This window comes from Ruegeria sp. AU67 (assembly GCF_900312795.1).
Classification (GTDB): domain Bacteria; phylum Pseudomonadota; class Alphaproteobacteria; order Rhodobacterales; family Rhodobacteraceae; genus Ruegeria; species Ruegeria atlantica.
Window position 1 is genome coordinate 287,895 of sequence record NZ_OMPH01000011.1, and the last position, 57,671, is coordinate 345,565.

44 protein-coding genes, 1 tRNA gene and 1 pseudogene (2 of these 46 cut by a window edge) are annotated in these 57,671 nt (G+C 56.1%); 26 read left to right on the forward strand and 20 right to left on the reverse strand.

The window, feature by feature from the left end; genetic code table 11:
• The 3 genes in view from DK510_RS04380 to DK510_RS04390 are tightly spaced (at most 55 nt apart) and all read right to left on the reverse strand, a layout consistent with a single transcriptional unit that may run on beyond the window.
• Positions 1-1,053: the 5' portion of an acetyl-CoA carboxylase biotin carboxylase subunit gene (locus tag DK510_RS04380; protein WP_109311060.1), read on the reverse strand. Its footprint begins 921 nt before the window's first position; 1,053 of the gene's 1,974 nt are visible here — the first part of the coding sequence; its start codon is at positions 1,051-1,053; the stop codon falls past the left edge of the window.
• A gap of 55 nt (positions 1,054-1,108) precedes the next feature.
• Positions 1,109-2,728, reverse strand: coding sequence for an acyl-CoA carboxylase subunit beta (locus tag DK510_RS04385; protein WP_109311061.1), 1,620 nt, complete (start codon positions 2,726-2,728; stop codon positions 1,109-1,111).
• A complete protein-coding gene (locus DK510_RS04390; RefSeq protein WP_109311062.1) occupies positions 2,728-4,512 on the reverse strand; it encodes an acyclic terpene utilization AtuA family protein in 1,785 nt (594 codons plus the stop codon). The genes DK510_RS04385 and DK510_RS04390 overlap by 1 nt, the downstream gene beginning before the upstream one ends.
• Positions 4,513-4,637: 125 nt before the next feature.
• Here DK510_RS04390 and DK510_RS04395 point away from each other — a divergent pair, with 125 nt between their 5' ends.
• Positions 4,638-5,261, forward strand: a complete 624-nt coding sequence (locus DK510_RS04395; RefSeq protein ID WP_160116442.1) for a TetR/AcrR family transcriptional regulator — start codon at positions 4,638-4,640, stop codon at positions 5,259-5,261.
• Entirely contained in the window at positions 5,258-6,415 is a 1,158-nt protein-coding gene (locus DK510_RS04400) for an acyl-CoA dehydrogenase family protein (RefSeq protein WP_200833204.1), read from the forward strand. The genes DK510_RS04395 and DK510_RS04400 overlap by 4 nt, the downstream gene beginning before the upstream one ends.
• A 578-nt stretch (positions 6,416-6,993) precedes the next feature.
• On the opposite strand, the gene DK510_RS04405 is transcribed toward DK510_RS04400, so the two are convergent.
• A tRNA-Leu gene (locus DK510_RS04405) sits at positions 6,994-7,078 on the reverse strand.
• A gap of 784 nt (positions 7,079-7,862) precedes the next feature.
• On the opposite strand from DK510_RS04405, the gene DK510_RS04410 reads away from it, so the two are divergent.
• The 12 genes from DK510_RS04410 (at position 7,863) to DK510_RS04465 (ending at position 23,624) form a co-directional block, all read left to right on the forward strand.
• Positions 7,863-8,258, forward strand: coding sequence for a hypothetical protein (locus tag DK510_RS04410; RefSeq protein ID WP_174822482.1), 396 nt, complete (start codon positions 7,863-7,865; stop codon positions 8,256-8,258).
• Positions 8,259-8,260: 2 nt separating this feature from the next.
• A complete protein-coding gene (locus tag DK510_RS04415) occupies positions 8,261-10,273 on the forward strand; it encodes a dynamin family protein (protein ID WP_109311064.1) in 2,013 nt (670 codons plus the stop codon).
• Between the two features lie 8 nt (positions 10,274-10,281).
• Positions 10,282-11,991, forward strand: coding sequence for a dynamin family protein (locus tag DK510_RS04420; protein WP_109311065.1), 1,710 nt, complete (start codon positions 10,282-10,284; stop codon positions 11,989-11,991).
• 32 nt (positions 11,992-12,023) lie between these two features.
• Positions 12,024-12,425 carry a hypothetical protein gene (locus tag DK510_RS04425; protein ID WP_109311066.1) on the forward strand — a complete coding sequence of 134 codons (402 nt, stop codon included), beginning with the start codon at positions 12,024-12,026 and terminating at the stop codon, positions 12,423-12,425.
• 23 nt (positions 12,426-12,448) lie between these two features.
• Positions 12,449-13,309: a hypothetical protein gene (locus DK510_RS04430; protein ID WP_109311067.1), complete on the forward strand. Its 861-nt coding sequence runs from the start codon at positions 12,449-12,451 to the stop codon at positions 13,307-13,309.
• Between the two features lie 66 nt (positions 13,310-13,375).
• Positions 13,376-15,418 carry a dynamin family protein gene (locus DK510_RS04435; RefSeq protein ID WP_109311068.1) on the forward strand — a complete coding sequence of 681 codons (2,043 nt, stop codon included), beginning with the start codon at positions 13,376-13,378 and terminating at the stop codon, positions 15,416-15,418.
• Positions 15,415-16,701, forward strand: coding sequence for a dynamin family protein (locus tag DK510_RS04440; RefSeq protein ID WP_108859664.1), 1,287 nt, complete (start codon positions 15,415-15,417; stop codon positions 16,699-16,701). The genes DK510_RS04435 and DK510_RS04440 overlap by 4 nt, the downstream gene beginning before the upstream one ends.
• 338 nt (positions 16,702-17,039) lie before the next feature.
• The gene (locus DK510_RS04445) at positions 17,040-19,202 is read left to right on the forward strand and encodes a serine/threonine-protein kinase (protein ID WP_109311069.1); all 2,163 of its coding nucleotides are present in this window, start codon (positions 17,040-17,042) and stop codon (positions 19,200-19,202) included.
• A 206-nt stretch (positions 19,203-19,408) separates the two neighbouring features.
• On the forward strand, positions 19,409-20,398 hold the full coding sequence (locus DK510_RS04450) for an FHA domain-containing protein (protein WP_109311070.1): 990 nt from the start codon (positions 19,409-19,411) through the stop codon (positions 20,396-20,398).
• A 3-nt stretch (positions 20,399-20,401) separates the two neighbouring features.
• Positions 20,402-21,187, forward strand: a complete 786-nt coding sequence (locus DK510_RS04455; RefSeq protein WP_109311071.1) for a PP2C family serine/threonine-protein phosphatase — start codon at positions 20,402-20,404, stop codon at positions 21,185-21,187.
• Between the two features lie 22 nt (positions 21,188-21,209).
• Positions 21,210-22,472, forward strand: coding sequence for an ABC transporter substrate-binding protein (locus DK510_RS04460; protein WP_109311072.1), 1,263 nt, complete (start codon positions 21,210-21,212; stop codon positions 22,470-22,472).
• Between the two features lie 45 nt (positions 22,473-22,517).
• Positions 22,518-23,624 carry a transporter substrate-binding domain-containing protein gene (locus DK510_RS04465; protein WP_109311073.1) on the forward strand — a complete coding sequence of 369 codons (1,107 nt, stop codon included), beginning with the start codon at positions 22,518-22,520 and terminating at the stop codon, positions 23,622-23,624.
• Between the two features lie 277 nt (positions 23,625-23,901).
• Here DK510_RS04465 and DK510_RS04470 read toward each other — a convergent pair whose 3' ends face one another.
• The 7 genes from DK510_RS04470 to DK510_RS04500 form a co-directional block, all read right to left on the reverse strand.
• Positions 23,902-26,115, reverse strand: coding sequence for an NADP-dependent isocitrate dehydrogenase (locus DK510_RS04470; protein ID WP_109311074.1), 2,214 nt, complete (start codon positions 26,113-26,115; stop codon positions 23,902-23,904).
• Positions 26,116-26,334: 219 nt separating this feature from the next.
• Positions 26,335-27,360 carry a proline racemase family protein gene (locus tag DK510_RS04475; RefSeq protein WP_109311075.1) on the reverse strand — a complete coding sequence of 342 codons (1,026 nt, stop codon included), beginning with the start codon at positions 27,358-27,360 and terminating at the stop codon, positions 26,335-26,337.
• Positions 27,361-27,369: 9 nt separating this feature from the next.
• Complete coding sequence (locus tag DK510_RS04480; RefSeq protein WP_109311076.1) at positions 27,370-28,608, reverse strand: FAD-binding oxidoreductase; 1,239 nt, start codon at positions 28,606-28,608, stop codon at positions 27,370-27,372.
• Positions 28,605-29,537 (reverse strand): proline racemase family protein, encoded by a 933-nt coding sequence (locus DK510_RS04485; protein ID WP_109311077.1) that lies wholly within the window; start codon positions 29,535-29,537, stop codon positions 28,605-28,607. The genes DK510_RS04480 and DK510_RS04485 overlap by 4 nt, the downstream gene beginning before the upstream one ends.
• A complete protein-coding gene (locus DK510_RS04490) occupies positions 29,528-30,487 on the reverse strand; it encodes a dihydrodipicolinate synthase family protein (RefSeq protein ID WP_109311078.1) in 960 nt (319 codons plus the stop codon). Before DK510_RS04490 ends, DK510_RS04485 begins: the two co-directional genes overlap by 10 nt.
• Before the next feature lie 135 nt (positions 30,488-30,622).
• Positions 30,623-31,681 (reverse strand): ABC transporter ATP-binding protein, encoded by a 1,059-nt coding sequence (locus DK510_RS04495; RefSeq protein WP_109311079.1) that lies wholly within the window; start codon positions 31,679-31,681, stop codon positions 30,623-30,625.
• A complete protein-coding gene (locus DK510_RS04500; RefSeq protein WP_109311080.1) occupies positions 31,678-32,484 on the reverse strand; it encodes an IclR family transcriptional regulator in 807 nt (268 codons plus the stop codon). The genes DK510_RS04495 and DK510_RS04500 overlap by 4 nt, the downstream gene beginning before the upstream one ends.
• 150 nt (positions 32,485-32,634) lie before the next feature.
• Between DK510_RS04500 and DK510_RS04505 the strand changes: the two genes are divergently transcribed.
• The 10 genes from DK510_RS04505 (at position 32,635) to DK510_RS04550 (ending at position 43,900) form a co-directional block, all read left to right on the forward strand.
• Positions 32,635-33,894 (forward strand): ABC transporter substrate-binding protein, encoded by a 1,260-nt coding sequence (locus tag DK510_RS04505; protein ID WP_109311081.1) that lies wholly within the window; start codon positions 32,635-32,637, stop codon positions 33,892-33,894.
• Between the two features lie 96 nt (positions 33,895-33,990).
• Positions 33,991-34,914 carry a carbohydrate ABC transporter permease gene (locus DK510_RS04510; RefSeq protein WP_109311082.1) on the forward strand — a complete coding sequence of 308 codons (924 nt, stop codon included), beginning with the start codon at positions 33,991-33,993 and terminating at the stop codon, positions 34,912-34,914.
• A 1-nt stretch (position 34,915) separates the two neighbouring features.
• Positions 34,916-35,764, forward strand: a complete 849-nt coding sequence (locus DK510_RS04515) for a carbohydrate ABC transporter permease (RefSeq protein WP_058271994.1) — start codon at positions 34,916-34,918, stop codon at positions 35,762-35,764.
• A 22-nt stretch (positions 35,765-35,786) separates the two neighbouring features.
• On the forward strand, positions 35,787-37,127 hold the full coding sequence (locus DK510_RS04520; RefSeq protein ID WP_109311083.1) for an alpha-glucosidase/alpha-galactosidase: 1,341 nt from the start codon (positions 35,787-35,789) through the stop codon (positions 37,125-37,127).
• 26 nt (positions 37,128-37,153) lie between these two features.
• Positions 37,154-38,863 carry an IlvD/Edd family dehydratase gene (locus DK510_RS04525; RefSeq protein WP_109311084.1) on the forward strand — a complete coding sequence of 570 codons (1,710 nt, stop codon included), beginning with the start codon at positions 37,154-37,156 and terminating at the stop codon, positions 38,861-38,863.
• Entirely contained in the window at positions 38,863-39,630 is a 768-nt protein-coding gene (locus DK510_RS04530; protein WP_109311085.1) for an SDR family NAD(P)-dependent oxidoreductase, read from the forward strand. The genes DK510_RS04525 and DK510_RS04530 overlap by 1 nt, the downstream gene beginning before the upstream one ends.
• A 4-nt stretch (positions 39,631-39,634) precedes the next feature.
• Positions 39,635-40,528 (forward strand): 2-dehydro-3-deoxygalactonokinase, encoded by an 894-nt coding sequence (locus tag DK510_RS04535; RefSeq protein WP_109311086.1) that lies wholly within the window; start codon positions 39,635-39,637, stop codon positions 40,526-40,528.
• Positions 40,525-41,130: a 2-dehydro-3-deoxy-6-phosphogalactonate aldolase gene (locus tag DK510_RS04540; protein ID WP_109311087.1), complete on the forward strand. Its 606-nt coding sequence runs from the start codon at positions 40,525-40,527 to the stop codon at positions 41,128-41,130. Before DK510_RS04535 ends, DK510_RS04540 begins: the two co-directional genes overlap by 4 nt.
• On the forward strand, positions 41,127-41,987 hold the full coding sequence (locus DK510_RS04545) for an SMP-30/gluconolactonase/LRE family protein (protein WP_109311088.1): 861 nt from the start codon (positions 41,127-41,129) through the stop codon (positions 41,985-41,987). The genes DK510_RS04540 and DK510_RS04545 overlap by 4 nt, the downstream gene beginning before the upstream one ends.
• The gene (locus DK510_RS04550) at positions 41,984-43,900 is read left to right on the forward strand and encodes a beta-galactosidase (protein ID WP_109311089.1); all 1,917 of its coding nucleotides are present in this window, start codon (positions 41,984-41,986) and stop codon (positions 43,898-43,900) included. Before DK510_RS04545 ends, DK510_RS04550 begins: the two co-directional genes overlap by 4 nt.
• Before the next feature lie 37 nt (positions 43,901-43,937).
• On the opposite strand, the gene DK510_RS04555 is transcribed toward DK510_RS04550, so the two are convergent.
• The 9 genes from DK510_RS04555 to DK510_RS04595 all read right to left on the reverse strand — a co-directional run bounded on the left by DK510_RS04555 (position 43,938) and on the right by DK510_RS04595 (position 55,192).
• Positions 43,938-45,203 (reverse strand): ABC transporter permease, encoded by a 1,266-nt coding sequence (locus tag DK510_RS04555; RefSeq protein WP_109311090.1) that lies wholly within the window; start codon positions 45,201-45,203, stop codon positions 43,938-43,940.
• Complete coding sequence (locus tag DK510_RS04560) at positions 45,200-46,120, reverse strand: ABC transporter permease (protein ID WP_109311091.1); 921 nt, start codon at positions 46,118-46,120, stop codon at positions 45,200-45,202. The genes DK510_RS04555 and DK510_RS04560 overlap by 4 nt, the downstream gene beginning before the upstream one ends.
• Positions 46,121-46,131: 11 nt before the next feature.
• On the reverse strand, positions 46,132-47,244 hold the full coding sequence (locus tag DK510_RS04565) for an ABC transporter ATP-binding protein (RefSeq protein ID WP_058272004.1): 1,113 nt from the start codon (positions 47,242-47,244) through the stop codon (positions 46,132-46,134).
• A gap of 118 nt (positions 47,245-47,362) precedes the next feature.
• A complete protein-coding gene (locus tag DK510_RS04570; RefSeq protein WP_109311092.1) occupies positions 47,363-48,487 on the reverse strand; it encodes an extracellular solute-binding protein in 1,125 nt (374 codons plus the stop codon).
• A gap of 458 nt (positions 48,488-48,945) precedes the next feature.
• Positions 48,946-50,028 (reverse strand): ABC transporter ATP-binding protein, encoded by a 1,083-nt coding sequence (locus tag DK510_RS04575; protein WP_109311093.1) that lies wholly within the window; start codon positions 50,026-50,028, stop codon positions 48,946-48,948.
• Positions 50,029-50,031: 3 nt separating this feature from the next.
• Positions 50,032-51,687, reverse strand: coding sequence for an alpha-glucosidase (locus DK510_RS04580; RefSeq protein WP_109311094.1), 1,656 nt, complete (start codon positions 51,685-51,687; stop codon positions 50,032-50,034).
• 9 nt (positions 51,688-51,696) lie between these two features.
• Positions 51,697-52,845 (reverse strand): carbohydrate ABC transporter permease, encoded by a 1,149-nt coding sequence (locus tag DK510_RS04585; protein ID WP_109311095.1) that lies wholly within the window; start codon positions 52,843-52,845, stop codon positions 51,697-51,699.
• A 4-nt stretch (positions 52,846-52,849) separates the two neighbouring features.
• Positions 52,850-53,857, reverse strand: coding sequence for a carbohydrate ABC transporter permease (locus DK510_RS04590; protein ID WP_109311096.1), 1,008 nt, complete (start codon positions 53,855-53,857; stop codon positions 52,850-52,852).
• A 66-nt stretch (positions 53,858-53,923) separates the two neighbouring features.
• Positions 53,924-55,192 (reverse strand): ABC transporter substrate-binding protein, encoded by a 1,269-nt coding sequence (locus tag DK510_RS04595; protein WP_109311097.1) that lies wholly within the window; start codon positions 55,190-55,192, stop codon positions 53,924-53,926.
• Between the two features lie 216 nt (positions 55,193-55,408).
• Between DK510_RS04595 and DK510_RS04600 the strand changes: the two genes are divergently transcribed.
• Both DK510_RS04600 and DK510_RS23195 read left to right on the forward strand, forming a co-directional pair.
• Positions 55,409-56,440 (forward strand): LacI family DNA-binding transcriptional regulator, encoded by a 1,032-nt coding sequence (locus tag DK510_RS04600; RefSeq protein ID WP_109311098.1) that lies wholly within the window; start codon positions 55,409-55,411, stop codon positions 56,438-56,440.
• Between the two features lie 3 nt (positions 56,441-56,443).
• Positions 56,444-57,671: pseudogene (locus tag DK510_RS23195) on the forward strand (GH1 family beta-glucosidase); its annotated part runs 74 nt beyond the window's last position; the annotation flags it as partial.

The following is a 57,671-nucleotide window of genomic DNA, read 5'->3' on the forward strand; positions in this document are numbered from 1 at the left end:
CGGCAGGTATCCATTAGCAGGGTCTTCGGCGTAAAGCCGCGCCTCGATGGCATGGCCGTTCATGGTGACGTCTTCCTGAGAGATTGGAAGGGCATCACCCTGCGCGACAGCGATCTGTAGCGCCACTAGGTCGAGGCCAGTGACCATCTCGGTCACAGGATGCTCAACCTGCAGTCGGGTGTTCATTTCAAGGAAATAGAACACGCCGGACGGATCCAAAAGAAACTCCACGGTTCCGGCGCCGCGATAGCTCACCGCACGGGCCGCCTCAATCGCCACAGCCCCCATTTTTGCGCGCAACTCTGTCGTCATGACCGGGCTTGGGGCTTCTTCGATGACTTTTTGGTGGCGACGCTGAATCGAGCATTCCCTTTCACCCAGATGAATTACGTTCCCGTACCCATCGGCAAAAATCTGAAATTCGATATGGCGCGCATCACCGATCGCTTTCTCAAGGATCAGTTCGCCGGATCCAAAAGCGTTCTCGGCCTCGGATCTGGCAAGCGCGATCGCCTCAGAAAGAGTGTCTGCGGATTGGACCACGCGCATTCCGCGTCCACCGCCACCAGCTGCTGCTTTGACCATGATGGGAAAACCGATTTTGCTCGCTTCAGCGACCAGTACGGAACCCGATTGATCATCGCCTTCATACCCTGGAACGCAGGGAACGCCCGCGCCAATCATAAGGCGTTTGGCGACGGCCTTGTCGCCCATCAGCCGGATCGCTTCGGGATCGGGTCCGATAAAAGTCAAACCCGCGGCCTCGACTGCCTCTGCAAAACCCGCATTTTCGGACAAAAACCCATAGCCCGGGTGGATCGCCCCTGCCCCAGTTTCCTGAGCCGCAGCAATGATTTTTTCTACGTTCAGATAGCTGGCACCAATCGGCCTTTCACCGATCCAAACTGCCTCATCAGCAAGTTCGACATGGGGTGCCCGAGCGTCAGCGCTTGTATAAACGGCCACTGTGCGCAGGCCAAGCGACCGGGCGGTTCGCATGATACGCGCGGCAATTTCCCCACGATTGGCAACGAGAAGCGTGTCGAATGTCATGCCTCAGCCTCTGCTATCTATCTTGGATGTGGATTTGGTGAGTAATGCAGCATGGTCAGAACCTGTGCACCCCGTACGAACTGGGTTTGACCGTTCGCGCGCGACCCTCAAGGCAGGTTTCAAGGCAAAAACCCAGCACACGCCGCGTGTCGCGGGGGTCGATGACGCCATGATCGATACACCGGCCCGAGGTGTAAAATGCATTCTCCTGTCGTGTGAAATGTGCTGTGATCGCTGCCTTTTGCGCAGTCAGTTTGGCTTCGTCGGGGTCGATCCCTTTGCGTTTGAGCCCTGCGCGCGCAACCAGTTCCATCGTCCCGGCGGCTTGCTCACCTCCCATTACGCCCGTTGCCGCATTGGGCCAGGCGAACAGGAAGTCCGGGTCATAGGCGTAGCCGCACATCCCGTAATTGCCGGCCCCGAAACTTGCCCCGACATAGAGCGTGATCTTGGGCACATCGACCGACGTAACGGCCTGGATCATCTTGGCCCCATGCTTGATCATGCCGCTTTGTTCATATTGGGTGCCGACCATGAACCCTGTGATATTATTTAGAAAAATAAGGGGAATATCGGCCTGACCACATAACTGGATAAACTGTGCGGCTTTGTTCGCGCCTGCAGGGTCCAGTGGCCCGTTGTTTCCAAGAATACCCACAGCGATACCATTGATTGCGGCCTGCAAACAGACAGTCGCCGAGCCATAGTCGGGCTTGAAATCCTCAAAATCCGAGCCGTCTACTATGCGGGCCGCAACCTCGCGGACGTCATAGGGAACGCGATAATCGGTTGGAACAATGCCTGCGATCTCATCCGCATCATATTTCGGTGGCTGCACTTCTTTGCTGCGACGCACAGGCAAGGATTTGTTCCAATCCAGCCGGGCCATCACGTTCCGCGCCATTTCGATACCGTGCGCATCATCCTCGGCCAGATAGTCGACCAGCCCGGATGTGGTGGCATGCATCTCGGACCCGCCCAGATCACGGTCATTGGCCTTTTCGCCCGTCGCCGCGTGAACCAAGGCGGCACCGGCCAAGGCGGCCATGCCGTTGTTCTTCACGCCAACGACATAGTCTGCAAGGCCGGGCATATAGGCCCCGCCGGCGGTTGACGGGCCGTGCAGCACTGCAATGTTGGGCAGTCCTGCGGCCGAATGGCGGGCCAGATTGCGGAACAGTTTGCCGCCATTGGCCCAGAATTCGACCTTGTATTCCATCAGGTTTGCACCGGCGCTTTCGACAAGATGCACAAAAGGCAGGTTCTGTTTCAATGCCATGTCTTGCGCGCTCAGGAAGGCCGCAGCTGACATCTCGACCATCGCGCCGGCCTTGATCCCTGAATCGTCGACGATGATCATGCAACGCACGCCCGAGATGAAGCCGATGCCGATGACCAATGACGCGCCCGGAACCGATTGCTCAGGATCGCATGTATCGACGCAGTAGCCCGCCAACCCGTGCAGTTGCAAAAAAGGCATGCCAGGATCCAACAGTTGGGCCAAACGGTCACGGGGTGTGATCTGCCCCCGGGCTTCCATCCGTTCGCGCCGTTTCTCTGACAGGGCGACAGGACGCGCTTCAAGCGCGCGCATCTCGTCGACAAGAGCCAGCATATCGGCTCGGTTCTTGGCAAAGCTGTCAGAATCGCGGACGACTTTACTGACAAAACCCATCAGCTTTCTCCTCGCTCAGGATATGAGAATAACTCTGCAGGAATCCTGATCGGTGTGGCCAGCAATATCTGGGCATAACTCTTGCCTTGCGCGTCGTTGCGCAACGAGGCGACGCCACCGCCACCCAGCGCATTGTGCAGCAGAATGTTCATGGAATGCGTTCCTGGAAGATAGAACCGTTCGACCCTGCCAGATAGGTGGTTAGAAAAAACGTCTGCCAGCGTCGCTTCGGTCAGCGCGGCCCAAATGTAGGGTAAAAAGGTAGCATGACGTACAATGACCCCAATGTTTGCGGCGTCGCCTTTGTCTCCAGATCTAGCCCAGGCCAAATCTTCCAAGGGGCATGTGATCCACTTGGTCACCTTTTCATCGGCTATTTCCGGGGCTTTTGCCGGGACAGGTTCCGGGTCTTGTGGGGACGTTTTCGGCGGATTGTATGCGATATCGTCCCCATCCATCGTTACGCAATAGGTCAGCGTGTTGTTTGGCACCAAGAAGGAAAACAGGGCAACGACTGGCGAGGGCTTTGGACGCCCTCCTCCGGTAAAGATGTGCAACCCCGGCGGTGCGGCCAGTGCGCACCCGGTCATTTCACGCAGGAATACGCCAACCGCGCGAGGGTCATCGTGTTTCACGGCTACCTTGAACGAGATCTCTTCGTAATCACCGTCGCCAGGCCGACCTCCGAAGGTTTCAAACGACACCTCGCGATAGTCGGGGGTGCCCATCCGTTGCAGGACAGCGCGCGCGCGATCCAACCCCGCTTGGGCAAAAGTCTTCGCCTTTTGTCGTGCCTCACGCCCGTTGATCAGAATCGTCATGCCCGCGCGATAGCCATCCGCCCAGGTGGCGGACACTTTGAGTTGCCCGGTCGGCGCGCGGCCTTTTGCACCCGAAACGGTTACATGGTCTGGCTCGGATTGCTCAATCCTGACATTGGAAAAGTCGCAAATCACGTCAGGCAGAATATAGGACTGCGGGTCGCCGATCTCATACAGCATCTGCTCGCAGGCCGAAGCTGGGGCCACACATCCCGTCGTGCCCTTCGGCTTGGTCAAGACCAACCCGCCATCTGCGCTTACCTCGACAATCGGATAGCCAATTTGGGCGATATCCCCCGCCATTTCCCAATCCGTGAAATTCCCGCCAGTGGCTTGGGGTCCACATTCCAGCAGATGCCCCGCAAGCGACCCGGCAGCCAGTAAGTTGTGGTCCTCGTGCCGCCATCCAAAATGATACATGCACGCGGCCAACGTAAGTGCGCTGTCGACGCAGCGGCCTGTGATGACGATGTCAGCCCCGGCGTGCAGCGCCGCCAATATCGGCCCTGCCCCAACATAAGCATTCACCGAGGCGATCTTTTCGGTCGGTGGCATCGGCGCACCGGAAAACATCTCAGTCCGATCGACAAACTCAGCAACACGTGGCAGCAGGTCGTCGCCTTCGACCACTGCGACTTTCACGTTCAATCCCAATTCAGCAGATTTGCGACGCAAAGCAACAGCACAGGCCACTGGGTTGACCCCACCCGCATTTGACAACACCTTGACGCCCTGCTCGGCGATCTGGGTTAAATTGTTGGCTATAACGTCAGAGACGAAATCCACCGCATATCCCTTTTGGGGGTCTTTAAGGCGGGCGCGGGCCATGATCGACATGGTGATTTCGGCCAGGTAGTCGTAGACCAGAAAGTCAATCTTTGGGGCACGCAGCAATTGCTGTGTCGCATGAGGGGCATCCCCCCAAAAACCACTTGCTCCTCCGATCCGCAGAGAATGTGTCACGCCACGTCTCTCCCACTTGGGTACGATCTGCAGTTTACAGACCAACTGTTCTGTTTTTATGATCCACTGACTGCCTTGGTCAACGAAGATTTACCACTGCGACGCGACGGAAGATGATAGATAAGATGCCAAAGAAATCCTCGGTCCAGGATCAAAGGTCCCGGGATATGCAGGTCAAAATCTGCAATGCGACGGTCACCTGTCTGGATCAGCTCGGGTATGCCGAGACTACTTTTGCCAAGGTGCAGGCCAAGGCGGGCATCTCACGCGGGGCAATTACGCATCACTTCCCCACGAAACAGGCCCTGGTCGCAGCAACCGCGATGCGACTGCTGGGCAATGCGCAAAACCCGCTATGGCCACATGATCGCGCCCCTCAGCCCGTCTATGATCTGATTATGTCCGCCTGGGCCAATATCGTAAATTCCGCAGGCGGACGTGCCATAGTCGAGATTCTGGTTGCTTGCCGAACCGACCCGGCACTGTTCGGAATGCTGGAAAAAAGCCTGAGAGACTGGGACAAATCGAACCTCAGCCTGATCTCCGCCCGATATGTCAGCGCAACGGGTGACCGTAACGACACTGAATTGTTGTGGAGCATCGCTCGGAATTTCCTGCGTGGTTTGTTGTTGCATGAGAAATTCGTCTCGTCGCCAGAATACCTTACGCAGATGATGGATCGCTTTGCCCGCATGATGGAAAGCCAGCTTCAAGTATTGCCCGAACATGACGTCGAGGAGGTCGAATGACCCTGCCATCCCCTTTCATGACCCCGGAACGCGAAGCTTTCCGCGGGAATTTCCAGCGATTTGTCGATGCCGAAATCAAACCACATATTGAGCAATGGGAGGCGGATCGCAGCGTCCCATGGGAACTGCATGCAGCGATCGCTGAGTTTGGAGTATTTGGCTTTGGGATCGATGAGGAATACGGCGGTCTGGGTTTCGACAATGCATTTATGCGCCATGATTATAGCGAAATCCTGTTTGGCTGTGGGGCATCCGGTATCGGAGCCGCCGTGGGGGGGCGCACGATTTCAATCAGCCCAATTGCGAAATTCGCTTCCGAGGAGTTCAAACAAAAAGTGCTGCCCGAGATCATCTCGGGGCGCATGATGTCGGCCCTTGGGATCACCGAACCGGGCGCAGGGTCGGACGTTGCCAATATTCAAACAAGGGCCGAGTGCAAAGGCGGCAAATGGATTCTGAACGGGGAAAAGACCTATATCACCGGGGGGATGGATGCCGAATGGTTTGTGGTTGGTGCCCGTACCGGTGACCCAGGATTGACCGGCATTTCGTTGTTTTTAGTCCCTCATGACGCGACCGGGTTCAGCCGCACACCGTTGGGCGGCAAGATGGGCTGGCACAGTTCACAGCAAGCGACGCTGCATTTCGATGATTGCGAGCTGGATTCTACTGCTCTGTTGGGGCCTAAGAACAGGGGCTTCATCGCAATCATGAACAATTTCAACTTTGAACGGCTCGGCCTGACATCCGCTTCACTGGGAATGATGAAACTATGCTACGACAGTGCGCTGGATTGGGCACGTGAACGCGAGACATTCGGCAAGCGACTGGTCGAACATCAGGTCATTGGCCACAAATTTGCAGAAATGTCCGCCCGGATTGATATGAATGAGGCATATATCGAGCGGATCTGCTGGGCGATCGAGCTGGGCCTGATGCCTGTCGCCGAAATTGCCAAGGCCAAAGTTCAGGCCACGACGTCGCTGCAATTTGTTGCTTCCGAGGCGATGCAGATCTTTGGCGGTGCCGCGTACATGCTGGGTAACCCTGTCGAGCGTGCCTGGCGCGAAATCAAAATAATGGCAATTGGCGGCGGATCCGAAGAGATCATGCGCGATCTGGCCGTGCGCCAGATGGGATTGGTAGGGCAATAGCGGCGACGTTGTGGGTCCGCATGCGCGTGCTATGAAAGTGAAGTGATCGCCGACAGACCAGCCTTAGACAAACCCTTTTCCTGGCAATTGTCCGTAAATGATCAATACACAATTGCGCAATCATTTATGACAACCTAAGTTGCGCCAAAATCATCACGCGAGGGAATTATGGATATTTGGTTCTATGTAGGGCTTGGCTTGTTGATATGGGCTATCAGAGACTTGGCATTTGGTTCGACCTACTTGTGGGAACGGGTAACCCGTGCCGAAAATCCGGGAACCTACTGGGTTTGTGTCTTGGTTTGGCTAGTCGCTGCGTTGGCTATTTTGGCCACTTCCCCAACGACCTACTACCTGTTCTCCTGACAACACGTTCCAAAAAGAAGGCCATGCAACCCGCCGTTCCAAGACATGGAGACCGGTGTATTCACTATAGATGCAGTCACCTAATCGTTCGCTTCGCGAACGCACCCGACTGTTCAGGTGTCAAAATCCAGTCGGCTGTCCAATATAGAACTTTATCGATTGCCTGAAAGCCTGCAAAGGCGATCCGGAATAGAAAATTCTCTGAAACGATATGGTGCGGGTGGAGGGACTTGAACCCCCACGCCTTGCGGCGCCAGAACCTAAATCTGGTGCGTCTACCAATTTCGCCACACCCGCAACCCAAGCACTCAGTGCCAGAATGTCGGCGTGAATAGCAAAGCTTGCTGCGGAGTGCGAGAGGTAAAATTGAGTTGTGCACAAGATAATTGATGACATCGGAAGAATATGCTTCTGAACTGACCGCCGTGTAAATATGATGTCTACTGGACGCCGCTGCCAAGCGGGATGCGGGTTTTTCTCATATGTTGCTGTTCGCGACCGGAAAGCAGTCTGATTTTTGGCGTTTTCCGAACAGTTTAAAGAGATTCCCAGGTCAAATTTTTCAATTTCATTGTTTTGTATTTAGCAACATTCAGGTCCTTTTGGTGATAGTTTGAAAACTATCTAACGTTGAGTAAAGTGCCTCTCATTTAAGATCCTGCAATGGTGAGAATCCAAAGACGATTACAACAAACACAAATTTTACAGACGCCTCTGCGTAAATAATGTTGGGCTGACTTCAAAAGAGATGGAAAATTTTCGTTTATTAACAATATACTAAATTCGCCCTCAAAAGTACCACACATTTGCGCCGTTGCAAGTTTTGTCCTCTTGAATGCTGCAAACGGTAAATGGCGCTGTCTACATCGATGCCGAAAATACGCCCGTAAGTTGTGGTTGAAGAATACCACCGACCACAATTGCGACACAATTCAAACGCCAAAAAATCTTATTCGCGTCAAAATAAGACCGCCTTGAAAGCCGCTTATAGGCACAAGGAGTTAATGAGTCTTTTTTGCCTTCGGGCGCTGTACGAGTTTTTTCGCTCAACTCCAGTACAAGGGTCTGAAACGTGACCAATATGATGAACTCCGCTGCTGCCGAGCAAGAAGCCGTTGGTCTTGCGCGCGAAAGTTTTCTTGGCGAACTCAAATCCCTGAACCGCGACCATCCAAACACCGGGTTTGGCGTTTCATTGCGCACGCGCTCGGGGCGGCGATACTTGCTAGCCAACTCGCGTATGCCGCTGCCCGAAACCAAATCCGAGGGCTTTCCGACCGGGCGTCGTCTTGCCCGCCTTGAAAACAGCGAGCGATTTAGCTCAATCGAAGTTCTGGCGGATTGCCACACCTTCGAATCGATTTCGCCGGGGGCCGAAGCTGCGATCCTGGGCAATGCGCTGAATCTGATCGCCCGAATCGACACCATGACCAGCACGCCAACTGACACGTTGGCCGCGACAGGAACCGGAGGCTGAACATGGCGCGCAACGACCATCTTTTGTCAGTTGGCAATGAGGCACTGACGCCTATGACGTCAGCGATGAACTCGCTGACCGCACAGATTGATCAATTGACAGAGGTGGCGGATGCACGTTCGTCCGCCCGTCTTGCCACGCTCAAGACCCGGATGGAGAATTTCTCGGCCAGCGTTACGATGGTCGGGCAAGTCAAGGCCGGCAAGTCTTCGATCGTGAACATCCTGGCCGGGCGCCCTGCCCTGCTGCCATCGGATGTAAACCCGTGGACGTCGGTGGTGACTACACTGAACATCAACACCCGAACCGAAGGCGACAAACGCGCCAAATTTACCTTCTTTGAACAAGAAGAATGGGACAACCTGATGGTCGGCGGCGGCCGTCTGGGTGAACTGGCAAACCGCGCCGGTGCCGATTACGAGATGGATGACATTCGCCGCCAGATCGGCGAGATGAAGGCTAAATCCGAATCCAGATTGGGCCAGCATTTCGATCTGATTCTGGGGCAGAGCCATCAATATGATTACTTCGACGAAGAGCTGATCCAGCGCTATGTCTGCCTGGGTGACGAAGATGACCCGGACATCAACCCCAAGACCGGGCGGTTCGCCGATGTGACGAAGTCGGCAGAATTGTATATGGACATCCCGCAATACCCGATTGCGCTCAAACTGTGCGACACGCCGGGTGTCAACGATACCTTTATGGTCCGCGAACAGATCACCCTGCGCAGCTTGCGTGGATCTGAAGTCTGCGTTGTTGTTCTTGCCGCCAGCCAGGCGCTTACAACCATGGACATGGCGCTGATGCGGATCATCGCCCAGTTTGAGAACCGGCAGATCATCCTGTTTGTGAACCGAATTGACGAATTGGCGGATCCGGTCAATCAGGTCCCGGAAATCCGTGACCGTATCCAGGACACGCTCAAGCAGAACAATATCGATGCCAGTACCAGCGTTGTCTTTGGCAGCGCATTGTGGGCCGAAGCCGCGTTGACCGGCAACCCCGAGATTCTGTCCGATGAATCGCGCGAGGCGTTAAACACGTTCTATCTGGCTGCCGGTTTTGGCGATCAGGCACCCTCGCTCGACAAGATCTGGGCACTGTCCGGCTTGCCCGATTTGTTGTTGGCCATGAACGAGCGCATCGCAGAAGGCGCAGGCACCCGTCTGCTGGATCGCGTCCGCCACCGCGCCCGCAACATCGCCAGCCAAATCCGCGCCACGGCCGTTGCCAAGACCCTTTCGGGCGGCGAAGGTCTTGTGCGTGATCTTGATGGTGTATCGCCAGAAGAAGCGATTGCCACACTCTCGGATCAATACGAAAAGAAAGTAGCTGAACTGACGGCATCCTTGCGTGCGAAGGTGTTGGAGAGACTGAATTCAGCGGAAACCAACTTTGTCAAACGTGCAACGGATTCGCTGATTGCCCACCTTGAGCGGAACGGCGAACAAGGCACGTGGCAGTATGACCCGGCGGGTCTGCGGACCTTGCAAAAGGCCGCGTATTTCAGCTTTGCGCGGTCGATGCGCAAAGAAGCTGGTGCGCTGTACAATACGGCGGCCGCAGATATTGAGACGCTTTATCAGAAGATACTGGGCAACCACCTGGGAGAGTTCAGTATCGAAGCACCCATTGTTCCGCGTGTACCACCCCCACTCGGAATTGGACGAACAATCGCATTGGACTTGCAAAGCACCTGGTGGCGTCGCTGGTGGCAGCGCCGCAAAGGGTTCGAAGCCTATGCAGCCGACTATACGCGCCTGATCGCGTCCGAGGCGAATTCGATCACCAAGGACATCGAGGAAAATCAGGTTGCAGCCGTGTTGGAAAACGTTCGCGCGATCCTGTCGGATTTCATGCGCGAGCAGAAAGAGACGTTGCTTAGCATTTCGGCTTCGGCCGAGAGTGACCCGAGCCGCAACGCAGCTCTGATGGCAGGACTGACACCACAGAAATCGCGTGACGATATTCTGGGCGACATCCTGAAAGATCTTAGTAACGAGGCAGCATAAGTAGCGATATGGCAAAAGACTCACAAACCCGTTTCGTCTCGCCCAAGGCATGGGAACGCATTGAGCAGTGGTCCCGCCGCAAGCCTATCTTTGCGCTTATGGGTGAATTCAGCGCCGGCAAATCGACGCTAATGAACTTTCTGCTTCGGTCGCACACGCTGCCGACTCAGGTGACGGCCACACAATTGCCTCCCGTCTGGTTCAGTTGGGGCAAGCAATCTGCCTATGTGCAGCGCCATGACGGCACACGCGAAAACATCGAGTTGGAAGCATTGGAGTCAGTCGGTGTAAACGACGCCCAATTCGTTCGTATTTTTCTTGAATCCGACATTCTCGAAGCGGTTGATCTGATCGACACGCCAGGTATCTCGGACCCCAAGATTTCAACCGATGTTTGGCGTCGCGCCGTAGGTCAGGCCAATGGCGTGCTGTGGTGCACACATGCAACCCAAGCCTGGCGCGAGACCGAACGGGCGACATGGGTCGCCCTGCCGGAACGGTTGCAACACAACTCGCTGTTGTTGGTCACCCGCGCGGATACACTGGGCACGAAGGACCGTCAGAAGGTGTTGCGCCGTGTAAACCGCGAGGCCGGGCATCTGTTCAATCGATCAATTCTGTTCTCGGCCCGCGATGCTATTACCGCGCGCGACAAGAGTGGCGACGCCGAAATGTGGGGACGCAGTGGCGGCGGCAAGATGGTGGACAGCTTTCTTGAGATCACCGAACAGATCATGGACAGCCGGGCAGACATGCTGGCGCGTTACCAGATCGACAACAGTCTTGCCCATATGCCCAGTGTGCAACCTGTCCGTCCGCGCAAACCCGCCGAGAGCGCAGAGCAGCCTGCCCCGCTAAAGCTGGTCGATCCCGTTCAGGACGAAAATCTGCAGGACGAAGTTGTAACGAGCTTTCCGGTCCGTCCTGCCCGGGTCGAGGCACGCTCAGGCGACACTGAACGCGCACCTCGCATTGACGCGGATGAGGCCGAACGGTTGCGGGCTGAAATGACCGCGATCTCGGAAGAGACCACGCCTGAGACCGATCAGGACGAATTGCGCTCTTTTTTCCGGGAAACGCCCAGTCAGCCTCTGAATTTGGCCGATGTTGCCGAGATCCCTTCGGAAGAAAACGCGTTTCTTGACCTGGATGACGAGGATTTCGACGAAGAAGAGACCTTGGAACTGGAAGCCGAGGGTGAAGGCGAGGCAAATCAGTCTGACACCGCCTCCGATGGTCAGGATCACCTGTTGGCTTCGATCGAGGATAAGCTGGCTGACGAAGCTGTATCCGAAAACCCAGAAGCAGACGCACAACGCGCTGACACATCTGTGTCGTCAATCGTTGCATTGCTCGCCGAGCAATCGGATGGTGCAGCCGATGAGTTCGAACTGGAACCCGAAACCAACGGCCTGATCGAAACACAGGTCGTGCCTATGTCAAACGGAACGTCCGAGACAGGGCCCGAGGCTGAATCCTTAGAGAAATTGCTGAATGCGGACGCCGGATCAACACTCAGCGCATCGGCGATGTGGCGCGAGATCACCGCTGGTGAGGATCTTCCCGAAGACCCGGAAGGCCTGAAAAAGGTTTTTGTGGCCTTCCTGGACGAGTTCGACAAGATCGCCGCTGAACACGGCGCCCGCGACGCGAAAAAAGACGTTTCAACGCTTCCGAAAGCCGGGAACAAGGGCGGGGCTGAATGGCATGTTTTATAACGTGAAACCAAGGTAGAAGGACGGGAAGCCCGATGTCTATCGAAGCCGCACTGAAATCTGCGATGGAAACGATACCCGACTGCGTCGCAGCCGGGTATGTCGACATGGAAACAGGGATGTTATTGGGGACCAGTGTCCGCGATCAAGAGGACGCCGAAGTGCTGGACAGTCTTGCGCTTGCAGTGGCGAACCTGTTTCAGGGCGGCGGCGTGGGTGCTTTTGAAGCCTTGCTGCGGAAATCGGGTAATGCTGATACCGAAAATCCGGGATTTGGGGAAATCGCGGTGTTTTCAAAGGATCGGTTGAACATTTTCTTGCGGACGCAGGCCTATCCGGATCATGTGGTCTGCTACATCTGTCGCAACAGCGCGAATGTAGGATTGGCACTGACAAAATCGCATCTCAGTCTGGGGCCCGTCGCGGCCGCAGTTTAGACGGGACCAGAGGGGGTCACGGCATGATGGATACAAACATACTCGATTTGCTCGAGGACATTGGGCGATCATCGGTTGCCCGACTGGAGCCAGCCGTCGCGCTTGCTGGTGACACTGCGCTTGAGCGTCGCAAAAAGGTGTTGCAGTCCATCCGTGGCACTGTTTTGCCGCGCCGGTTAGAGTTTACGGCTGCCAATGGCGATTGTCTCGCGATTGAGGTCAACAGCTCTCGGGTTACTGATGTCTTTCGTGTCCGATCCGGCGTTGCGCCTGATTTTGAGACCGAAGAGCGCGATACGCTGGCTGGCCAATTGGCACAGTTGGTAACCGATATTGCCGCGGCGCCTGCACCGCTCAACCTGATATCTCTGCGGCCGGACGCCACGCTGGAAGCGGACGATGTCGGAATCACTTTTAGCGAAATCGCTAGTGCTTGCACGATGATCGAATTGCCAGCTGAACCCGTAATAGCAGTCGTTCCGGACACTGCCGAACCCGCAATTGATGTGGAACCAGCAGACGAAGCCAGCGATTTGGCTAACCAGTTCTATCACAGCAGCCAGCGTTTGGCCGTTGGTCGCATACAGGTCAAGGCCGAAGACGGGGAAATGGTTCAGGCTGACGGCGACTGTAGTGAAGATCAGCCATTACATGCAGATGAAACTTTGCTGGCGCAGTTCGCACGTGACCTGTCGGGCTGGGATGAAGACGCTGCCGCCGCGCTGGATCATCCGCAACTGATCGTCATGCGTCCGTCCGGCGGTAAAGGTTCTGGTTTGGCCGTCCTGAATGACGGCAAGGAATTCTCCATGGTCGTTCACGAGGCGCGCAAGCTAGGCGCCATTGTGAATCTGTGGACATCTCTGACGGAGCGTTCCAAATGATAGCGCCCGTAATATTCAATTTTTCGACTAATTCAATCTGTGATTGCAAGTACCCAGGGTAACAGTATGAGTGAAAATAACCGTCGTGAGTTAATTCGAATCGCCGAAGACATGAACGGGGTCAGCAACGACGAGACCCGCCAGTTTATTTCGCGCATTGTAGGCGATCTTTCAAATCTGAAACCGTCAATTGCATTTGTCGGGCAAATCAAGGCTGGCAAGTCCCGCCTTATCAACGGGTTTACGGGGCAGGCCGAATACCTGCCCTCGGATGTTAATCCGTGGACGACCGTGATCACCGACATGCATTTCGGTCACCCCTCGGGTCGGACCCAAGGGGCCGAATTTCATTTCTTCGATAACCGTCAGTGGCAGGCGCTGATCGCCGAGGGCGAAGAGCTGCGCAACATGTTCCCCGACGACGAGGACAGCTATAAGCGCGAGATGATCGAAGAGCAGGTCGACGCGATGAAAACCCGCGCCCAACTGCGATTAGGCGACAGCTATGAGCAGTTGCTGGGTCAGCATCACGATCTGGAGCATCTTAACTCGGACGATCTGGCCCGTTATGTTTGTGCGGGTGACGATCCGACCGACAGCGAAGAATACGACCCCGGTTCAGATCGGGGACTGTACAGTGACATAACGCGCAAGGCCGAGGTCTACTTTGACATTGGCCATTTTCCGTTCCCGCTGACGGTCACGGATACGCCCGGCGTCAACGACCCGCTGCTGATCCGCGAAGAAATCTCGCGCCAATACCTCAAGGAATCCGATTTCTTTGTTGTTGTATTGTCCGCACATCAGGCGCTGTCCCGTGCGGATCTTAAGTTGTTCCGCCTGATGCAGGCGCTGGAACTGGGGCAGATCGTCGTCTTCATCAATCGCGTGGACGAACTGGGCGGCGGCGCTGAAGACGCTGGAAAAGTCCGGACGGACGTGTTGGATGGCCTGGAAAAAGCCCTGGGCAACTCGGACATTGATGTTCTGATGGGCAGCGCCCAATGGGCCCATTATGCCTTGACTGGTGACGATACCGGCGTGAACCACGATCACGTTCTGGCTTGGCTGCGCGCCCACCCCGAGCAGATGAAGCAATATCTGGACGGTGTAGAAGAGATCAAACAGGGCCCCGGCCCAATCAGCCGTGAGGGCGTTTTGCGCTTTGCCGCAATGATCGCCTCTGGTCTACCCGATCTGCGCCGCCACGTTACGCACGCCTTGACCCAAGGGCCCCGTGACGAACAGCTCAAGATGGCCTGGCAGCACCTTAACAGTTTTGCGCAAGGTGAGCTGGAACGGTCTAAGGCCCATCTGCGCGTAATTGACGACGAAAACTCCGCCGACATTACCGACGGCGACGAAAACGACAAAACATTGGCCGAGCTGCGCGCGCTGGTTTCGCAAAAAACCACACAGATCATTGACGATATGGATGATGTGTTGGCCAATCTTCGCGGCGTCATGGATGACACTGTATCCGAAGCCGTCTCCGCCGTTGTCCGCGGACCGAATGGCGATTCCCCTTTGTTGGCCAAGGGCGGTGACACTGAATTGAACTTTTCGCCGCTGCGGGATCGCATGCGCGAGCTGGTTCAGGGTGCAACACAGGTGGTGCGGCAGCGAATGCTCAGCGAACTTTACGCCGTCGACATGAACAGCAATGCCGCGCTTCGCGCCCTGCCCGGCTGGCAGGACCCGACCGATAGTCGGATGAACACCAGTGCGGTTCGGTGGTTCCGTCCGGATACCACTGCACTGACCCGGGGCATCACCGTGGAATTGCGCGTCAGCTGGTTGTCCCGGCTGATTTCGCGCAAAAGTGTGGTCGCTCGGGCCGAGCGAATGATCGTTCAGGAATTCGAAATGATCGGGGACGATCTGGTGGACACGGCGCGCGCCGATCTGCTTGAGCGTCTGAACACCGTTCTTGACCATTATATGGCATTGTTGGCCGGACATCTTGAACAACGGGTCGGAACCGGCCAAACCAATGTTCGTGCAGAAGCACAGGCAGCATTCGATCAGGCGCAACGTGTCGCAGATGATCTGGATGCGGTATTCGGCGGCAATAGCGCGGACAAGAAATTAGCAGAGGCTGCGGAATGATTGAATTTCCCGGAACCGAACAGGAAGTACGCAAGCTTGAACGCTTCCTGACCGCCACCGAAAACCTGCCGTCAGAGGCCGGTCTGGACAAGATGCGCGAGCGCGCCTTGTTCCATGCCGAACGGCTTTCGAATGCGGTCAATATCGGTTTTGCCGGGGAATTCGGGGCCGGGAAATCCAGCCTCGCAAACATGCTGGCCGGGGCGGACATTCTGCCCACGGGTCCGCAGCATCTGAAACTGCCATTGGTCATCGTGGCCTATGCGGACGCACCGGAAACCACGGTTGGCTGGTGGGACAAAGAGCCCAAAGTCTATTCCGGCATTGCGCTGGAAAAAGCCGCGGCTGATAACCCTGATTTTATCTCGGTTGGGTTGAATACCCCTGCCCTGCAAGAGATTTCATTATTCGATCTGCCGGGAACCGGCGCCCTGGATGACACCTACAAGTCCACTCTGGACCTATTGTCCTATGTCGATTGTGCCATCTGGTGCACGAACGGAACCAATGCCTGGCGTGAGACTGAGCGCCACCTGTGGGCACAAGTTCCGCAAGAGTTGCGCTCGAACAGTTTGCTGGCCGTAACCCACGCGGATCTCCCCCCGGTTCGGGACGCGCTGGACCGTGTTCTGCACCGGTTGGAAAAAGAAAAAGGTAAATTCTTCCGGTCTGTCGTGCCCATTGGCACACCGGTCGCCGTCAAGGCTATGGCGCAAGAACCCGAGCCTGATTTTGATCTGTGGGAGACCTGTGGCGGTCAAAATCTGGCCGAACAGGTCCTGCAAGTCGCATCCGAGCGGCGTTTGAAGGATTTGGAAGCTGCCCAAAATGACATCGAGCAGGAGTTTCTTCCGTTTCTGGCCAGCCTGAACATCGCAGAAGCTGAACCAGCGCAGGTTGAAGCGCCCTCAATTCATGCGACGCTGGAATCCGCCCTTCCCCCGCTTGAAAACCCGATCCTTGAAGACTGGCTGGCGGCAATTGCCAGCATCTATGACGACTTGCGCGAGACATCGGATATTGAACCCGCCGCATTCCTGAACAGTTGTCAGGAAATCGTCGAAGATTTTGCAGAGCGTCTGGAGCAAGGGGGCGAAATCGCCACTGAAGCCGACTGGATTCCCGGTGAGTTTGAAAAGGCCACTGATCTTCTTTTGCTGCTGCAATTCGAAAGCGGTGACGCGCCACTGAAGGATGCAATTAGCATCCTCGCCCAGCTCAGCGACAACCTCGCCTGGGCCGGCAGCCGCGTCGATTCCGTTCAGGCAAAAACCGGAACCTGACGCCTACCCGTTTTAATTGAGCCGCAATGCAGCGATTCGAAGCCCTCAGAATCGCGCGTTTATTGTTTCGGATTTAGTGACCAATCCGCAAAAAACAGGCACTCAGTCCGCAAGTATTGCCGCTAGAAAATCAACATTTAGATTTTCGTATGGGAAAGAGCACGATATATAGATTTTCTTTGCGCTGGGTTCTTAGTGAAGCCATCGGGCGGCCCCAATAAAGTCAAATTTGAAACGTCTAACGTACATGAGTGTCCTGCGGTTGTGTTTGGTTGTGAGTTCGCGGGCTGAAAGCCCAGTTAAGTAAGCCGCAAAACGATTAGAACGGGCGGAAAGAAATGAGCCACAACCAGGCCGTCGGCGCGACGCACGACGAACCGAAAATTGAAGGTCTTCAACCAGGCGCTAAGCTGTTGCGCGGGCAGTACGAGATCCTGCGCTTTATCAGCAATGGCGGATTTGGGATCACCTATCTTGCGCGGGACAGTCTGGAACGCGAAGTTGTGATCAAAGAGTGCTATCCCGGTGCCCTTTGCCGTCGTAACGGCAATATGGTTGAACCGGTCGAGCCGGACTACAAGGACGATCTGCGCGCAATCATCGACTTGTTTATCCTCGAAGCACGCAATCACGCTCGCTTGGTACACCCCAACATCGTCGACGTTCATCAGGTGTTCGAAGACAACGAGACCGCTTATATCGCGATGGATTTTATCCGTGGCTGCGATCTGCTGGACTACGTTGAAGATTCCAAAAACAAAGCTGGTCCGGACTTTATCGTTCAGGTCACTGAAAAAATGCTGTCGGCGGTGTCTTTCATACACCAAAGCGGCATGCTGCACCGCGATATTTCGCCCGACAACATCCTGATCGACGAAAATGGTGATCCGGTACTGATCGACTTTGGCGCCGCGCGCGAACAGGCTGCCCACCAGTCCGCCGCGCTAATGACCCTGCGGGTGATCAAGGATGGTTATTCGCCGCATGAGTTTTATGTACGCGGCGCGGAACAAGGGCCAAGCAGTGACCTCTATGTTCTTGCGGCGACCCTGTATCACGCCATCAGCGGCGAACGTCCGATCGATGGTCAGACCCGCCTGAACGCATTCAACAACGGTCAGACGGACCCCTACACACCGCTGGCGGGGCGTATCGAAGGCTACCCCGACGGGTTCCTGAAAGCCATTGACAAGGCGATGGAAGTTCACGCAACGGATCGCCTGCAGACCGCATTAGATTGGCTACGCATGTTCCGCGGCCCCGGCGTGATGTTCGACAGCTTTGACTATCGGCCGGTGTCGGTGATCGTGGCGATGGACCAAAAAGACGAAGAAGAAGAGAAAGCCAGGATCAAGGCTGAAAGCGAAAACGCCGAAGCCGTTGTCACCGCATTGCTTGCCGGAAACACTGACATTGCACTGGGCAATGAGGACAAGAACGACGACGGGCTAGCCACGTTCACATCGAAGGATGAAGTTCCGGTCGCGGTGGATACCGTGGTCAAAAGCGGATCCAGTGGTGCAGGCAAAATTGTTGCGGGTGTGGCCGTGGTCGCCGCTTTGGCGGCAGGCGGGTTCTTTCTGATGTCCGGAGAGGAAACTCCGGCCGAAGACACCGCATCGACGCAAACGCCCGTAGTAACGGAAACGGTGGAAGAAACCGCCTCAGTCGGAACATCCGAGGAGGACCCGGTCGAACAAGTGACCGCAGCCGAAGTGGAGCCGGCACCAGAACCAACTGAGACCACGCAGGCCGAGGTCGCATCCACTCCAGAGCCTGTCGAGCAGGCGCAAGAAGATCCGGTTGTCACGGAGCAGGAAGAAGCTGCGGCGACGGAAACGGCTGAAGCCGCGACCGTCGAGCCGACGCCGCCTGTTCCGGCGGAACCGGTAAATCTGGCAGAACAACAGATCGCATTCTCTCACTGGGACGTAGACATCCCGTTTCAGACATCACGCCGCCGGGCTTCGACCGGCAACGTGATTGCGATAACTGGTGTTGACCAGGAAATGGACGCGTCAATTGTGGGTGAGTGGGTCACGCGCGGCGCCACGATCTTCACTCTGAACGGCAAGCCAGTGCAGGCAGATACGACTTTTGCTGCTCAGGTGTTGAACGATCTGAATGTGGACCCGGACGGCTACATCCGCGTTTCTGCCCGCTATCGCACATTGGGTGAAACCCGCCCTCAGAACGGATTGTTGGCACTGCCCGCAATGCGCGTGATCGGCTTGGAAAATGGCTACGTTTTCACAATTCAGAACAAAGACGGTGCGGGTTGGACAACAGTTCTAAGCTCGGTTCCGCCGGAGGCGGCAGGCAGCTTGCAGGAAGGGGATGTCCTGGTCTCAGAGACAAATTCTGGCACTGGCATTGATGGCTCGGACAGCCTTGATGTTTTGTTGGCCAAACTCGTTTCCGAAGACCAGCCGCAGGCCCGTTTCAGCGTTTTGCGCAGTGGCGTCGAGACGGATGCTGACATGCCATTAGCGCAGGAGTGATCTGACCGGTTCGTATGTGATCTGCCAGTATGTATTTGCTGAGGGTAGCGCCAAATTCGGCACCCCTGACGGGAACCGGCCCGTCGCGGAAATAGAAAGTGACCTTGTTGTCACAAATATCCGTGCCGTTGTGCAACCGCGCACAGAGGTAAGAAGCAGCCCCATAGGACCGTTGTCCTGTGCCAAGGAATAAAGGTGTCGACACCATGTTCAAATACAAAAGCCCTCTTAGCCGGCTTCTCGAAGGTGCCGGCAAACCGAAAGAGAACGAAGCCGAAGAAGCGGTAGCGCCAGAGGCGGAAAAGGCCGAACCAATCGCCGATTTCAATGCCCTGCGCGAAGCGCTGGCAGGCGGCAATATGTCCTCGGACAGCTACGAAGAAACCGATGAGTTGGTGCCCGAAGAGAAAATGCCGGAATTCTCTGAGGAAGACGTAACAGATGCAACTGAGGCTGAAGATGATGTCGTCGTCGCTGAAGTTATCGCAGAAGTTCAGGACGTGGCAGACGAAGTACCCGCGCTCGAAGAAGAAACCGTGTTGACGCTGCACTCGGCAGTTGAGGAAGAAGTCGAAGAGGTTGTCGAACACGAGGTACTTGAAGTCGAGGAACCCGAGCCGGAACAGATCATCGAGGTAGTCTCTGACGAACCCGCCGCAGAACCGGAGCCAGAAGCACCGGTCGCCGAAGAACCACTGGTTGAGGTTGCACCGATTCCGCAGCCTGCGGCTGCCGAAGATCGCCGTGGTCGCGTTAAGACAACCTTCCTGGGTTTCGAACGCGCCGACACGCATGTGCAAGACCTTATTGAGACGGCAGAACCTGCAGCCAAGACAGACAATGCCGAACAGTCTTTCCCGGTTGGTTGGCTGGTCATCACTGGTGGTCCGGGCCGGGGTGCGAGTGTAACGCTGACCGAGGGCTTGATGCAGATTGGCCGCAACGACGATCAGGCCATTCAACTGGATTTTGGAGACACAGGTATTTCCCGCAGCAACCATGCGGTGATTGCTTATGACCCCGAGGACCGCAAATGCTATCTGGGACACGGCGGCAAGGCCAACCTGGTGCGCTTGAACGGCAAGCCGGTTCTCAGCACTGTCCCACTGTCCAGCGGGGATCTGATCCGCATCAGCGAGACGTCAGTACGCTTTACCGCCTTCTGTGACGATGGCTTTGACTGGCGGGATTCCTAATAGATGCTGGCGACACCGGCATATGATATTGCGCTGATCCTAGACAAGGGCCAGCGTGACACGCAGGAGGACGCTGTTGCTTCGCGCATGTTCGATGCGGCGAATGCAAGCTATGTCGTCGTCGCTGACGGCATGGGCGGGCATGCGGCAGGTGAAGTCGCCTCGGACCTTGTGATCCAGGCCTGGCGTGACGCGTTAGATGCCGAGCTTGAGGGTACAACAACACCCGAGTCCGCTTTGATCGACGCGTTGCCCCTTGCGGCAATGCAAGCCAATGCGTCCATTGCCGGTTATTCCGAGGAACAAGGTACTGGATTCAACATGGGCTCAACCATGTTGGGCACTTTGTTGTTGGGCCAGCGGCTGTTCTGGATTTCGATCGGCGACAGCCCGCTTTACCTGTTCCGGGACGGAGAGCTGTCGCAGATCAACGAAGATCACTCGATGGCTCCTATGATTGATGCACAATTGGCCGAAGGGACTTTGACCGAGGCCGAAGCCCTGGCGCATCCTGACCGCAACCAACTGACTTCGGTCATCATGGGTGCGGCAATTCCAAAGGTCGATTGCCCGGAAATCCCGCTGGACCTGACACCTTCGGATGTTTTGGTTCTGGGAAGCGACGGCCTCCAATATCTCAGCAACGCTGAAATTCAGTCCATTCTTCAATCCAATGCCAGCGGGCTTGCACAAGACATAGCCGGGGCGCTGCAGGCCGCGCTGAACGCTAAGGGCGACCCAGATCAGGACAACATCTCAATCGGTGTTGTCAAACTTACAAAAAACTAAACAAGGCAAAGCAACAGGACCCATGAGAAACCATCTGATCATATCAAGCCTGGCACTTGCTGCCGCTGCGGGTACCGCCTCGGCACAACAGGCATGCTCAACCTATGAAATTCAACGAGGCGACAGCCTGCGCGAGTTATCCATCGAAGTTTATTCGACCGAAGACTTTCGTATCATTTACGATGCAAACCGGGACGTGATCGGAAACAATCCGAACATCATTCGGGTAGGCGACGTTCTGACCATGCCTTGTTTGGAAGAGATCGGGCGTGCACCGGCCGCGCCGCAAACTGAAGCCGAAGCCATGGCCGCCGAAATGGCAGCCGAGCTGGTCAAGGCAGCCGAGAATCGCGCGGCGAAAGCCATCGCAGAGGCGGAAGCCCGCGTTGCCGAAGCCGAAGCTGAAGCCAAAAAGGCAAGCGAAGGTGCAGTGATCGCTGCAAAATCAGCTGCCAAGGACGAGATCGAATCCGCGCGGGCAGAAGCCGCAGCGCTGATCCGTAATGCAGACGCGGGCGAACGCCCAGAGATCCGCGACCGTCAGTTGTTGCTTATCACTGGCGGTAACTATGCGCCTTTCACCGACGAGGCCCTGCCCAATCGAGGGCTCTATACCTACCTTGTCGAAACAGCGATGCTGCGCGCCGCGCCTGAACAGTCCTATAAGATCCAGTTCGTCAACGACTGGTCGTCGCATCTGGATCTTCTGATGCCGACACTCGCTTTCGATGCCACCTTCCCCTGGTCGCGTCCTAACTGTGAAGAGGCCGAGACGCTTTCTGAAAAAGACCGCGCGCGGTGCGACACATACAACTTTTCTAACCCGTTCTATGAAGTTGTGGACACGTTCTTTGCCCGCGAGGGCTCGGGCTATGAGCAAACATTGACCTACGCGGACTTCGCCGGGACAACAATCTGTCGCCCCGAAGGTTGGTCGCTGTCGCACATGGACGCGGTCGGACTGTACGCACCGGCGATCTCGCTAATGCGCCCTGTTTCACCCGATGATTGCTTTCACGCGCTTATGAACGGGACAGCCGATATCGTCGCGATCGAAGCTCATCTGGCCTTCGAAGCAATTGGACGGCTGGGGTACGAACACCGTATTGTAGAAAACCCCAATCTGGCGGCGATCAAGTCGCTTAATGTCATGACCCATAAAGATAATCCGGATGGTGAAGCGATCCTTGAGACGCTCAATCAGGGTTTGAACATCATGCAGCAATCCGGAGAGTGGCGAGACATCGTTTCAACCGCTCTGCGTCATCAAATGGAAAATGGCTAAGGCCCCATGTGGCCTAACTAAAAGAAAAGTCTGGAGGAAGTGGACATGTTTGAATTGAACCTTAAGAAAGTTGTACTGTCGGCCACCGCCGTCACCGCTCTGAGCGCCGGTGGCGCCGCTGCGCAAGAAGCTTGTACCAATTATACAGTTGCGGACGGCGACACGATGGCGACCATTGCGATCGCGGCATACGGCACGTCGAACTATCAGCCGATCTTTAACGCGAACCGTAACATCATCACCAACCCAAACGCACTTGAGCCAGGCCTGGTTCTGGCCTTGCCCTGTGAGGATGGTAGCCTGCCAAACGGTCAGTCCGCGCAGGAACTGATCGCAGCAGAAGAGCAGCGCGCGGCAAGCGTCAAGCGATCAAATGTTTATGCCCCCCCAATCAAAATGGTGGCGGGTAACGGTTGGGAACCCTTCACCAGTGAAGCACTGGGTGGCGGCGGTATTATGACCCGTCTGGCAACAACCAGTCTTCAGCGTGCAGGCAACAGCCGCGATTACTCCGTCAGCTTTGTCGACGACTGGAGCTCGCATCTGGACACATTGTTGCCGCTGGGCGCGTTCGATATTTCAATCGCCTGGACCGTCCCGGATTGTACGAACCGCACATACGAATGGTCGTCCGAAACTGAAGCGCGGTGTACCCAATTTGTGGCTTCTGTCCCCGTATACGACATCGTAGGTGGCTTCTTCACTCTGCCGGAAAGCGACTATGCAAGCGCGACAAAGTTCGAAGACTTTGAAGGTTCAACCATTTGCCGCATGTCAGGTTGGAGCATGGTTGTCCTGGAAGAAGTCGGACTGAACCGCGAAAATACGAATGTGGTCCAACCCAACTCTGCTCGCGAATGCCTTGATGCCGTTCTGACCGGCACAGCGGATGTCGCCGCGTTTGAAGTCGATCTGTTCGCTTCGACCATGAATGACATGGGATTGACTTCGACAGATCTGGTCGAAAACCCCTATGTGTCGACGTTGTCCTCGATGAGCTTTCTTGCACACCGCACCAACCCGTTCGCACGTGAGTACATTGCGATGATGAACAAGGGCCTGAACGAAATGCGTCAGTCCGGCGAATGGTACGCGATTATCTCGGACACCCTTCGCGAACAAAATGAAAAGCTGAACGCAGCATCTAACTGATCATTCGACTTTTCGCGCGAATTGGGCCGGTCATTTGACCGGTCCTTTTTCGTTTAAAACAGGCGGTTTAGCTATAGGTTGAACCCAAAGATCCCAAAAGTACGGGAATCCCCTAATTTCCAAAACCCGTGGATTAGTTAACGTGAATTCAACTACACCGGTGAGGCTTCGGCCTGACCACTCACTCAAAAAAGGGCCGACTTTGGGGGTCGACCCTTTTTTCTATTGATCTCATCAATCCGAAAATACCGACGCCGCAAAACGTGGGTACTGTTTATCAGCCGATGATCGCGTTCAGTGTCGCGCTGGGGCGCATTACCGCTGCGGTCTTGGCAGGATCAGTGTGATAATATCCACCGAGATCCGCGGCAGCACCCTGAGCGGTCGCCAACTCAGACAGGATCTGATCTTCTTTATCCGCCAGCTCTTTTGCAATCGGCGCGAATTCTGCTGCCAATTCAGCATCAACTGATTGCGCGGCCAGAGCCTCAGCCCAATAGCGTGCGAACCAATAGTGGCTGTCACGGTTATCTGGCTGCCCAACTTTACGGCTGGGCGATTTATTGTTGTCCAGGATGCCCTGCGTGGCCGCTTCGGCCGCAGCACCCAGAACACCCGCTTTGGCGTTGCCATTTTTGTCGGCCAGGAAGTTCAGCGATTCACCTAAAGCACAGAACTCACCCATCGAGTCCCAACGCAGGTGGTTTTCCTCGACCAATTGCTGCACGTGTTTCGGAGCGGACCCACCCGCGCCGGTTTCGAACAGACCACCGCCATTCATCAGCTTCACAATCGACAACATCTTGGCCGACGTGCCCAGTTCCAGGATCGGGAACAGGTCAGTCAGGTAGTCGCGCAACACGTTGCCCGTGATAGCGATGCTGTCCTTACCTGCCGTAATGGTTTCCAACGACTGGCGGGTCGCCTCGCGCGGAGCCATGATCAGGAACTTGTCGGCCACGCCAGCTGCCTCGAGCGCAGGTTTGACGTATTTGATCAGCTCCGCGTCATGGGCGCGGTTTGCGTCCAGCCAGAAGATCGCTTCGGATCCAGTCAAACGCTGCCGGTCCATTGCCAGCTGGATCCAATTTTCAATTGGTGCCTTTTTTACGGTGCAGGCGCGCCAGATGTCGCCCTTTTCAACGTCATGCGAATGCAGCGTCTTTCCATTGGCCAAAACGATACGGATGGCGCCGTCGGCCGGCGCTTGGAACGTTGTTGGGTGCGAACCGTATTCTTCCGCTTTTTGCGCCATCAGGCCGACGTTGGCGACAGCACCGGCAGTGGCAGGGTTCAGCGCGCCATTGGCTTTGAAAAAGTTGATGCTCTCATCATAAACCGATGCATAGCAGCGGTCGGGGATCACACAATTGGTGTCGCCCTTGGCACCGGCCTCGTTCCAGCCTTTTCCGCCCGCCCGGATTATGGCGGGCATCGAGGCGTCGATGATCACGTCTGACGGCACGTGCAGGTTGGTAATGCCTTTGTCGCTGTCGACCATATACATGGACGGGCGATCACCTTTGATCGCTTCGATGGCAGCCACGATATCGGCATTGCCCCGAACACGTTCCAGCAAATCGCCTAAGCCGGAATTCGGGTTCACACCCAAAGCGTCGAGTTCAGCGCCAAATTTTTCGAATACCGGGGCAAGCCAGGCTTTGACCGCAAAGCCAAAGATGATTGGGTCCGAGACCTTCATCATCGTGGCTTTCATGTGCAACGAGAACATGGTGCCGTCTTTCTTGGTGTCCTCAATCGCATCTGTCAGGAAGGATGACAGCGCCTTGACGGACATGAAAGTGGCGTCAGCAACTGTGCCCTCGGCCAGCGGCCAGGCGTCTTTCAGGATCGTGACGCTGCCGTCTTTGCCGACGAATTCAATCTTGGCATCACCCGCCTGAGTGGCGGTAATGGTGGCGGACTTCTCGTTAGCGTAGAAATCATTGCCAGACATCGACGACACTTTGGTTTTGCTGTCCGACGCCCACTCCCCCATCGAATGCGGGTTCTTCTGAGCATAGTTCTTCACCGCACGCGCCGCGCGACGATCCGAGTTACCTTCGCGCAGCACCGGGTTCACAGCCGAGCCTTTGATCGCGTCATAACGCGCGCGGATTGCTTTTTCCTCATCAGTCGAGGGTTCTTCGGGGTAGCTCGGGATGTCGTAGCCTTGCGACTGCAGTTCTTCGACGGCTGCCACAAGTTGCGGGACCGATGCCGAGATGTTTGGCAGTTTGATCACGTTGGCGTCCGGCGTTTTCACCAGTTCGCCCAATGCGGCCAAATCGTCGGTGATGCGCTGTGCATCAGTCAGTTTGTCCGGAAAGGTCGAGAGAATACGACCGGCCAATGAAATATCCTTGGTGCCAACACTGACACCCGCGGCGCTAGCAAACTTGCGAATGATGGGCAGGAACGAGGCGCTGGCCAGTTCGGGCGCTTCGTCTACAATGGTATACAATATGTCGAAGTTTGAGTTATCTGCCATATTCTTTTACCTTTTTTAAGCCTTTCGGGGCGTGCGATCCAAGAGTGTGCCACAATCCGGTGGCTAATGATGGGCGTGTATAACCTACCGCCCAACGGTGACTCTGTGTTGACTGGGCCTCCCATAAATCACGATCGGCTTGGGATCAATCGTCTTGTGGCCGCGCATATTGACACGGGGCACATAAAAGCCATCGATTCTTGAAGTTGTGCTGAAAAACTAAGCGCCCCAAGTGTCTCGGACACGGTAGCCATCCGGCCACGGGTCGTCAGGATCAAGCATGTACTGATGGATACCGGTGATCCAACCGCGACCGCTGATCTCGGGGACGATCGCGGATAGGGCACCCATCTGCGTTTCCTCGACAATGCGTCCGGAAAAGCGTGAGCCAATTATGGATATTGCTTCGAATGTCTGGTCGGCGGTCATTTGTCCCTTGGCCGCCATTAGCGCCATGCGCGCAGATACCGCTGTGCCAGTGGGCGAGCGGTCCACCTTTCCGGGCTGGATGGCAACGGCAGATTTACCACCCCAACCAGTCGGCGTCTTTTCAAGCGGGCCACAAAAAGCGCAAAAGGAAATGTGGGTCCAATCCGGGTTCTCGGGATGCGAGAACCCCAATTGGGCATTGGCGGCATTCGTAATTGTAACGCCGGTCCGGGCGATTTCACGTGCTTCGTCTTGGGTTATGTCAAACCCCAGCTTAGCGGCATCTACAACCACGAAACTGTCGCCTCCAAAAGCCGTATCAACAGTCAGCGTGCCCAAACCCGGAACCTCTAACGGGACAGAGAGCTTACCCGCAAAACTGGGGAGGTTCTGCACGTGGATCCGTTGTGCCTTACCGCCCCGGCATTCAGCGCGCACGCGAACCAGGCCTCCGGGCGCTTCAAGCGTCAGAATTGTCTCGGGTTCTTGCATCGAGATGATCCCGCTATCCAACAATACCGTGGCAACACAGATCGAGTTTGAACCAGACATGGGTGGAGTGTCCTCGGGTTCCATAATGATAAAGGCGGCGTCAGCATCGGGATGTTTGGGCGGAACCAGAAGATTGACATGACGAAACACACCGCCTCGCGGTTCGTTCAGTACGAAATTTCGTAACGTTTGATTGTTGGCAATATGCGTCCGTTGCTCCCAGATCGTGTCACCGGGCGGCGGTGAGACTCCGCCAACGATGACGTCGCCGACCTCGCCTTCGGCATGGGCCGACACGACATGAATGGTCTTAATGCTGCGCATATCCCCTCCTTAAAATCGGGTGGCGGCGTAAGGCGATAATGATATTGGTGGGTCTTGCCCATCGACCAGCGCCCCGACGAGTTCCGCAGTTCCCGCAGATTGGGTCAGGCCCAAATGCCCGTGCCCGAATGCGTAAACGACATCCGCCGATTTACGAGACGGGCCGATCACCGGAATGCTGTCCGGCAACGATGGACGATACCCCATCCATTGCGTGCCACCTTCGGTTTTTAGTCCAGGCAGGAACGCCGCCGCCTTTTCCAACAAAATATCGGCGCGCTTGTAGTTTGGCGGTAAGGTTAACCCGCCCAGTTCGACTGCCCCTCCGACGCGCACGCCACCATTTATTTTGCTGGCAACAAAGCCGTGGCGCGAGAATGTCAGATGCATACGCAAATCAAATGCGCCTTCCGGCAGGGTGGTATTGTATCCACGCTCGGTTTCTAACGGGATACGGTCGCCCAAGGATTGTGCGATGTGATGAGACCAGGCACCTGCGGCAATCACCACTTTGGCCGCATCTATTGTTCCGTCCGCGCATGCGACCCGCATACCACTTTCCTGCGGTGACAGGGTTCGGATATCTTTCCGTTCAATCCGACCGCCGCGACCCTGAAAGACCTCAGCAAGGTGTTCGACCCATCGTTTTGGATCAACAGTGTTCAGCCAGTTCGGCGTAAATCCGGCGTGGGTGAACCGAGGGCTGAGGCCCGGCTGCATCTCGGCAATCGTGGTCGGGCTTTCAAGCAGTTCGAATTCGATCCCGTGTTCGCGCCGCAATTTCCATGTCGACAAACTGGCGCGATATTCAGCCTCGCTTTCATACAACTGCATCTGCCCATCGCGTTGCAGCAAGTGCTCGCCATCGACGGTAGATATCAGTTGATCAAGCGCAGTTTTAGAAAACGCCATCAAACTTGCTTGTGCACCAAGCAAGTTTTCATAGCGGTCCGGTCGGCTGGCGCGCCAAAACCGGTACATCCACGGCGCAATTTTCCAGGCGTAGGCCGGCGGGATAGATAGTGGGCCCAACGGATCCAACAACCACTTTGGTGCTTTGCGCATGATGCCGGGCGTGGCTAGTGGTTCGACCTCAGAAAAGGCAAACGCCCCGGCGTTACCAGCTGATGTTTCAGCCGCGATGCCCTTGCGGTCCAAGACAAGCACGGAATGGCCCCGTCGTTGCAGTTCGAGCGCGGTCGTAATCCCAATTACTCCGGCGCCGATGACAACGACTTGTAAGGTCATGTTTCGATCCCGGCTCTGAAAGGATCGTTTTCGTTGAACAACAACGTAGCCTCGGCCATGACGAATGCTTGCCCGGTGATCGAGGGGATAACACCCCCGTTTGGCCCGGGCTGGTAGGACAGCCGATAGGAACTGCCAATCACGCTTTGCTGGATGATCTCATGACCCGGCGCCAGACGTCCGTCGGCCGCCAGACAGGCCAGCCGAGCCGAACTGCCGGTTCCGCATGGTGAGCGGTCATAATTGTCATCGGGGCACAGAACGAAATTGCGACTGTGAACTGCCGGGTCCGGTGAAGATTCCTGTAAGATGACATGGTCAATCGGTTCGCCATTTTCGCCACCAACCCCTTGCGCGATCGAGGCTTCACGGATGGCTACCGTTACATCCTCCAGTACGCGAATATTCGCAGGCTCGACGGGAATCGGGCTGGGGTCAACGATAAAGAACCAGTTGCCGCCATATGCAACGTCGCCTGTGACATGGCCATAGCCCGCAACATCCAGTGTAACGGCCTGATGAATTCTGCGGCTTTCAATGTTGATCACGGTTGCGGTGTTTGCATCGTGCAACTTGACCGTCACCACCCCGGCAGGCGTTTCGATCCGGTGTTGGCCCACGTCGATTCGTCCCAGATGAGCCAATGTGACCGCCAGACCGATGGTTCCGTGCCCACACATGCCCAAAACGGCGTCGACATCGAAATAAATCACACCGGTTGCGCATGTCGGATCAACCGGCTCGACCAGTAACGCAGCGACCATGGCTGGCTGGCCGCGCGGCTCTAACATGACAGAGCGATAGAACGCCCCATGCTCAATAGCCAGCCGCTTTGCTCGTTCCGACAACGGCCCAGAGCCCAAATCGGGCGCGCCATCCAGAATGACACGCGTCGGCTCGCCGCCTGTGTGACTGTCGATCACGTGCATTCAGCGATCACCCCACCCTGTTTCGACCAATCGGCATACCAAGTCTGGAAAAGATCATATTGCTGTTCGCAATAGTTACGTTGTGCATCCGTCAACTCATCCGTCTCGTTAAAGTGCAATCGGTATTCCTGTTCCCCATTCAGGACCAGCAAGTGCTTGTAGTACAGCACCAGATCCGGGCCTTCGTCAAAGCTGGAAAGCACCTGAATCGCCTCGGTCAGTTCCAGCGCGCGCTGGCGGGCCTCAGCATGGCCTTGCGCCGCTTTTTTGGACAAAGCAGCCAGCAACAGCGCTTCGCGCGGCAAGGCTGTGCCAATCCCGGTGATCGACCCGGTTGCGCCGCAGTTCACGAAACCGTGGAAGACCTCGGTATCAACACCCACCATCAGGGTTACCTGATCATCCTGACTGGTAATGTTCTCGGCCGCATATCGCAGGTCGTCTTTGCCGCCGAATTCCTTGAACCCAATCAGATTTGAATGTTCTGTGCGCAGAGCAAAGAACAGGTCAGCCCGGGTAGCAAAGCCATAATACGGGCTGTTGTAGATGATCGCCGGAACATCGGGGGCGGCTGACAAAATCGCTTTGAAGTGGTTCCTCTGCGCGGCAGGTGAACTGCCGCGGGACAGAACGCGCGGAATGACCATCAGGCCAACAGCGCCCACCTTTTGCGCATGGGCAGCATGTGCCACAGCGGATTTGGTGTTGATGGCTCCGGTCCCGACCACAACGGGCAAACCCGCGTCGACCAAACGCTCGACACCTTCCATCCGCTGTGCATCGGTCAACAAGGGCCAATCTCCCATCGAACCGCAGTAGACCACTGCGGACATACCCGCGTCGATCATCTGCTTTCCTTTATGCACCAACGCATCAAAGTCAGGCGTCCGGTCGGGTTTGCATGGTGTCATCAGAGCGGGCATCGTGCCGGTGAACACATTGGTCGACATTGGTAAATTCCTCGATGGCTGGGCGGTTACACACGCTTTTGGAATCGCCATAACGGATATTGGATACAAAAACCAGAAAAATTGAAAACGCGCCGGATCGATGATCGGGCGCGCTCAAATTACAAAATGGATTTTTCAGCGAAGGCGGTGACCTGTTTCGAGATCGAACAGCATCGCGCGTTCCGGTCTCACTGACAGCCCGATGCGTTCACCCTGTTTGCTGCGCTGATCTTCTCGTTCCTCGACAATCAGCTTATCGCCATTGGGCGTCAGCAGATACGTATAGCTGACACCCCCAAGCGCTTCGGTCAGATCAACCGTGCAGGTATCGCCTGCCCGGTCCACTGCGATGTGTTCCGGACGTATGCCAAGGGTCACTTTACTCATCCCTGCCGGTACGTTTACAGGCACATCCAGCGGCTCGCTGAGAGCCGGGTGCGAAACCTTTCCATCGACGATGTCGCAATCAAGGAAATTCATGGCTGGTGACCCGATAAATCCCGCTACAAACCGATTGTCTGGGTCCCGATACAAATCCATCGGCGCGCCGACCTGTTCGATCCGGCCATCACGCAGCACAACGATCTTGTCGGCCATAGTCATCGCCTCGACCTGATCGTGAGTTACATAAATCATGGTCGCGCCAATTTCATTGTGCAGCCGCGCAATTTCAACCCGCATTTCGACCCGCAATTCAGCATCAAGGTTGGACAAGGGCTCGTCGAACAAAAACACCTCGGGCCCCCGCACGATGGCACGCCCGATGGCGACCCGCTGGCGTTGACCGCCAGACAGGGCTTTGGGTTTGCGCTTAAGGTATTGATCCAACTTGAGAATGTTCGAAGCGTCTTGCACTTTCTTGTTGATCTCGGACTTTTCCACGCCATTCATGCGCAAACCAAAACCCATATTCTCAGCCACAGTCATGTGTGGATAAAGGGCGTAGGTCTGGAACACCATGGCCACGCCACGCTTGGCCGGGTCCATATGGGTCACTTCGCGGGCACCAATATGGATTTGCCCTTCGGTTGTTTCCTCAAGGCCCGCGATCATCCGCAGCAAAGTGGATTTGCCACAGCCCGAAGGGCCGACGAAGACACAGAACTCTCCATCTTTGATCTCCAGATCAATGCCGTGAATAACCTGCGTCTCGCCATACCGCTTGATCGCCTGGTTCAGAGTCACACCTGTCATGTTGCTTGCATCCTGTCTGTGTCGGCACTGGGACGGGTCTCAGGGAACCGCCAGGCCTGTGCTTCGGCTCCGATTTGTTCGGCCACACGGCGAACACGGGGAACCCAGGTTTCCAATTGGTCGAAATTCATCCGTTCGGTCGATCCGGTCACGGAAATCGCCCCCAACATCCGCCCGCCCGAGGTGAGGATAGGACAGGCAATGCAGATGATGCCGGGCTCATGCTCTTCGTCATCGACGGCATAGCCACGGTTGCGGATCAGGTCGAGATCGGCACGCAACGCCGCCTCCGAGGTCAGTGTCTTGTCGGTAAAGCGATGGTAGCTTTGCTGGGACACTGCGCGGTTCAGCGCCGCCTCATCCAAAAACGCCATCATGGCCTTACCGACGCCGGTGCAATAGGCCGGGCCGACCTTGCCAGCTTGCGAATACATCTCAATCGGCTGGGCCGCATTGCGTTTATCCACGTACAGTACCTGATTTGAATCAAGCTGTGCCAAATGCACCGTTTCCCCGGTTTCCCGGCTCAATGCATCCAGAAAAGGTCGCGCAATTGGCGCGAGCGAGCTTTGTGTCCACGCTGCATGAGCCAGCCGAACCAATCGCAACCCAGGCGTATATGTCTGTCGGTCCGGATCATACGACAGCATTCCCTGATTGGTCAGCGTTTGCAGGAACCGATACAGGGTCGCCTTGGGGAAATTGCTGCTTTCCAACAGCTCTGCGAATCGAACCGGGCGCGCGAACGCAGCCACCTGATCCAGCACATCACATGCTTTTCCTATTGTTCCGTCACCAGCCACGGATTCCTGTTCTCCTCCAATTAACCCATCGCAATCGGCACGAAGGTCTTGACAAGACTAACCGAGTTGATGTGTAGTTTTCAATATATAAAACATAGTTTCATTATTTGGAACTGAAAAAGTATAAAATGGAAGCTAAGGGAGGAAACCATGCATTCCATGTACAAGCGCACTGCCGCCGCTTTGGCAGCCAGTGTCGCACTTGCCGCACCTGTCGCCGCCGAACTGACCGGTGAGTTGCGAATCTTTCTCGATACCTCCAACCCGGCGCCGCGCGCGACGATGGAGGCAATGATCGACCGTTTTGCGGAACAGCATCCGGGACTGGAAATCGAAACAACAGTAATCGACCGCGAGGCGTACAAGACCCAGATCCGCAACTTCCTGACTGCGGACACGCCGGACGTGGCGACGTGGTATGCGGCAAACCGCATGAAGCCCTACGTCGAGGCAGGCCTGTTCGAAGATGTATCGGACTTGTGGGCCGAACCTGAGATCGCCGAAAATCTGGCGTCGACCAAGGGTGCGATGACCATCGACGGCAAGCAGTGGGGTGTACCCTACACCTACTATCAGTGGGGTGTTTACTATCGCAAAGACATCTTTGACGAGCTGGGCCTGACCGAGCCAGCGACCTGGGAAGAAGAGCTGGCGAACTGCCAGAAGATCGTCGATTCGGGTCGCGCCTGCTATACGATCGGCACCAAGTTCCTGTGGACCGCTGGCGGCTGGTTCGACTACCTGAACATGCGCACCAACGGGTTTGACTTCCACAACCAACTTGCCAATGGCGAAATCAGCTGGGAAGACGACCGGGTCAAGCAGACCTTCGCCAACTGGAAACAGCTGATCGACATGGGTGCGTTCGTCGACAACCATCAGACGTACAGCTGGCAAGAGGCCCTGCCCTTCATGGTGAACGGCGAAGCCGCCGCGTACCTGATGGGTAACTTTGCAGTTGCGCCGCTGCGCGAAGCGGGACTGACCGACGACCAATTGGACTTCTATCAGTTCGTTTCTATCAACCCGGATGTAGAATTGGCGGAAGATGCGCCAACTGATACCTTCCACATCCCGGCCAACGCATCGAATAAAGAAGCCGCGCGTGAGTTCCTGCGCTTTGCCGTTTCCGCGGATGAGCAAACTCAGATCAACAACGGCGCAAACCTGGGCCAGCTGCCTGTGAACGCCCAATCGTCTGTTGATGAAGACAAGTTCCTGCAGCAAGGCTTTGAGATGCTGTCCGCCAACAGCCCCGGTGGCGTCGCCCAGTTCTGGGACCGTGACGCACCTGCGGAAATGGCGAAGGTGTCGATGGAAGGGTTCCAGGAATTCATGGTCAAGCCGGATAATGCTGACCGTATCCTGTCCAAACTGGAACGCGCACGTCAGCGTATCTACGAAAACTAAACCGGCCGGGCCGGGCTTTTGCCCGGCCTGCACCACTTCGAGTGTAAGGCGGGTGCATACCCGGCTTACTCCTTTGATCCAAAACCGAGTGAGCACATGTCAGCCGTCGATGTCCCTGAACAGGAAAGCTGGTTCCACAGAAATCAACAGCGCATAGCACCCTGGCTATTTTTGGCCCCGGGTCTGCTGTTCTTCATGGTCTATGTGATCATTCCAGTGTTCCAATCGTTCAACTTGTCCTTGTACGAATGGGATGGGCTTGGCGCTGCGGAATATGTGGGTTTTCGCAACTACGAAGACCTGTATTGGGAATTGGCCGATCGCGACGCGTTTTACATATCGCTGAAGAACAACCTGATCTGGTTGATCATGTATCTGTTGGCAATCCCGGCAGGCCTGTTCATCGCTCTGTTCCTGAATCAAACCGTCTGGGGCATTCGGCTCTATAAGTCGCTGTTCTTCTTCCCCTTTGTAATCTCTCAGGTCGTCGTCGGACTCGTTTTCACGTGGTTCTATGACCCTACTTTCGGTCTGTTGAACGAATTCCTGGGCTTTTTCGGCTTCGGCCCTCTGAATGTTCTGGGAGATGAGCGTTTCGTCACCTTCGGCATCATCTTTGCCGGTCTCTGGCCGCAAACAGCTTATTGCATGATCCTGTATCTCACTGGCCTGAACGCTGTGGATCCGGAACAGATCGAGGCCGGACGTCTGGACGGTGCGAAAGGAGGGCGGATGCTGTGGCACATCATCCTGCCTCAACTACGCCCAGCCACCTTCATTGCTTTCGTTGTCACCATCATCGGCGCGCTTCGGTCTTTCGATCTAATCTCGATCATGACCCAAGGTGGCCCGTTCGGTTCATCCCGTGTGCTGGCCTATTACATGTTCGAAGTCGCGCTGTCAGAATACGGCTTCCGCATGGGATATGGTGCTGCCATCGCGGTGATCCTGTTCCTGATCATGCTGTGTTTCATCGCCTATTTCCTGTGGTCGATGTACCGCGAAGAAAGGGGGCATTAAGATGTTTCCCAAACCCATCGAAAAACAACCCCGCGGGGCTCAGATCACCTACCAGGCGATGCTGCCCTTGGCACTGCTGTTGTGGCTCGGCCCCCTACTGGCGGTAGCGCTGTTCTCGGTCAAGCCGGCGGCCGACTTTACCAATGCGAACTACTGGGGGATGCCGTCCAGCTTTGAGGGTGCCTACAACTATGGGCAGGTATTCTTCAACTCGGACATGCCACGCTATTTGCTGAACTCGTTCATGATCACCATTCCAACAGTGATCGGTGCCGTCGCGCTTAGTTGCATGACCGGGTTTGCACTGGGGATCTATAAATTCCGCTCAAACATCTGGATCTTTTTCATGTTTGTTGCGGGCAACTTCGTCCCGTTCCAGATTCTAATGGTTCCGGTGCGCGACCTGACGTTGGAGTTGGGTCTCTACAACACCAAAACCGGCCTCGTCTTGTTCCACATTGCTTTCCAAACAGGCTTTTGCACTTTGTTCATGCGCAACTTTATCCGCGCCCTGCCCTTCGAACTGATCGAGGCGGCTCGCGTTGAAGGCATCAGTGAATGGCGCATTTTCTGGTACGTGGTCCTACCGCTGATGAAACCGGCGATCGCGGCCCTCAGTGTGTTGATTTTCACCTTCATCTGGAACGACTACTTCTGGGCTGTTGTCCTGACACAGGGTGCGGAAAGCCAACCCGTGACAGCAGGTATAACCAGTTTTAACGCCCAATTTCGGGCGGCCTATCAACTAATGAGTGCCGGTTCCATCGTCGCGGCTCTGCCGCCGGTGGCCATGTTCTTCCTCATGCAGAAACACTTCATCGCGGGTTTGACCCTCGGTGCCGTAAAATAACGTCAAGCCAAAGGTTTGCCACATGACCAAGATCACCTTTATCGGGGCAGGCTCCACGATCTTCATGCAGAATATCGTGGGCGACGCCCTGCTGACACCTGCACTGGCCGACAGCCATTTTGCGCTGATGGACATCGATCCCGTGCGCCTTGCCGAAAGCGAGGCCGTCGCCAGGGCGATGATCCGCTCTGTCGGAACAGGGGCATCTGTCTCAAAGCATACCGACCGGCGCGCCGCGCTTGAAGGCGCCGATTTCGTCATCACCGCCTTCCAGGTCGGCGGCTACAAACCCTGCACGGTGACGGATTTCGAGATCCCCAAACAATACGGCCTGCGCCAGACCATCGCTGACACCCTGGGCGTCGGCGGCATCATGCGAGGCCTGCGCACGGTTCCTGTGTTGTGGGACGTTGCACAAGACATGATGCAGCTCTGCCCAAACGCAACGCTGCTGCAATACGTGAACCCGATGGCGATCAACACATGGGCCCTGGCAGAACGTTTCCCGGCGCTGAAACATGTCGGCCTGTGTCACTCTGTCCAAAACACCGTTGAAGAACTTGCTCACGATCTGGACCTGCCCAAGGACGAGTTCCGCTACAAGGTGGCAGGCGTGAACCACGTGGCCTTTTTCCTGAGGCTAGAGCATAACGGGCGCGACCTCTACCCGGCATTGCGGCAAGGGTATGCCGGCGGGCAAATTCCCAAACCACCGCTTTTGATGCCACGTTGCCCCAACAAGGTGCGGTATGAGGTGATGGAACATCTGGGCTATTTCTGCACGGAAAGTTCAGAACACTTGGCGGAATACGTTCCATGGTTCATCAAAGATGGCCGCCAGGACCTGATTGAGCAGTTCAGCATCCCTCTGGATGAATACCCAACCCGTTGCGAGGAACAGATCGCCAGTTGGAAAGAACAGGCAAAGACCCTGACTGACGGGCGTGATATTGAAGTGATCCGAAGCCATGAGTTCGCCGCTGACCTGATGAATGCGATCGTGACTGATACGCCCTACGTGGCGTATGGGAATTTGCCCAATACTGGACAGATCCCTCAACTCCCCCTTGGAGCGGCTGTCGAAACACCTTGCCTTGTCGACACTAACGGTGTCCAACCTTCGGTCGTAACAGATATTCCGCCCCAGCTGATCGCGCTGATGCGCAGCCAGATCAACGTGCAGGAACTGACTGTACGGGCATTGGTTGAGCAGAACCCAGAATACATTTACCACGCCGCTATGATGGACCCGCATACGGCCGCTGAACTGGACCTGCGTCAGATCCGCAGCTTGGTTAGTGACCTGTTGGTGGCACATGCCGATTGGTTGCCAGATTGGTGCAAACCCGCCAAGGCGGCCTGATCCCAATTTTAGAAGGCTGAAAAACAATGACAAAAAAACGCCGCTCTCAGCATTGGTATGGCAAGCTGGACAAGGATGGCTTTATCCACAGATCTTGGATGAAGAACCAAGGTTTTCCTGATCACGCGTTCGATGGTCGCCCGATCATCGGTATCTGCAACACCTGGTCGGAACTCACGCCCTGCAACTCGGGCCTGCGTGATCTGGCTGAAGGCGTCAAACGCGGCGTGTGGGAGGCCGGAGGGTTTCCGGTCGAATTCCCGGTGATGTCACTGGGTGAAACCCAGATGAAACCAACTGCCATGCTGTTCCGCAACCTGCTGGCAATGGATGTCGAGGAATCTATTCGCGCCTATGGCATCGACGGCGTGGTGTTGCTGGGTGGGTGTGACAAGACCACGCCGGGGCAGCTGATGGGTGCTGCTTCGGTCGATCTGCCCTCGATCGTAGTCAGCTCTGGCCCGATGCTGAACGGAAAATACCGAGGCAAGGACATTGGATCCGGAACAGATGTCTGGAAATTTTCCGAGGCCGTTCGTGCCGGCGAGATGACCTTGAAGGATTTCATGAACGCCGAATCCGGTATGTCACGCAGCGCAGGTGTTTGCATGACCATGGGTACGGCCTCAACCATGGCGTCTTTGGTGGAAGCGATGGGTATGTCCCTGCCCACCAACGCCGCCCTGCCGGCGGTTGATGCCCGCCGTATGGCGCTGGCACACCTGACGGGTAAACGGATTGTCGAGATGGTGGACGAAGATCTTAAGCCGTCGGACATCCTGACCAAGGAAGCGTTCGAAAATGCCATTCTGGCCAATGCAGCCGTTGGCGGCTCGACCAATGCAGTGGTGCATTTACTCGCACTGGCGGGCCGCGTGGGCGTAGACCTGACGCTGAAAGACTTTGAAATCGGGTCGGAAATCCCGCTGCTGGTGAACTGCATGCCCTCAGGGAAATACCTGATGGAGGATTTCTGCTACGCGGGCGGTGTGCCGGTGGTTCTGAACGAGTTGAAACCCTTCCTGCGCTCCGCAAAAACCGTGCTGAACAAAGATATCTCGGCCCATTTCGAAGGGGCTGAGTGCTTTAACCCCGACGTCATCCGCCCCTTCGACGATCCGGTTAAACCCGCCGCGGGATTGCGCGTACTGCGCGGGAACCTCGCGCCCAACGGGGCCATTGTAAAACCCTCGGCCGCGACGGATGCATTACTGGAAACAGAAGCCGAAGCCTACGTTTTTGAGAGCATCGAAGACTTGAAAGCCAATATTGACCGGGATGATCTGCCAGTAACGTCTGAAACCATACTGGTCCTGAAAGGCTGCGGCCCAAAGGGCTATCCCGGCATGCCCGAGGTCGGCAATATGCCAATCCCGGCCAAGCTGGTGAAGGAAGGCGTCCGCGACATGATCCGCATATCCGACGCCCGCATGTCCGGCACCGCCTATGGCACCGTCATCCTGCATGTCAGCCCCGAGGCACAGGCAGGCGGCACGCTGGCACTCGTCAAAACCGGGGACCGTATCCGGGTTTCTGCCAGCAACGGGGAATTGGAGCTGCTTGTCGCCGCTGAGGAGCTGGAAACCCGCCGCGCCGCGTGGCAACCGGATGATCCGCACTACACGCGCGGTTATGCGAAACTCTATGTCGACCACGTGCTGCAAGCCGATCAGGGCGCGGACCTAGACTTCCTCGTCGGCAAAGACACCCGCCTTGTGACCAGAGAGAGCCACTGATGGACCATCCAGCCACTTTTCACGATCTAAACGGCGCCTCGGTCTATATTACCGGCGGCGGCTCAGGTGTAGGGGCCGCACTGACAGACGGTTTTTTAGCCCAGGGCGCAAACGTTGCCTTTATCGGCCGCTCGGACGCCAGCGCATTCGTTGAGGAAATGCGAGACAAACATGGCCGCGCGCCGCTGTTTATGCAGGGCGACATGACGGATACCGAATTGCTGCACGCCACTATGCAAAAGGCTGCCGAGGCACATGGACCTTTGGATGTGTTGGTCAACAACGCCGCTAACGACAAGCGTCACTCGCTTGAGGAAACCACCGCCGAGTTCTGGGACTGGATGATTGAGGTGAACCTCAAGGCCTACTACTTCGCCTGTCAGGAGGCTGCGCGCCAAATGACTGGCAAAGGGGGTTCAATCGTCAACTTCAGCTCGATCAGCTACATGATGGGGAATGCGGGGTACCCAATCTATACGACGTCGAATGCCGGGATCACCGGGATGACGCGATCTTTGGCACGCGAATTGGGGCCGCAAAAAATTCGTATCAATGCGCTGGCTCCCGGATGGGTTTTGACGCAAAAGCAACTTGAAATGTGGGCCACGCCGGATGACCTGGCAGCGCATTTGGAGCGCCAGTGCCTGAAGGAACACCTGACGCCCGAAGACATGATCGCACCGACATTGTTCCTGGCCTCGGATGCCAGCCGCGCGATGACCGGACAGTGCATGGCCGTCGATGGCGGCGTTGTAGTAACGGGGTAAGGCCATGAATGCAGAGTGGATAGCCGTCGACTGGGGAACATCCCAACTGCGGGCCTGGGCCTTGAAGGGCGACACCGTACTGGCGCAATCCCAGTCTGATCGGGGAATGGCCCGGCTGAGCAGAGATGCGTTTCAATCTGCCTTGCTTGACCTGATCGCCGACTGGCTGGGTCCTGAACCTGTCGACGTTGTGGCTTGCGGTATGGTCGGTGCGCGGCAAGGTTGGGTCGAAGCACCCTACTCGGCCGTCCCGTCAGCGCCGCTGCCGGATGCCCCTATACGAGTACCGGGAACCGATGCGCGGATACGCGCATTTGTGGTGCCTGGTCTCAAACAGAACGCACCGCCAGACGTTATGCGCGGTGAGGAAACTCAAATATCTGGCTTTCTGGCAACCCGCCCGAACTGGGACGGGGTTATCTGCCTGCCCGGGACGCATTCAAAATGGGTTCAGATCAGCGCAGGAGAAGTCGTGAGCTTTCGAACGTTCATGACAGGTGAGATGTTTGAACTGCTCTCCAAGCAATCAGTGCTCAAGCATTCGGTCGGTGACGGCTGGGACGCCGACGCCTTCGCAGAAGCTACGGCAGACGCGTTGTCCAAACCCGAACAATTGGCTGCGCGCCTGTTCGGACTGCGAGCGGCGGATTTGTTGCACAATCAGGACAAGGGGACAGCCCGAGCCAAGTTATCCGGGCTTTTGATCGGGGCCGAGTTGGGCGCAACACGCCCCTACTGGTTGGGGCAGCAGCTGGCAATCATCGGCGCTGAAGGGATGTCCCAAATCTACGCACGTGCGCTGCAATTGCAGGGCGCTTTCGTGGGCACAGCTAACGCAACTCAATGCACATTGGCAGGTCTGGCACAGGCCCGCAAACTAACGAGGCAAACCGCATGAGCCGCCCCATCATCGCCATTTTGCGTGGCTTGCAACCGGCAGAAGCCGTCAATGTAGGCCATGCTCTGATCGAATCTGGTATCGACAAGATCGAGGTGCCGTTGAATTCGCCTGACCCGCTGAACAGCATTGAATCGTTGGCCAGCTCATTCGGTGATCAAGCATTGATCGGCGCTGGTACGGTTCTGACCCCCGAGCAGGTAGAGGCCGTTTCGCAAGTTGGCGGAAAGCTGATCGTTTCCCCGAATTATGACGCCGAGGTCATTGTGCGTTCTGTCGCGCTTAACATGCAAAGCTGGCCGGGCGTCTATACCCCGACCGAGGTGTTTGCTGCGCTTAAGGCTGGCGCGACGGGATTGAAATTGTTCCCGGGTGTCACCGCCGGACCAAGTGGTTTGGCCGCACTGCGACCTGTATTGCCATCGGGTACTTTGGTCTATGCCGTTGGTGGCGCTGGACCTGAGAACTTCGCCGAATGGATCAAGGCTGGGGCAGACGGGTTTGGCATCGGATCGGCCCTGTTCAAACCGGGGATGTCCGTCGCGGAAATTGCCGGTCAGGCCGAGCGGATCGTCGCTGCCTATGACGAGGCGGCTGGATGAGCTTTGTTTTTGATGATCGCCCTTGTGAGCTTGGCGAAGGACCCCTGTGGCATCCTGAACGCAAGCAACTGTTCTGGTTCGACATCATCAACAAACGATTGATGACGCAGACCGGGGATGAGCAGCACAGTTGGCAGTTTTCGGAACATGTCTCAGCGGCAGGTTGGGTGGACCGGGATACAATCGTGATGGCCTCAGAAACCGGCCTGTGGCGGTTTGGTTTGAACAGTGGTCAAAAAGACCTGATCGTCTCGCTAGAGGCGGACAACCCGGTCACCCGCTCCAATGACGGGCGTGCAGACCCGTGGGGCGGGTTCTGGATCGGGACGATGGGAAAAAACGCCGAACAAGAGGCGGGCGCGATCTATCGGTACTGGCAGGGCGAACTACGCCTGCTTGTGCCCGAGGTCACAATCTCGAACGCGATCTGTTTTGCCCCAGACAAGTCCCGCGTCTATTACACGGATACAGTCACACAACAGGTTAGGCGCTGCTCGCTGGAGCCTGAGACGGGGTGGCCCGAAGGCAATAGCACGGTGTTTCTCGACCTGAGCGCTGATGACCTTTTTCCCGATGGCGCTGTGGTCGACGCAGAAGGCAATATCTGGATCGCCCAATGGGGGGCAAACCGTGTTGCTTGCTATGACCCGAACGGGCGGTTTCGGCATGCCGTTTCGTTTCAGGCCGCACATACATCTTGTCCCGCCTTTGGCGGCGACGATCTGACAACGCTGTTTTGCACCACTGCCCGTCAGGGGTTGGACGCAGTCACTGTTGAAACACAACCAACCAATGGCATGACCTTTGGCGCATTGGGCGCGGGCACAGGCCAGGCAGAACACAGAGTCCTTCTATGAAACCAGAACTTGGTGTTTGCTATTACCCGGAACATTGGCCCGAGGCCATGTGGGCCGAAGACGCGGCTCGAATGGTTGAAACTGGCATAAGCTGGGTCCGGATCGGTGAGTTTGCCTGGAGCCGAATGGAGCCGGTTCCAGGCGATCTGCAGTTGGATTGGCTGGACCGTGCAATCGAAACGCTTGGGGCAACTGGGCTCAAGGTTGTGCTGGGGACGCCTACTGCGACACCTCCGCGTTGGATGCTTGAGAAACACCCAGACATGCTGGCAGTGGACGTTCTGGGGAATACACGAAAATTCGGCTCACGCAGGCATTATTGTTTTAGCCATTCGGGTTATGTCCAAGAATCCGTCCGCATTGCCCGGATCATGGGCGAGCGCTATGGACGAAACCCGCATATTGCGGCCTGGCAAATCGACAATGAATATGGCTGTCACGATACGACCGTCAGCTACGGCATCGCCGCTCTGCATGCCTTTCAGCTTTGGTTAAAGGATCAATACGGCAGCATTAACGCGCTAAACGAGGCATGGGGCAACATATTCTGGGCGATGGAGTATCGCGATTTCGATCAGATTGATTTGCCCAATCAGACAGTGACCGAACCCAACCCGGCGCATGTTCTGGCGTTCCGGCGTTTCAGTTCGGATCAGGTCGTTGCGTATAACAAAGCCCAGGCAGATGTACTGCGCGCTTTGACCGATGCGCCTTTGTTGCACAACTATATGGGCCGAGTGCTGGATTTCGACCATTTCAAGGTTGGCGAAGATCTGGATATCGCCACATGGGACAGCTATCCAATCGGCTTCCTCTCTGACCGGCTTGAAGCGGATGAAACGCACAAAACCGCCTTTTTTCAGCAGGGCGACCCGGACATGCAGGCTTTTCATCATGACCTGTATCGCGCGGTCGGGCGTGGGCGTTGGTGGGTGATGGAGCAGCAACCCGGCCCGGTGAATTGGGCACCATACAATCCGGCGCCACTACCCGGAATGGTTAAGCTTTGGTCACTTGAGGCAGTGGCGCACGGGGCAGAGGTCGTCAGCTATTTCCGCTGGCGGCAGGCCCCGTTTGCACAAGAGCAAATGCATGCGGGGTTGCTGACACCCAACAACCGCCCTGCCCCGGCCCTGACCGAGGCAAAGCAGACTTCGGACGCGTTGTCAGAAATAGGCAACGTTGTGCAAACACGGGCCCAGGTGGCCATCCTGTTCGACTACGCCTCGGATTGGGCTTGGTCGACACAGCCTCAGGGCGCGGGATTTGACTATTTTCGTCTGATTTTCTCGGCGTATCGCGCCTTGCGGCGGGCGGGTTTGTCTGTGGACTTCGTGTCCTCAACCAACACTCCGCCTGTTGGTTACAAGTTCATCCTTGCTCCGGGGATAGCCACCGTGAGCGACAATTTGGAGCGTCAATTGGTGGAGGCCAGTGATCTGCTCATCCTGGGTCCACGCAGCGGGGCGATCACACATGATTTCCAGATTCCCCGGGCACGACCCGGTCTGAACGGTCTGAAATGCGACGTCGACCTAGTTGAGACACTGCCGCCTAACATCCGCCGTGGCGTTGAAGGCGGCGGCGCGGCGCAACATTGGATCGACAGGGTTTCGGGGGCTGCCCCCAATTTGCTGACATTTGCAGATGGCACCCCTGCGCTTTTGGGTGAAAATCGCCTTTGGTATCTGGCAGGTTTCCCGGATGACACATTGTGGGACCGGGTCGTTGAAATGGCCGCGCGCAAAACCGAGGTTACCCTATATCCGATGCCCAAAGGGTTGCGCCGTCGCGAGACGGCCACGCATGTTTTCCTAATAAATTACAATGCGCAACCGGTCGCATGGAACGGTGACGTCGTTGACGCCTGTGACGTTGCTGTCACGCAGAAAGACGCGCCCGAAGAGGAATAACCTCTCCGGGCGCACGTTTTGGATTTAGCTTCAAAACCTACTGGTCAGTCTGCAGGCTGTTGGGGTCGAACACGCCCCCAAAGCCACCGTTGTTTGAAGGCGGAGTTTCAGTATCTGAACTCTCCTCCTCGGCGTCCCCACCCAGAGTATTCGGTGCGAAGACATTGCCAAAACCACTGTTGTTGGATGGTTTCGGTGTGGATTGCTGCGCACCACCTTGTTCGGCTTCTTCGGCCTCGCGCTTCTTACGCTGTTCTTCGCGCTGCTTGCGCAGCTCTTGAATGCGTTGTTCCGCTTCCAGGCGTTTCTGCTCTTTCACATTGGCAATGCATTGGCCAGGGTTGTAGGCCGTTGCGGTGCCAACGACAGTGATCGTCGCAACCGCAAACACAACCAGCAGGGCAGCCGCCATGTTGCCAGCAAAGAAGCTGGGCAGCTTAATCTTGCCGGCCAGCTCCTCAACTGTGGCGCTCTTGCGGGCTGCGGCCACCAGCTCCTGACGCTTCAGCTTGGCTTCGTTCAACAAGGCAAAGAATACTGTCAGTGCCACGATGATGAAGGCCAGAGCCGAAATGGCGGGTGTAATGCCGTAGCGCACCTTTTGGGCCAGTTCGATCGTAAGCGTCGGGTATTCACCAAAGGTGAAAGTGGTCGTGTTGTAGTTCTCGAACGAAGCGAGGAACGCCAGCACTGCAGCCGACGCGATCGCAGGACGCATGAAGGGCAGCAGGATCTTGCGGAAAGCCTGAGCATGCGTTGCACCAAGGTCCAACGCCGCTTCGGTCAATGCCACATCGTAACGCTGCAGGCGCGCCACCAGAACCAACATGCAATAGCTTGCAATAAAGGTGGATTGGCCGATTACCGTCAGGAAGATACCGTTAGACAGGAAACTATCTGCACCCAGTCCCAGCATCCGGTTGATCCGATCCCAGAACACCAAAGTCGAGATGCCCAGAACAACACCCGGGATCAGGATCGGAGCGATTATGATCGTATAGTAGGTCGCCCGCAACTTAGGCCAGATCTGGGTCAGCATCAGCGCACCGGCCAGACCCATCGCCACCGACAGAATAACCGTTCCGGCACCAATGATCAGCGAGTTCTTGATGCCGTTCAGGATACGCTGATCCTGAAACAGCTCGCCAAACCACTGGAAGGTCAGACACTCCCACGGCGTCATGCGCGGGAAGGCCGACGAATTGAAGGCCGTGACCGACATGATTACCAGTGGGCCCAGCAGGTACAGGAAGAAGATGACCAGATAGACCCAGATGCTTACACGAAGGAAGGAATTATTCATTTCCCGATATCCCCCATGTTCACCTTGAACAGGCGCATCATCGCCAGCACGAACAGGATACATGTCACCAGAAGAACGATGGCGTAGGCGGCACCTTGCGGCCAGTCATTGTTGTCATTGAATTGCTGGTAGATCAGCTGCGTAAACCACAGGCTGGACGGTCCGCCCAGGATTTGCGGCGCGGCCAGCGCACCGGCACTCAGCATGAACACCATGGTACAGCCCGAGCTGATGCCCGGTTTGGCGTAAGGAATGACCACACGCCAGTGAATCCGCCACCATGGCGCACCAAGATCACGCGCAGCCTCGATCTGGTTTTTATCCAGACTTTCGATCACGTTGTACATCGGGAAGATCATCAGCAGAATGTAGGCGTAACCCAGACCGGCATAGAGCGCGATGTCGTTGCGAATAAAGTCAAAAGGCATATCCCAGATGCCCAGCCCCACGAACAGGGTATTCAAAACACCGGTCTCACCAAAGATGATCCGCAGGGCAAAGGCACGTAAAATCTCGTTGATCCAGTATGGAATGATCAGCATGATCGCGAAGATGCGAATGTGGTTGCCCTTGGACTGGCCCAGGTAATAGGCAATCGGATAGCAGAGGATCAGGTTGAAGACCGTCACACAGACTGCGGCCAGCAGTGTGCGAAAAAAGACCCTCAGGTCGACTGCATTATAGGACTGACTACCACCTTCGGGGCCATAGATCAGGTACTTGTAGTTCTCCAGCGTATAAACGTCCTTAGGCCCGCCAATCTCGGGCGGTGGCAGGTTCGGACGGAAGGAAAAATCCAGCATCGACAGCTGGGGCAGAATGATCAGGCCAATAGTCCAGAATAGGACAAGACCCAATATTGCGGCGCCCATGCCGATGCCGTTTCGGTTAAAGAATTCTTTCAGGAAGCCTGGCATAGTCGGCCCCCTTATTCCGCGGCCAATTCACCCGCCGGAACCAGAACCGCATTGCGGGTCTCATATTCCAACGTGATGTTTTGGCCTGTGTGGTCATCGAAGGATTGGCCGAGATTTGGCAAGGACACCTTGATCTCTTTACCGCCGTCACCTTCGGTGAAGATGTTGAAGACGTTACCTTCGAATTCTTCGTGGTTCACCCGCGCGGTGACAAAGTGATCGCCTGACGCACCATCGGAGGCGATCGCAAAAGCTTCGGGGCGAATGAACATCATGGCGTCATCACCTACTGCCAGCTTTCCTTGGTTGGCGGTCGAGATACGTGCAACCAATTCACCAGACCGGTTCGTTGAAATCAGCGCTTCGTTCCCCATAATCTGTTTAATTTTGCCGCGGAATACATTGTTTTCACCTACGAAAGAGGCCGCGAATGCAGTGTTGGGATCATTATAAATGGTCTTGCCATCAGCGATTTGATCGATCACGCCAGCCCGCATGACAGCGATATTGTCTGACATGGTCAGGGCTTCGCCCTGGTCGTGGGTGATATAGATGAAGGTGATGCCGACGCGCTTTTGAATCTCTCGCAGCTCGGTGCGCATATGCTGGCGCAGTTTGAGGTCCAGCGCGGACAACGGTTCATCCAGCAAAAGTACATCCGGTTCTGCACATAGCGCGCGGGCGATGGCAACCCGTTGGCGCTGACCACCGGACAGCTCGCTTGGCAGTTTGTCACCCTGGTCGGGCAGCGCGATCATGTCCAGCAGCTCATCGGCACGCTTTCGGCGCTCTTTCGCGCTTGCGCCGCTGATCTCCAATGAGAAGGTGATATTTTCCCACACTTTCATCAGCGGGAACAACGCGAGGTTCTGAAAAATAAGGGCGGTCGGGCGTTTGTTCGGGCCAATGCCCCGCATATCCTTGCCGCCGATCAGAACTTTGCCTTCGCTTGGTTCCAGAAAGCCCGAAACTGCCCGCAGGATCGTTGTTTTGCCGCACCCCGAGGGACCGAGAAACGAAAAGAAATCGCCCCCGTTGATGTTCACGTTTGCATCCCTCACGGCAACAAAATCACCGAAACGGATCCACAGGTTCTCAAGATCTACACCGACCCCTGCACTCATTTTTGGTATCTCCGTCAGGTACGGTCCGTGACCGCACCGAAATAGCGTCCGTCACGCCGTTGTGGCATGCGGGTTGATAGCCCTCCGCACAGTGGCGGAGGGCACCTTGTCAAAGCAATCAGGCGCTTTTGAACTTGTTGACGAACTCGGTCCGAGTTTCGGCATACCACGGAGCCTCAGCAGGCCATGGGTTCAGGTTTGCCAGTGAGTCGCCCGGATAGGCCTCGGCGAAGTTCTTCTTGTAGGTGTCGCCCGCATATTGGTCGGCACCCAGAACTGGCGAGTTGTAGCCGTGGCTATCGATGGCGACACCAGCAGGCTTGGCCTGATAGGCAAAATCGATGAAGGCATAAACCTGGTCGATGTTCTGCGCACCGGTCGGCATCGACAAACCGTCGACCCATGCCATCGCACCTTCGACCGGAGCCTGATAGTGCACCGGCTCACCAGCTGATTTCAGCGCCAGCGGCGGACCATCCCAAGTCTGGCCGACAATAACGCCTTCGTTCAACAGGCCGTTTTTCTGGGTGTCAGCGTCGTTCCAGATCAGCTTGATCCGGTTCTTCCGCTCGACGCACCAGTCGGTGATCTGACCCCAGACCTTGCGCATGGTGTCTTCGTCGCCGTACGCGGCCCAGACAGAGCCAGGCTCCATCTCACCAGAGGCTTCCATATACAGACCCGCGCCCAGCATCATCGAGTGTGCGCGACCCATGGTCTTACCTGCGTTTGCTTCGGACCAGACGTCCCCATAGGACGGGGCGTCGCCCTCGGGCAGCCACAGGTCGGTGCGGTAGGCAATACCTTCTGTACCCCAGATATGCGGCAGCCAGTGCACGCCGCTGTCAGCAAAGTTCCAGGCGTCGGTGCCGATCTGCGCCATCGCAGGGTTCACCAGATCAATCGGAACCTTGTTCATGTCGAAGGGCTGCAACAGTTCCAGCGGCCCCCACTGCAGCGAGCGGTTGTTCGTCGGCGATACGATGTCAAAGCCTTGGCCTTTGGTGGCCTTCATCTTGTTGATGATTTCTTCGTTCGACCCGATACCGGTATAGTTCACCTTGATTCCGGTCAGAGTTTCAAACTCTTGCAGGAATGCGGGCGGCAGATAGTCCGACCACATCAAAATGTTGATTTCACCCGAAGATGCCAGCGCGCTTTTGCTGTAAAGCGGTGCTGCCAGTGCTGCTGCGCCCGCGCCTTTCAGGACCGAGCGTCTGGAAACGGTTTTCCGTTCAGCCATATTTTAGTTCTCCCGTTATTGGACTGTGTTGTTTTGTTATTATGGTTGCCACGCTAGAACTTTGCGGGGGCATTGTCAGGCCAAAAGTGACGGATTGGCAATTTCGTATGTCCAGATTGCGATTTAATCTAGCAAATATGGCTAGTTACCCCCTGGGTCCGCAGTCACATATTGAGACCGAAGTAGCCTATTTCTGCAACGTTTCTTAAGAAATTAACACAGTTGCCCGTCCGGTCCGGGACCAGATTTTGGGCCGCAATCCAATAGGGGAAAAGCGGGTTCTGTTATGCCAGGCCGAAAGAAATCACGCCAAAAACAGTCGTAAACAGCATGCTTTTGGCAACGCAAACAGATCCCGGGACTTGCTGCAGTGGGGCGCAGACAACGTTCCAAGCAGTATGAAAAGGGGCATTCGCGTACTGCATCGCACCCGTCGATCCATCAGGTTTGGGTTACAGTTATTTTCTCATAGACAGGCCCTGGTGAAAAAGGTGAACCTTGCCCGGATCTGCTGAAACGGCAACCGTTTGGCCCCGCATGTTTTTTTGGACGCCCGGCAGTTTTGCGATTGTGGCGTCCTCCCCGTCTTTTGCCGCAAAATACAGCAGTGTGACTTCGCCAAGGGCTTCGGTAAAGTCCACAATACCTTCCATAACCGGATTGCTTTCAACGGGGTGAAAGTCTTCGGGGCGCACGCCGATATTCACCTGTTTACCCTCGTCAGCCGCATTGGTCGGGATGCTGGTCACTGCGGTCCCACCGCCATCCAGTTTTACAACGGTACTCTCACCAGTCTGCGTGATGACCCCCGGCAAAAGGTTCATTGCGGGCGAGCCAATGAACTGGGCGACAAACTCATTGTCAGGCGTTTCATATAGTTCGAGAGGGGTGCCAACCTGTGCGATCCCCTTGTTGGCCAGGACGACAATTCGTGTGGCCAATGTCATCGCCTCGACCTGATCGTGGGTGACATAGACCATCGTGCTGTCGGGCATTGCCTCTTTCAGACGCGCGATTTCGATGCGGGTCGCGACGCGCAGCGCCGCATCAAGATTGGAAAGAGGCTCATCAAACAGATAAACTTTTGGGTCGCGCACGATCGCCCGGCCGATTGCAACCCGTTGCCGCTGACCACCGGAAAGGGCCTTAGGAAGTCGGTCCAGAAACGGTTCCAACTGTAAGATACGAGCGGCGCGGTCAACTGCTGCGTCGACCTCGTCCGATGGCATTTGGGCGATCTTCAATGCAAAGGCCATATTCTCGCGCACCGTCATGTGCGGATACAGGGCATAACTTTGGAAAACCATCGCAATGCCCCTTTGCGCGGGCGGTACGTCGTTCATCACCTGACCTTCGATCTCAAGCGTTCCGCCCGAAATCTTCTCTAGTCCCGCAATCATACGCAGCAACGTAGATTTTCCACAGCCAGAGGGCCCGACAAAAACGATCAGTTCACCGCGTTCGATGTCCAAGTTGATGTTTTTGAGCACATCGACGTTGCCATAGGTCTTTGCCACATCCGTGAGATTGAGTTCCGACATGGCTTACTCCTTTTCGCGCATCATCAAACAGAATTGAGCCGCGTCGAGGGTGATTGTCCCCGCCCCTTCGACGCCGCCCAACTCTTGCCCGATTTCCTGCCAGTTACCGTCGGGCAGTGTGATTTCCGCGCTGTCAGATCCCAGATTGAATACGCAGAATATCTGTTGGACATTGTCCTCACGCAGGAAGGCAAGGATCGGTCCAGACTGTGCCATCTCGCGCTGTTGGCCAGTCATCAATGCGGAATGCGCGTGGCGCAGCGCAATGGCACGGCGATAATGTTGCAGCATGGAGTTTGGGTCTTGCTCTAACCTGTCTACTGCACGCTCGGCCTGCGTTTGGCTGACGGGCAGCCAGGGGGCACCAGTACTGAAACCCGACTGTTCGTCCTGCGCTGCCCATACCATCGGGGTACGACAACCATCACGGCCCTTGAACTCCGGCCAGAATTCTATGCCGTAAGGGTCCTGCAGATGTTCAAACGGTACGTCCGCCTCGGGCAGACCAAGTTCTTCGCCCTGATACAGGCAAGCCGATCCGCGCAGGCACATCATCAGCACCGCGTGCTGACGGATGGCCGCATCGTCCAGCGCCCACCGTGTCGCGTGGCGCTGGACATCATGGTTCGAAAATGCCCAGCAAGGCCATGCATCGCCAGCCTTTTCTTCCAACTGATCAAACACCTGCTTGGCGTACGCGGCGGTCAAAGCGCGTTTTTCGAGAAACTCAAAAGCATAACACATATGCATGCGTTTATCGCCGCTGGTGTACTCGCCCATGATCTCAAGACCGCGCTGCGCGTCGCCAACCTCGCCCAAACAAGCGCGGCCTTCGTATTCGTCCGTTAGTGCGCGCAACCGCTCGAGGAAGGCGATGTTTTCCGGCTGGCTTTTGGAATGAAGGTGATCCTGATGGTTATAGGGGTTCACCATCGGCGCGATCGAGGCATTTCGCTGATCCATCGGCAGGCCAGGGTTGTCGCGCAGCTGTTTGTCGTGGAAATAGAAGTTGATCGTGTCCAGACGGAAACCATCAACGCCCAAGTCCAGCCAGAACCGTGCAACATCCAGCAATGCATCCTGCACGTCCGGGCAATGGAAGTTCAGATCCGGCTGCGACGTCAGAAAGTTGTGCAGATAATATTGCAGGCGTCGGGAATCCCACTGCCATGCGGACCCACCAAAAATCGACAGCCAGTTGTTTGGCGGCGTGCCGTCGGGCTTGGGATCAGCCCAAACATACCAATCGGACTTGGCATTTTCGCGATTGGATCGGCTCTCCTTGAACCATAGGTGCTGATCCGACGTGTGCGACAACACGAGGTCGATCATCACCTTCAGCCCAACTGAATGCGCCTGATCCAGGAGATAGTTAAAGTCCTCCATGCTGCCAAACATCGGATCAACATCACGGTAGTCGCTGACATCGTATCCAAAGTCCTTCATCGGCGATTTGAAAAATGGCGAGATCCAGATGGCATCGACGCCAAGCGAAGCGATGTAACCAAGCCTTTGGGTGATACCCCTAAGATCTCCGATTCCATCGCCGTTGCTGTCCTGAAAACTGCGTGGATAGATCTGGTAGATCACCCCGCCCCGCCACCATTCGGCGGCTGCTTTGGTTGCTGTTTCGAGTTTCACGGTGTTCTGCACGTTCATCAGACGCCTCTACTTAACGGACCCGGCCAACAGACCGCGGACCAGATATTTTTGCATTGCGAAGAAAACAATCAGCGGGACGATGATCGAAACAAAGGCCGCTGTGGCAAGGATTTCCCAATTCCCGCCGCGCGTGCCTAATAGCTCGACGATGCGGTTGGTCATGACAGTGGTCTGTCCGGATGCGTCGATCAGGAACACTTTGGCGACTAGCAAGTCATTCCACGTCCAGAGAAACTGGAAGATCGCGAAAGACGCCAGCGCTGGAAAGCTGAGCGGCAAGATCAACTTGGTAAAGATCTGAAACTCGGTCGCGCCATCGACCCGCGCGTTTTCGATCAGATCGCGGGGCAGACCAGCCATGTAGTTGCGCAGAAGGTAGATCGCCAGCGGCAACCCGAATCCAGTATGCGCCATCCAGACGCCCAAGTACCCTTTGCCAATGCCGATATTCAGGTGGAATTTCAGCAACGGGATCAGGGCCAATTGCAGCGGAACAACCAACAGACCAACGACAGCCGCAATAATCAAAGCGCGCCCGGGGAAATCCATCCAAGCCAAGGCATAGGCCGCAAAAGCCGCAACGAGGATTGGAATGATCGTCGCCGGGATTGTTACGGTCAACGTGTTGAAAAACGCCCGCCCCATACTGTCGGTGCTGTCTTCTGCCAGAAGAACCTTGTGATAATTGTCTAAGGTAAACTCAGGCGGCAATTCTGCAGTTACAAAAACACGCGATCCGCGGCTGCCGGTGAACTCGTCCGGGTTCTCCATGCGGTAATTCCCTGCGGCATCTAAGGTGATTGTGCCGCCCTTTCGCAGCTCAGCTGTTTCGCCGGGGGCAAAGGCATCAATTGCGCGAGAGTTGATCCCCCATTTTGAGATTGTCGCTTTAGTTCCTTCATCAAACAGATTGCCTTCGATCACGTAGATCCCGTTTTCCAGAACTTGGGTTTCCGGGGCAGCGCTGCGCAGTGTTAGGTTCTGCTCGGACGGAAACAGCGACCGCCACCAACCGCTGGTTGCGATTTGATCCGCTGTCCGAAAAGACGAGATCAAAAGGCCCAGAGTTGGCACGACCCACAGCACCACCAGAAAGAGGACCGAGGCATGGACGACCCAGCGAAGGGCGGGTTTGGTTCCTGCGATATCGCTCATGACCCTACTCCATCTCTTTCCGCGCGTTGCGCACATTCCAGACAAGGATCGGAGCCACTAAGAGCATGATCACCATGGCCGAAGCCGACCCGACGCCCCAGTCGTTGGCGCGGAACAGCTTGTCATACATGTAGTTGGCCAAGACCTGCGTTTCCCACTGGCCATTGGTCATTGCAAAAACGATGTCAAAGACCTTGAGGACGGTGATCGTAATCGTGGTCCAGACGACAAGGATAGTGGTTTTGATCTGCGGCACTTTGATCCGGAAAAATATCTGAAACGGATTGGCCCCATCAAGAATTGCAGCCTCAATCGTTTCCTCGGGGATTCCGCGCAGAGCGGCCGATAGGATAACCATGGCAAAACCGGTTTGGATCCAGATGAGGACAACCATCAGCAAAAAGCTGTTCCAGAACGGTATCGTCAGCCACGTCTGCGGCTCGGTTCCGCCAAAGAAAATATAGAGCGCATTGAGCATGCCAATCTGATCTTGTTCAGCCGGACGAGTGTCATAGACCAGCTTCCAGATAACCGATGCCCCCACGAACGAGATCGCCATTGGCATAAAGATCAGCGACTTGGCGAGATTGCCCCAACGAATGCGGTCAGTCAGCTGTGCCACCAACAGGCCAAAGGCCGTCGACATTGCTGGCACAATGATCAGCCAGAACATGTTGTTGCGCATCGCTTCCCAAAACTTGGGCTCCTTGGCCATCTGGATATAGTTGTCCAGCCCGACCCATTTGTAGCCGCCGCCCGGGACACGATCAGTCAGTGACAGGCGCAGGGTTTCGACAACCGGATAGGCCAGATACAAGCCCAAAGCAGCCAGCGCTGGGAACAGAAACAACCAAGGCCGGATCATGTTCGCGCGGTTGATATTGCGGCCAGCATTCGGCCCCCGAGACGGGAAAAGAACTCTGTCCAGAAACTGATTGGATAGATAGAAATAGCCCACGCAACCTGACACGCCGATGGCGATGGTCAGCAGGCCTTGAAATGCCGGGTGCATGCCGCTCTCCCTTGCGACGATGGGTTCGGGCAACCCGACAGAGCGGGTTGCCCAATCTCAGACGCTTTAGTCCAGCGCGTCCCACGAGGACTGGATTTCGTCGGCGACGTCCTGGGCAGGTGTTCCGCCCGTATAGTCGACCATTCCAGTCCAGAAGGTGCCTGCACCCACGCCGCCCGGCATCAGGTCGGAACCGTCAAACCGGAAGGTGGTGGCCCCCAGAAGAATGTCGTTCATCTTCTTCAGCGTTGGGTCTGAGAAGACCGAGGTATCGACGCCTTTGTGCGGCGTCAGGAACCCGGTCAGAGCCATCCAGGCTTCATGCGCCTCGGGCGTTTCCAGGTATTTCATCAGCGCATGCGCGCCCGGGCTGTCATTGGTAATGGCCCAAACTGTGCCGGCCCCAAGGACCGGGCTGCCGAGGTCTTTGCCTTCATAGGCCGGGAAGTAGAAGAAGTCAGCATCCTCGCCCACAACCGTACCTTCGGGGAAGAAGGCGGGAATGAACGAGGCCTGACGATGCATGTAACACTGCGGAGGCGAGCTGAACATACCCTTCGGGCTGTCGCGGAAGTCAGTTGTTGCAACCGCACCGGCTCCGCCGGCCACGTAATCATCGTTGCGCGCGAACGCCCCGAATTCTTCAATCGCCGCAACAACCTTGGGGTCGTTGAACTTCAGGTCATTGGCGACCCAGGCGTCATAATCCTCGGGCGGTAGGGTGCGCAGCATCATGTCCTCGACCCAGTCGGTCGCTGGCCAACCGGTCGCTCCGCCGGATCCCAGCCCGATGCACCATGGCGTTTCGCCATCTGCAACGATCTGATCGGTCAGCGCCTTCAGCTCTTCCATTGTGGTCGGGATTTCATAGCCGGCGTCTTCGAAGTTCTCCGGCACAAACCAAACCAGCGATTTCACGTCGACCTTGTAGAAAAACCCATACAGATAGTCCTGCCCGTCCGGGCCCTGATAGGTTCCCAGATCCACCCACGACTGACCGGCCGCATAGTTGTCGCGAATCCAATCCGCAGTTCCTTCACTCAGGGGTGTCAGGAATCCCGCCTTGGCCATATCTGATGCCAGACCGGGTTGGGGAAACACTGCTACGTTGGGCGCCGATCCGGCTTCGGCATCAATTCTGATCTGCTGCTCAAAGCTGTCCGAGCCGACGTAGCTGTACTCATGCCCGGTCGCTGCGGCAAAGCCGTCCAAAACCTTTTCGACATTTTCCTGATCAGGCCCCAGCCACGGACCGAACACAGTGACCTTGTCGGCATACGCCGCGCCCGCCATCAGGGCGAACGTGGCCGCGCCTGCATAAAGCGAGTGTTTCATGAAGTTTCCTCCCAACTTTGCTCGCGCCTTTGAGACTCATTTTCAAAGCGCTTTGGATAACGCACTTTATCCGCTAACATTCAATTTTTGTCAATAATCTGTTTACTGTTGCCTGTATTATTAATATTCAGGGCAGTGCCAGCAAGATGTGGCAGTCGGGTGGGAAGCGCCCGCAAATCTGAAAATGATCAAATTTGAAGGCGCTTTGAGGCGAAGATGAATCTAAAGCAGCTCTCAGAAATCCTTGGTTTATCTCAAACCACTGTCAGCCGCGCGCTGAATGGTTACCCCGAGGTGAACGAGGATACGCGCCTGCGCGTTCAAGCCGCCGCTGCCAAGCATGGCTATCGGCCGAACAGCCGGGCCAAGGGATTGGCAACAGGGCGCTCGATGGTGATTGGGCACGTGATTCCCTCCTCATCCCAGCATGAAATGGTGAACCCGATTTTTGGTGATTTTGTCGCCGGTGCTGCACGCACGTATTCGGATCATGGATATGACATGATGTTCACCAATGCAGATGACACCTCGATCGAGGAAGCCTATCGCAGTCTTTTCCAGCGTGGCGCGGTCGATGGTATTGTTTTGCAAGGCCCCAAAGTCAACGAGCATCGGATCGAGGTCCTGACCAGAATGGGCGTGCCCTTTATCGTTCATGGCAGATCGACCGGGGTGGACGTGCCCTATGACTGGATCGACGTGAACAACAAAAGTTCGTTCCTGCGCGCCACCCGGTTTCTGATCGACCTTGGGCATCGTCGCATTGCCCTGATCAACGGGCTTGAGGATATGGATTTCGCTCAACGTCGCCGCGACGGATACCTTGAAGCCCTGCAGGAGGCAGGTCTGTCCCCCGACCCGGAATTGATGCGCAGCGCCGAGATGACCGAGGTTTATGGCCACCATGAAACCCGCGATATGCTTCGCCTGGGTGACCCCCCTACGGCCATTCTGACAGCCTCTATGATTTCCGCGATCGGTGTGCGCCGTGCACTCAACGAAGCGGGGTTGAAGATGGGCAAGGATGTCTCGGTCATCGCCCATGACGACGATCTTTCCTATCTGAAGAACGGTCAGGACGTACCGATTTTCACCGCTACACGATCGTCTGTACGTAGGGCCGGAGAAATGGCGGCTGAAATGCTGATCGAACGCATTAAATCTCCGGAAGACCCGGTGAAAACTAGATTGCTGGAGGCCGAACTGGTAGTTGGCGGCTCAACCGGCCCCGCCCCAAACAGGTTCTGAAAAATGAAATATACACGCTCGGACTTCCCCAAAGATTTTCTCTTTGGTGTCGCAACCTCGGCCTATCAAATAGAAGGCCACGCACAGGGTGGCGCGGGGAAAACCCATTGGGATAGCTTTGCCGCTTCACCCGGAAACGTGGTGCGAAACGAGAATGGAGATCTGGCCTGTGACCACCTGAACCGTTTTCCACAGGATTTCGATCTGGTGCGGGACGCGGGTTTTGATTGCTACCGGTTCTCGACAAGCTGGGCGCGCGTTTTGCCTGAAGGGCGTGGCCCGGTAAATCAGGCAGGTCTGGATTATTACGACCGACTTGCCGACGCCTTGTTGGAACGCGGCATTCGGCCCTGTGCGACCCTTTATCATTGGGAATTGCCTTCTCCGCTTGCTGATCTGGGCGGCTGGCGCAACCGGGATATCGCAAGCTGGTTTGCCGATTTCACCGAGGTCATCATGGGCCGCATCGGCGACCGTATGTACAGCGTCGCCCCAATCAATGAGCCATGGTGTGTCAGCTGGCTGAGCCATTTTGAAGGACATCACGCACCTGGAATGCGCGACATCCGCGCGACGGCACGGGCGATGCACCATGTTCTGCTGGCTCATGGCCGCGCCATCGAGGCGATGCGTGGCCTCGGCATGTCCAACCTTGGCGCTGTGTTCAATCTGGAATGGGCCGAGCCCGCTGATGACAGCCCTGATGCGGGCAAGGCTGCGGACCTTTATGATGGGATATACAACCGTTTTTTCCTAGGTGGTGTGTTCAAAAAAGCCTATCCGCAAAACGTTCTGGACGGGTTGGAACCTCATCTTCCATCCGGCTGGCAAGACGACTTTGACACCATTGGTGCACCCGTCGATTGGTGCGGTCTGAACTACTATACCCGCAAACTGATCGCGCCTGCCGATACCGCATGGCCAAGCCTGGAAGAAGTACCCGGCCCGCTGCCCAAAACACAGATGGGGTGGGAGATTGAACCCGATGCCCTGACCCGCTTTCTGACCCGTACGATGCACGATTTTACGGGCGACTTGCCAATCTACGTAACTGAAAACGGCATGGCGAGCCCGGAACGCCAGCAAGATGACGACCGCATTGACTACCTCAACAAACACCTTGGTGCCGTTCAAAACGCGCTGGACGACGGCGTTCCAGTCAGGGGCTACTTCATCTGGTCCCTGTTGGATAACTACGAGTGGTCCTTTGGCTATGAAAAGCGGTTCGGTT

What these genes read in the sequence shown, in the direction of transcription:
- DK510_RS04565 (WP_058272004.1), bottom strand. Translation starts at nt 47,244, where the DNA reads ATGAGTGCAGGGGTCGGTGTAGATCTTGAGAACCTGTGGATCCGTTTC.
- DK510_RS04570 (WP_109311092.1), bottom strand. Translation starts at nt 48,487, where the DNA reads ATGGCTGAACGGAAAACCGTTTCCAGACGCTCGGTCCTGAAAGGCGCG.
- DK510_RS04590 (WP_109311096.1), bottom strand. Translation starts at nt 53,857, where the DNA reads ATGCACCCGGCATTTCAAGGCCTGCTGACCATCGCCATCGGCGTGTCA.
- DK510_RS04595 (WP_109311097.1), bottom strand. Translation starts at nt 55,192, where the DNA reads ATGAAACACTCGCTTTATGCAGGCGCGGCCACGTTCGCCCTGATGGCG.
- DK510_RS04445 (WP_109311069.1), top strand. Translation starts at nt 17,040, where the DNA reads ATGAGCCACAACCAGGCCGTCGGCGCGACGCACGACGAACCGAAAATT.
- DK510_RS04505 (WP_109311081.1), top strand. Translation starts at nt 32,635, where the DNA reads ATGCATTCCATGTACAAGCGCACTGCCGCCGCTTTGGCAGCCAGTGTC.
- DK510_RS04395 (WP_160116442.1), top strand. Translation starts at nt 4,638, where the DNA reads ATGCCAAAGAAATCCTCGGTCCAGGATCAAAGGTCCCGGGATATGCAG.
- DK510_RS04560 (WP_109311091.1), bottom strand. Translation starts at nt 46,120, where the DNA reads ATGCCAGGCTTCCTGAAAGAATTCTTTAACCGAAACGGCATCGGCATG.
- DK510_RS04545 (WP_109311088.1), top strand. Translation starts at nt 41,127, where the DNA reads ATGAGCTTTGTTTTTGATGATCGCCCTTGTGAGCTTGGCGAAGGACCC.
- DK510_RS04555 (WP_109311090.1), bottom strand. Translation starts at nt 45,203, where the DNA reads ATGAATAATTCCTTCCTTCGTGTAAGCATCTGGGTCTATCTGGTCATC.
- DK510_RS04525 (WP_109311084.1), top strand. Translation starts at nt 37,154, where the DNA reads ATGACAAAAAAACGCCGCTCTCAGCATTGGTATGGCAAGCTGGACAAG.
- DK510_RS04490 (WP_109311078.1), bottom strand. Translation starts at nt 30,487, where the DNA reads ATGTCGACCAATGTGTTCACCGGCACGATGCCCGCTCTGATGACACCA.
- DK510_RS04400 (WP_200833204.1), top strand. Translation starts at nt 5,258, where the DNA reads ATGACCCTGCCATCCCCTTTCATGACCCCGGAACGCGAAGCTTTCCGC.
- DK510_RS04495 (WP_109311079.1), bottom strand. Translation starts at nt 31,681, where the DNA reads ATGACAGGTGTGACTCTGAACCAGGCGATCAAGCGGTATGGCGAGACG.
- DK510_RS04480 (WP_109311076.1), bottom strand. Translation starts at nt 28,608, where the DNA reads ATGACCTTACAAGTCGTTGTCATCGGCGCCGGAGTAATTGGGATTACG.
- DK510_RS04485 (WP_109311077.1), bottom strand. Translation starts at nt 29,537, where the DNA reads ATGCACGTGATCGACAGTCACACAGGCGGCGAGCCGACGCGTGTCATT.
- DK510_RS04465 (WP_109311073.1), top strand. Translation starts at nt 22,518, where the DNA reads ATGTTTGAATTGAACCTTAAGAAAGTTGTACTGTCGGCCACCGCCGTC.
- DK510_RS04530 (WP_109311085.1), top strand. Translation starts at nt 38,863, where the DNA reads ATGGACCATCCAGCCACTTTTCACGATCTAAACGGCGCCTCGGTCTAT.
- DK510_RS04515 (WP_058271994.1), top strand. Translation starts at nt 34,916, where the DNA reads ATGTTTCCCAAACCCATCGAAAAACAACCCCGCGGGGCTCAGATCACC.
- DK510_RS04415 (WP_109311064.1), top strand. Translation starts at nt 8,261, where the DNA reads ATGGCGCGCAACGACCATCTTTTGTCAGTTGGCAATGAGGCACTGACG.
- DK510_RS04580 (WP_109311094.1), bottom strand. Translation starts at nt 51,687, where the DNA reads ATGAACGTGCAGAACACCGTGAAACTCGAAACAGCAACCAAAGCAGCC.
- DK510_RS04600 (WP_109311098.1), top strand. Translation starts at nt 55,409, where the DNA reads ATGAATCTAAAGCAGCTCTCAGAAATCCTTGGTTTATCTCAAACCACT.
- DK510_RS04440 (WP_108859664.1), top strand. Translation starts at nt 15,415, where the DNA reads ATGATTGAATTTCCCGGAACCGAACAGGAAGTACGCAAGCTTGAACGC.
- DK510_RS04540 (WP_109311087.1), top strand. Translation starts at nt 40,525, where the DNA reads ATGAGCCGCCCCATCATCGCCATTTTGCGTGGCTTGCAACCGGCAGAA.
- DK510_RS04460 (WP_109311072.1), top strand. Translation starts at nt 21,210, where the DNA reads ATGAGAAACCATCTGATCATATCAAGCCTGGCACTTGCTGCCGCTGCG.
- DK510_RS04450 (WP_109311070.1), top strand. Translation starts at nt 19,409, where the DNA reads ATGTTCAAATACAAAAGCCCTCTTAGCCGGCTTCTCGAAGGTGCCGGC.
- DK510_RS04550 (WP_109311089.1), top strand. Translation starts at nt 41,984, where the DNA reads ATGAAACCAGAACTTGGTGTTTGCTATTACCCGGAACATTGGCCCGAG.
- DK510_RS04435 (WP_109311068.1), top strand. Translation starts at nt 13,376, where the DNA reads ATGAGTGAAAATAACCGTCGTGAGTTAATTCGAATCGCCGAAGACATG.
- DK510_RS04410 (WP_174822482.1), top strand. Translation starts at nt 7,863, where the DNA reads ATGATGAACTCCGCTGCTGCCGAGCAAGAAGCCGTTGGTCTTGCGCGC.
- DK510_RS04585 (WP_109311095.1), bottom strand. Translation starts at nt 52,845, where the DNA reads ATGAGCGATATCGCAGGAACCAAACCCGCCCTTCGCTGGGTCGTCCAT.
- DK510_RS04385 (WP_109311061.1), bottom strand. Translation starts at nt 2,728, where the DNA reads ATGGGTTTTGTCAGTAAAGTCGTCCGCGATTCTGACAGCTTTGCCAAG.
- DK510_RS04575 (WP_109311093.1), bottom strand. Translation starts at nt 50,028, where the DNA reads ATGTCGGAACTCAATCTCACGGATGTGGCAAAGACCTATGGCAACGTC.
- DK510_RS04430 (WP_109311067.1), top strand. Translation starts at nt 12,449, where the DNA reads ATGATGGATACAAACATACTCGATTTGCTCGAGGACATTGGGCGATCA.
- DK510_RS04455 (WP_109311071.1), top strand. Translation starts at nt 20,402, where the DNA reads ATGCTGGCGACACCGGCATATGATATTGCGCTGATCCTAGACAAGGGC.
- DK510_RS04470 (WP_109311074.1), bottom strand. Translation starts at nt 26,115, where the DNA reads ATGGCAGATAACTCAAACTTCGACATATTGTATACCATTGTAGACGAA.
- DK510_RS04420 (WP_109311065.1), top strand. Translation starts at nt 10,282, where the DNA reads ATGGCAAAAGACTCACAAACCCGTTTCGTCTCGCCCAAGGCATGGGAA.
- DK510_RS04510 (WP_109311082.1), top strand. Translation starts at nt 33,991, where the DNA reads ATGTCAGCCGTCGATGTCCCTGAACAGGAAAGCTGGTTCCACAGAAAT.
- DK510_RS04475 (WP_109311075.1), bottom strand. Translation starts at nt 27,360, where the DNA reads ATGCGCAGCATTAAGACCATTCATGTCGTGTCGGCCCATGCCGAAGGC.
- DK510_RS04425 (WP_109311066.1), top strand. Translation starts at nt 12,024, where the DNA reads ATGTCTATCGAAGCCGCACTGAAATCTGCGATGGAAACGATACCCGAC.
- DK510_RS04535 (WP_109311086.1), top strand. Translation starts at nt 39,635, where the DNA reads ATGAATGCAGAGTGGATAGCCGTCGACTGGGGAACATCCCAACTGCGG.
- DK510_RS04520 (WP_109311083.1), top strand. Translation starts at nt 35,787, where the DNA reads ATGACCAAGATCACCTTTATCGGGGCAGGCTCCACGATCTTCATGCAG.